The sequence below is a fragment of the Spongiimicrobium sp. 3-5 genome (genome assembly GCF_046557915.1).
In the GTDB taxonomy this organism is placed as follows: Bacteria; Bacteroidota; Bacteroidia; order Flavobacteriales; family Flavobacteriaceae; genus JBHEBG01.
This window is the reverse complement of record NZ_JBHEBG010000007.1, coordinates 1-57,671: the sequence shown is the minus strand read 5'-3', so window position 1 is coordinate 57,671 and position 57,671 is coordinate 1. Positions and strand designations below refer to the sequence as shown.

Annotated in this window: 56 protein-coding genes and 2 pseudogenes (1 of these 58 running past the window's edge); 35 read left to right on the top strand and 23 right to left on the bottom strand. The window is 39.8% G+C overall.

Annotated features, from left to right (window positions below; genetic code table 11):
- The 3 genes from trpB to ACEQ81_RS17825 all read left to right on the top strand — a co-directional run.
- Positions 1-995, top strand: partial view of a tryptophan synthase subunit beta gene (gene trpB, locus ACEQ81_RS17835; RefSeq protein ID WP_411032287.1) — the 3' portion only. It extends 187 nt beyond the left edge of the window; only the last 995 of its 1,182 coding nucleotides appear in the window; the start codon falls outside the window, past its left edge; it ends in the stop codon at positions 993-995.
- A gap of 87 nt (positions 996-1,082) precedes the next feature.
- Positions 1,083-1,844 carry a tryptophan synthase subunit alpha gene (gene trpA / locus ACEQ81_RS17830; RefSeq protein ID WP_411032286.1) on the top strand — a complete coding sequence of 254 codons (762 nt, stop codon included), beginning with the start codon at positions 1,083-1,085 and terminating at the stop codon, positions 1,842-1,844.
- A 33-nt stretch (positions 1,845-1,877) separates the two neighbouring features.
- Positions 1,878-3,377, top strand: a complete 1,500-nt coding sequence (locus ACEQ81_RS17825) for a M20/M25/M40 family metallo-hydrolase (RefSeq protein ID WP_411032285.1) — start codon at positions 1,878-1,880, stop codon at positions 3,375-3,377.
- A gap of 49 nt (positions 3,378-3,426) precedes the next feature.
- On the opposite strand, the gene ACEQ81_RS17820 is transcribed toward ACEQ81_RS17825, so the two are convergent.
- Both ACEQ81_RS17820 and ACEQ81_RS17815 read right to left on the bottom strand, forming a co-directional pair.
- Positions 3,427-4,098, bottom strand: a complete 672-nt coding sequence (locus tag ACEQ81_RS17820) for a uracil-DNA glycosylase family protein (RefSeq protein WP_411032284.1) — start codon at positions 4,096-4,098, stop codon at positions 3,427-3,429.
- Between the two features lie 95 nt (positions 4,099-4,193).
- A complete protein-coding gene (locus tag ACEQ81_RS17815; RefSeq protein ID WP_411032283.1) occupies positions 4,194-7,646 on the bottom strand; it encodes a pyruvate carboxylase in 3,453 nt (1,150 codons plus the stop codon).
- A gap of 234 nt (positions 7,647-7,880) precedes the next feature.
- Here ACEQ81_RS17815 and ACEQ81_RS17810 point away from each other — a divergent pair, with 234 nt between their 5' ends.
- Positions 7,881-8,015: a 30S ribosomal protein THX gene (locus tag ACEQ81_RS17810; protein WP_411032282.1), complete on the top strand. Its 135-nt coding sequence runs from the start codon at positions 7,881-7,883 to the stop codon at positions 8,013-8,015.
- A gap of 99 nt (positions 8,016-8,114) precedes the next feature.
- Here ACEQ81_RS17810 and yaaA read toward each other — a convergent pair whose 3' ends face one another.
- From yaaA to ACEQ81_RS17795, 3 genes are all read right to left on the bottom strand, one after another.
- Positions 8,115-8,873, bottom strand: coding sequence for a peroxide stress protein YaaA (yaaA, locus tag ACEQ81_RS17805; protein ID WP_411032281.1), 759 nt, complete (start codon positions 8,871-8,873; stop codon positions 8,115-8,117).
- A 94-nt stretch (positions 8,874-8,967) separates the two neighbouring features.
- On the bottom strand, positions 8,968-9,993 hold the full coding sequence (locus tag ACEQ81_RS17800) for an RluA family pseudouridine synthase (protein WP_411032280.1): 1,026 nt from the start codon (positions 9,991-9,993) through the stop codon (positions 8,968-8,970).
- Between the two features lie 3 nt (positions 9,994-9,996).
- Entirely contained in the window at positions 9,997-10,584 is a 588-nt protein-coding gene (locus ACEQ81_RS17795) for a PASTA domain-containing protein (protein ID WP_411032279.1), read from the bottom strand.
- A gap of 93 nt (positions 10,585-10,677) precedes the next feature.
- Between ACEQ81_RS17795 and ACEQ81_RS17790 the strand changes: the two genes are divergently transcribed.
- The 7 genes and pseudogenes from ACEQ81_RS17790 (at position 10,678) to ACEQ81_RS17760 (ending at position 17,217) form a co-directional block, all read left to right on the top strand.
- Positions 10,678-11,667, top strand: coding sequence for a D-alanine--D-alanine ligase (locus ACEQ81_RS17790; RefSeq protein ID WP_411032278.1), 990 nt, complete (start codon positions 10,678-10,680; stop codon positions 11,665-11,667).
- Between the two features lie 23 nt (positions 11,668-11,690).
- Positions 11,691-12,143, top strand: a complete 453-nt coding sequence (gene coaD, locus ACEQ81_RS17785) for a pantetheine-phosphate adenylyltransferase (RefSeq protein ID WP_411032277.1) — start codon at positions 11,691-11,693, stop codon at positions 12,141-12,143.
- A 188-nt stretch (positions 12,144-12,331) separates the two neighbouring features.
- Positions 12,332-13,888: pseudogene (locus ACEQ81_RS17780) on the top strand (PAS domain-containing protein); the annotation flags it as partial.
- Positions 13,871-14,275, top strand: a pseudogene (locus ACEQ81_RS17775) (PAS domain-containing protein); the annotation flags it as partial. The pseudogenes ACEQ81_RS17780 and ACEQ81_RS17775, both read left to right, overlap by 18 nt.
- Before the next feature lie 111 nt (positions 14,276-14,386).
- Positions 14,387-14,989: a sensor histidine kinase gene (locus ACEQ81_RS17770; RefSeq protein ID WP_411032322.1), complete on the top strand. Its 603-nt coding sequence runs from the start codon at positions 14,387-14,389 to the stop codon at positions 14,987-14,989.
- Entirely contained in the window at positions 14,976-15,380 is a 405-nt protein-coding gene (locus ACEQ81_RS17765) for a response regulator (RefSeq protein WP_411032276.1), read from the top strand. Before ACEQ81_RS17770 ends, ACEQ81_RS17765 begins: the two co-directional genes overlap by 14 nt.
- A 61-nt stretch (positions 15,381-15,441) precedes the next feature.
- Positions 15,442-17,217 (top strand): M14 family metallopeptidase, encoded by a 1,776-nt coding sequence (locus ACEQ81_RS17760; RefSeq protein ID WP_411032275.1) that lies wholly within the window; start codon positions 15,442-15,444, stop codon positions 17,215-17,217.
- On the opposite strand, the gene ACEQ81_RS17755 is transcribed toward ACEQ81_RS17760, so the two are convergent.
- Complete coding sequence (locus ACEQ81_RS17755; protein ID WP_411032274.1) at positions 17,214-17,801, bottom strand: NUDIX hydrolase; 588 nt, start codon at positions 17,799-17,801, stop codon at positions 17,214-17,216. The two genes, ACEQ81_RS17760 and ACEQ81_RS17755, sit on opposite strands and share 4 nt — an antisense overlap.
- Before the next feature lie 7 nt (positions 17,802-17,808).
- On the opposite strand from ACEQ81_RS17755, the gene pyrE reads away from it, so the two are divergent.
- Together pyrE and ACEQ81_RS17745 are read left to right on the top strand one after the other, a co-directional pair.
- Positions 17,809-18,450, top strand: a complete 642-nt coding sequence (pyrE, locus tag ACEQ81_RS17750) for an orotate phosphoribosyltransferase (protein ID WP_411032273.1) — start codon at positions 17,809-17,811, stop codon at positions 18,448-18,450.
- Between the two features lie 4 nt (positions 18,451-18,454).
- Entirely contained in the window at positions 18,455-18,847 is a 393-nt protein-coding gene (locus ACEQ81_RS17745; RefSeq protein WP_411032272.1) for an SRPBCC family protein, read from the top strand.
- Positions 18,848-18,855: 8 nt separating this feature from the next.
- Here the strand turns inward: ACEQ81_RS17745 and ACEQ81_RS17740 are convergent, their stop codons facing one another.
- Positions 18,856-19,587 carry a biotin--[acetyl-CoA-carboxylase] ligase gene (locus tag ACEQ81_RS17740; RefSeq protein WP_411032271.1) on the bottom strand — a complete coding sequence of 244 codons (732 nt, stop codon included), beginning with the start codon at positions 19,585-19,587 and terminating at the stop codon, positions 18,856-18,858.
- Positions 19,588-19,680: 93 nt separating this feature from the next.
- Here ACEQ81_RS17740 and rsfS point away from each other — a divergent pair, with 93 nt between their 5' ends.
- The 6 genes from rsfS (at position 19,681) to ACEQ81_RS17710 (ending at position 24,587) form a co-directional block, all read left to right on the top strand.
- Positions 19,681-20,055: a ribosome silencing factor gene (gene rsfS, locus ACEQ81_RS17735; protein ID WP_411032270.1), complete on the top strand. Its 375-nt coding sequence runs from the start codon at positions 19,681-19,683 to the stop codon at positions 20,053-20,055.
- Between the two features lie 9 nt (positions 20,056-20,064).
- Entirely contained in the window at positions 20,065-22,068 is a 2,004-nt protein-coding gene (ftsH, locus tag ACEQ81_RS17730; protein ID WP_411032269.1) for an ATP-dependent zinc metalloprotease FtsH, read from the top strand.
- Between the two features lie 57 nt (positions 22,069-22,125).
- Positions 22,126-22,734, top strand: coding sequence for an LUD domain-containing protein (locus ACEQ81_RS17725; RefSeq protein ID WP_411032268.1), 609 nt, complete (start codon positions 22,126-22,128; stop codon positions 22,732-22,734).
- Between the two features lie 135 nt (positions 22,735-22,869).
- Positions 22,870-23,673, top strand: a complete 804-nt coding sequence (locus ACEQ81_RS17720; RefSeq protein ID WP_411032267.1) for a phosphatidate cytidylyltransferase — start codon at positions 22,870-22,872, stop codon at positions 23,671-23,673.
- Positions 23,663-24,331, top strand: a complete 669-nt coding sequence (locus ACEQ81_RS17715) for a phosphatidylserine decarboxylase family protein (protein WP_411032266.1) — start codon at positions 23,663-23,665, stop codon at positions 24,329-24,331. Before ACEQ81_RS17720 ends, ACEQ81_RS17715 begins: the two co-directional genes overlap by 11 nt.
- Positions 24,321-24,587, top strand: a complete 267-nt coding sequence (locus ACEQ81_RS17710; RefSeq protein WP_411032265.1) for an acyl-CoA-binding protein — start codon at positions 24,321-24,323, stop codon at positions 24,585-24,587. Before ACEQ81_RS17715 ends, ACEQ81_RS17710 begins: the two co-directional genes overlap by 11 nt.
- A 76-nt stretch (positions 24,588-24,663) precedes the next feature.
- Here ACEQ81_RS17710 and ACEQ81_RS17705 read toward each other — a convergent pair whose 3' ends face one another.
- The 3 genes from ACEQ81_RS17705 to ACEQ81_RS17695 form a co-directional block, all read right to left on the bottom strand.
- Complete coding sequence (locus tag ACEQ81_RS17705; protein WP_411032264.1) at positions 24,664-25,122, bottom strand: GNAT family N-acetyltransferase; 459 nt, start codon at positions 25,120-25,122, stop codon at positions 24,664-24,666.
- Between the two features lie 82 nt (positions 25,123-25,204).
- Positions 25,205-26,101, bottom strand: coding sequence for a hypothetical protein (locus tag ACEQ81_RS17700; protein WP_411032263.1), 897 nt, complete (start codon positions 26,099-26,101; stop codon positions 25,205-25,207).
- Between the two features lie 57 nt (positions 26,102-26,158).
- On the bottom strand, positions 26,159-28,807 hold the full coding sequence (locus tag ACEQ81_RS17695) for a valine--tRNA ligase (RefSeq protein WP_411032262.1): 2,649 nt from the start codon (positions 28,805-28,807) through the stop codon (positions 26,159-26,161).
- A gap of 197 nt (positions 28,808-29,004) precedes the next feature.
- On the opposite strand from ACEQ81_RS17695, the gene ACEQ81_RS17690 reads away from it, so the two are divergent.
- Positions 29,005-29,394 carry a DUF1573 domain-containing protein gene (locus tag ACEQ81_RS17690; RefSeq protein WP_411032261.1) on the top strand — a complete coding sequence of 130 codons (390 nt, stop codon included), beginning with the start codon at positions 29,005-29,007 and terminating at the stop codon, positions 29,392-29,394.
- A gap of 50 nt (positions 29,395-29,444) precedes the next feature.
- Here ACEQ81_RS17690 and ACEQ81_RS17685 read toward each other — a convergent pair whose 3' ends face one another.
- On the bottom strand, positions 29,445-30,740 hold the full coding sequence (locus tag ACEQ81_RS17685) for an aspartyl protease family protein (protein WP_411032260.1): 1,296 nt from the start codon (positions 30,738-30,740) through the stop codon (positions 29,445-29,447).
- Positions 30,741-30,928: 188 nt separating this feature from the next.
- Here ACEQ81_RS17685 and ACEQ81_RS17680 point away from each other — a divergent pair, with 188 nt between their 5' ends.
- The 9 genes from ACEQ81_RS17680 to ACEQ81_RS17640 all read left to right on the top strand — a co-directional run bounded on the left by ACEQ81_RS17680 (position 30,929) and on the right by ACEQ81_RS17640 (position 39,980).
- Positions 30,929-32,119 carry a pyridoxal phosphate-dependent aminotransferase gene (locus ACEQ81_RS17680; RefSeq protein WP_411032259.1) on the top strand — a complete coding sequence of 397 codons (1,191 nt, stop codon included), beginning with the start codon at positions 30,929-30,931 and terminating at the stop codon, positions 32,117-32,119.
- On the top strand, positions 32,119-33,135 hold the full coding sequence (gene murB / locus ACEQ81_RS17675) for a UDP-N-acetylmuramate dehydrogenase (protein ID WP_411032258.1): 1,017 nt from the start codon (positions 32,119-32,121) through the stop codon (positions 33,133-33,135). The genes ACEQ81_RS17680 and murB overlap by 1 nt, the downstream gene beginning before the upstream one ends.
- Positions 33,136-33,339: 204 nt before the next feature.
- A complete protein-coding gene (locus ACEQ81_RS17670) occupies positions 33,340-33,906 on the top strand; it encodes an RNA polymerase sigma factor (RefSeq protein WP_411032257.1) in 567 nt (188 codons plus the stop codon).
- Positions 33,903-34,661 carry an anti-sigma factor domain-containing protein gene (locus ACEQ81_RS17665; RefSeq protein ID WP_411032256.1) on the top strand — a complete coding sequence of 253 codons (759 nt, stop codon included), beginning with the start codon at positions 33,903-33,905 and terminating at the stop codon, positions 34,659-34,661. Before ACEQ81_RS17670 ends, ACEQ81_RS17665 begins: the two co-directional genes overlap by 4 nt.
- A gap of 68 nt (positions 34,662-34,729) precedes the next feature.
- Positions 34,730-34,936 (top strand): membrane or secreted protein, encoded by a 207-nt coding sequence (locus ACEQ81_RS17660; protein ID WP_411032255.1) that lies wholly within the window; start codon positions 34,730-34,732, stop codon positions 34,934-34,936.
- 34 nt (positions 34,937-34,970) lie between these two features.
- Entirely contained in the window at positions 34,971-35,540 is a 570-nt protein-coding gene (locus tag ACEQ81_RS17655) for an RNA polymerase sigma factor (RefSeq protein WP_411032254.1), read from the top strand.
- A gap of 193 nt (positions 35,541-35,733) precedes the next feature.
- A complete protein-coding gene (lipA, locus tag ACEQ81_RS17650; RefSeq protein ID WP_411032253.1) occupies positions 35,734-36,609 on the top strand; it encodes a lipoyl synthase in 876 nt (291 codons plus the stop codon).
- Between the two features lie 144 nt (positions 36,610-36,753).
- Complete coding sequence (gap, locus tag ACEQ81_RS17645) at positions 36,754-37,764, top strand: type I glyceraldehyde-3-phosphate dehydrogenase (RefSeq protein ID WP_411032252.1); 1,011 nt, start codon at positions 36,754-36,756, stop codon at positions 37,762-37,764.
- 59 nt (positions 37,765-37,823) lie between these two features.
- Entirely contained in the window at positions 37,824-39,980 is a 2,157-nt protein-coding gene (locus ACEQ81_RS17640) for an ATP-binding protein (RefSeq protein ID WP_411032251.1), read from the top strand.
- Here ACEQ81_RS17640 and lpxK read toward each other — a convergent pair.
- Positions 39,975-40,967 (bottom strand): tetraacyldisaccharide 4'-kinase, encoded by a 993-nt coding sequence (gene lpxK, locus ACEQ81_RS17635; RefSeq protein WP_411032250.1) that lies wholly within the window; start codon positions 40,965-40,967, stop codon positions 39,975-39,977. The genes ACEQ81_RS17640 and lpxK overlap by 6 nt on opposite strands.
- A 49-nt stretch (positions 40,968-41,016) precedes the next feature.
- Between lpxK and ACEQ81_RS17630 the strand changes: the two genes are divergently transcribed.
- Positions 41,017-42,111, top strand: coding sequence for a Nif3-like dinuclear metal center hexameric protein (locus ACEQ81_RS17630; protein ID WP_411032249.1), 1,095 nt, complete (start codon positions 41,017-41,019; stop codon positions 42,109-42,111).
- Between the two features lie 2 nt (positions 42,112-42,113).
- Positions 42,114-42,893 carry a zinc ribbon domain-containing protein gene (locus ACEQ81_RS17625; RefSeq protein ID WP_411032248.1) on the top strand — a complete coding sequence of 260 codons (780 nt, stop codon included), beginning with the start codon at positions 42,114-42,116 and terminating at the stop codon, positions 42,891-42,893.
- Positions 42,894-42,960: 67 nt separating this feature from the next.
- On the opposite strand, the gene ACEQ81_RS17620 is transcribed toward ACEQ81_RS17625, so the two are convergent.
- Positions 42,961-44,304 (bottom strand): FAD-dependent oxidoreductase, encoded by a 1,344-nt coding sequence (locus tag ACEQ81_RS17620; protein WP_411032247.1) that lies wholly within the window; start codon positions 44,302-44,304, stop codon positions 42,961-42,963.
- A gap of 259 nt (positions 44,305-44,563) precedes the next feature.
- Positions 44,564-45,112, bottom strand: coding sequence for a ClpP family protease (locus tag ACEQ81_RS17615; protein WP_411032246.1), 549 nt, complete (start codon positions 45,110-45,112; stop codon positions 44,564-44,566).
- A 120-nt stretch (positions 45,113-45,232) separates the two neighbouring features.
- On the opposite strand from ACEQ81_RS17615, the gene ACEQ81_RS17610 reads away from it, so the two are divergent.
- The gene (locus ACEQ81_RS17610) at positions 45,233-45,913 is read left to right on the top strand and encodes a hypothetical protein (RefSeq protein WP_411032245.1); all 681 of its coding nucleotides are present in this window, start codon (positions 45,233-45,235) and stop codon (positions 45,911-45,913) included.
- 3 nt (positions 45,914-45,916) lie between these two features.
- On the opposite strand, the gene ACEQ81_RS17605 is transcribed toward ACEQ81_RS17610, so the two are convergent.
- Positions 45,917-47,068 carry an MFS transporter gene (locus tag ACEQ81_RS17605; RefSeq protein WP_411032244.1) on the bottom strand — a complete coding sequence of 384 codons (1,152 nt, stop codon included), beginning with the start codon at positions 47,066-47,068 and terminating at the stop codon, positions 45,917-45,919.
- A 181-nt stretch (positions 47,069-47,249) separates the two neighbouring features.
- Here ACEQ81_RS17605 and ACEQ81_RS17600 point away from each other — a divergent pair, with 181 nt between their 5' ends.
- Positions 47,250-48,104, top strand: coding sequence for an AraC family transcriptional regulator (locus ACEQ81_RS17600; protein ID WP_411032243.1), 855 nt, complete (start codon positions 47,250-47,252; stop codon positions 48,102-48,104).
- Positions 48,105-48,123: 19 nt separating this feature from the next.
- Here the strand turns inward: ACEQ81_RS17600 and kynU are convergent, their stop codons facing one another.
- Both kynU and ACEQ81_RS17590 read right to left on the bottom strand, forming a co-directional pair.
- Positions 48,124-49,419, bottom strand: a complete 1,296-nt coding sequence (gene kynU, locus ACEQ81_RS17595) for a kynureninase (protein WP_411032242.1) — start codon at positions 49,417-49,419, stop codon at positions 48,124-48,126.
- Between the two features lie 51 nt (positions 49,420-49,470).
- Positions 49,471-49,950, bottom strand: coding sequence for a GNAT family N-acetyltransferase (locus tag ACEQ81_RS17590; RefSeq protein ID WP_411032241.1), 480 nt, complete (start codon positions 49,948-49,950; stop codon positions 49,471-49,473).
- Between the two features lie 73 nt (positions 49,951-50,023).
- On the opposite strand from ACEQ81_RS17590, the gene ACEQ81_RS17585 reads away from it, so the two are divergent.
- Positions 50,024-50,665, top strand: coding sequence for a class I SAM-dependent methyltransferase (locus tag ACEQ81_RS17585; RefSeq protein ID WP_411032240.1), 642 nt, complete (start codon positions 50,024-50,026; stop codon positions 50,663-50,665).
- Here ACEQ81_RS17585 and ACEQ81_RS17580 read toward each other — a convergent pair.
- The 6 genes from ACEQ81_RS17580 to ACEQ81_RS17555 all read right to left on the bottom strand — a co-directional run bounded on the left by ACEQ81_RS17580 (position 50,631) and on the right by ACEQ81_RS17555 (position 56,128).
- Positions 50,631-51,203: a phosphatase PAP2 family protein gene (locus ACEQ81_RS17580; protein WP_411032239.1), complete on the bottom strand. Its 573-nt coding sequence runs from the start codon at positions 51,201-51,203 to the stop codon at positions 50,631-50,633. The two genes, ACEQ81_RS17585 and ACEQ81_RS17580, sit on opposite strands and share 35 nt — an antisense overlap.
- A 1-nt stretch (position 51,204) precedes the next feature.
- Positions 51,205-51,486: a twin-arginine translocase TatA/TatE family subunit gene (locus ACEQ81_RS17575; RefSeq protein WP_411032238.1), complete on the bottom strand. Its 282-nt coding sequence runs from the start codon at positions 51,484-51,486 to the stop codon at positions 51,205-51,207.
- Between the two features lie 94 nt (positions 51,487-51,580).
- Complete coding sequence (locus ACEQ81_RS17570) at positions 51,581-53,890, bottom strand: M1 family metallopeptidase (protein WP_411032237.1); 2,310 nt, start codon at positions 53,888-53,890, stop codon at positions 51,581-51,583.
- A 62-nt stretch (positions 53,891-53,952) separates the two neighbouring features.
- The gene (locus tag ACEQ81_RS17565; RefSeq protein WP_411032236.1) at positions 53,953-54,459 is read right to left on the bottom strand and encodes a DUF6702 family protein; all 507 of its coding nucleotides are present in this window, start codon (positions 54,457-54,459) and stop codon (positions 53,953-53,955) included.
- Between the two features lie 132 nt (positions 54,460-54,591).
- Positions 54,592-55,395, bottom strand: a complete 804-nt coding sequence (locus ACEQ81_RS17560) for a carboxypeptidase-like regulatory domain-containing protein (RefSeq protein ID WP_411032235.1) — start codon at positions 55,393-55,395, stop codon at positions 54,592-54,594.
- Complete coding sequence (locus tag ACEQ81_RS17555) at positions 55,382-56,128, bottom strand: carboxypeptidase-like regulatory domain-containing protein (RefSeq protein ID WP_411032234.1); 747 nt, start codon at positions 56,126-56,128, stop codon at positions 55,382-55,384. Before ACEQ81_RS17555 ends, ACEQ81_RS17560 begins: the two co-directional genes overlap by 14 nt.
- 353 nt (positions 56,129-56,481) lie before the next feature.
- On the opposite strand from ACEQ81_RS17555, the gene ACEQ81_RS17550 reads away from it, so the two are divergent.
- Positions 56,482-57,671, top strand: a 1,190-nt coding sequence (locus tag ACEQ81_RS17550; RefSeq protein ID WP_411032233.1) for a hypothetical protein, incomplete at its 3' end; no start/stop codon positions are given.

Below are 57,671 nucleotides of genomic sequence, written 5' to 3'. Positions count from 1 at the left end.
ATGCGGAAAGGCTTTCTGCCAAATACAATACCAAGATTTATCTTAAACGGGAAGACCTTTGCCATACCGGTGCCCATAAGGTAAACAATACGATCGGTCAGATATTGATGGCCAAGAAACTCAATAAAAATAGAATCATTGCGGAGACAGGTGCCGGTCAGCATGGCGTGGCCACGGCAACGGTTTGCGCACTTATGGGTATCCAATGTGTTGTGTACATGGGTGAAGTGGACATAGCCCGGCAGGCTCCTAATGTTGCGCGCATGAAAATGCTTGGGGCAGAAGTACGGCCGGCCCTGTCTGGTAGCCGTACTCTAAAAGATGCTACCAACGAAGCTATAAGAGATTGGATAAACAATCCGGTAGATACCCATTACATCATTGGATCCGTAGTAGGGCCCCACCCGTATCCAGACATGGTGGCAAGGTTTCAATCCGTTATTTCCAAAGAAATTAAGGCGCAACTTTTAGAAAAAGAGGGTGTAGAAAATCCAGATTATGTAGTGGCCTGCGTTGGAGGTGGCAGTAATGCGGCAGGTGCCTATTATCATTTTTTGGATAATGACAAAGTGGGCATTATTGCTGTTGAGGCAGCCGGCAGGGGAATAGATTCTGGGGAAAGTGCTGCAACCTCCGCACTTGGTAAAATTGGTATTATCCACGGTAGTAAAACACTGTTGATGCAAACTCCCGACGGACAAATTACAGAACCTTATTCCATTTCCGCCGGATTAGATTACCCTGGTGTTGGCCCTATGCATGCGCATTTGTATAAATCCGGCAGGGGCGAGTTTATATCCATAACGGATGATGAGGCTATGACCGCCGGACTATTGGTTTCGCAATTAGAGGGTATTATACCAGCTATAGAAACTTCACATGCCTTTGCCATTTTTGATCATAAAACCTTTAAACCCAATGATATTGTAGTAGTCAACCTTTCGGGCCGAGGAGACAAGGACCTCAACACCTATATTGATTATTTTAAGTTGTAGGTAGGTCAATTTTATAAAGAAAACGGATAACTCAAATTGTAAAGCAACAACTATCAGTAAGGGGCATTAGCTTAAAACGAATTTACAATGAACAGAATAACACAAAAACTACAGGAGAACAAAAAACTCCTTTCTATATACTTCACTGCCGGATATCCCAAGTTGGAGGATACTGTGGAAATCATCCAAGAACTCGAAAAAAATGGAGTGGATTTAATAGAAATAGGCCTTCCTTTTAGTGATCCCTTGGCCGATGGGCCCACCATACAGCAAAGTTCTACCGCGGCCCTTAAAAATGGGATGCAAACCACTTTGTTATTTAAACAGTTGAAAGACATCCGAGCATCCGTTTCCATTCCTTTGATCCTAATGGGTTATTTTAACCCAATACTTCAATATGGTGTGGAAGCCTTTTGCAAAAGGTGTAAGGAGATTGGAATTGACGGATTGATTTTACCAGATCTCCCCCTAGATGTTTATCAGGAAAATTATGAAGCTACTTTTAAAAAGTATGGTTTAATCAACGTCTTTTTAATTACCCCGCAAACCAGTGAAGCCCGTATTCGTCAGATCGATGATGCATCCGAAGGTTTTATCTATATGGTAAGTTCGGCAAGCGTCACGGGAGCAAAAGAAGGATTTGGGCAAGAGCAACAAGCATACTTTGAAAGAATTTCGGGGATGGCTTTAAAAAACCCTCAAATTGTAGGATTTGGGATCAGCAACAAAAACACTTTTCAACAAGCAACAACGCACGCCAAGGGAGCAATTATAGGTTCTGCCTTTATCAAAAGTCTTTCGAGAAATGGGGTGTCCGGAATTGCCGAATTTGTAAAAGGAATTCGCTAAATTTAACCTCTAAAACCCTAAGTAGGATTCAGTATGAAAAAAATTCTTTTTGTAATTTTTCTCGTTTTCAGTAAACTCGTTTTTGCACAAGATAGTGCCCAACTTAAGTCCCAGGTTAGACATACTATAGATGAAATAAGGGATTTTGTAGCCATTCCAAATGATGCCATGGAACATGCGGATATCAATAGAAATCTTACTTGGCTAACAAAAAAGTTTAACGATAGGGGTTTTAACTCTTCCGTACTGCCAACTAGCGGAGAGTCTTTGTTTTTTGCCGCTATGCCCATGGAAGATTCCAAACCTACCGTATTATTTTATATGCATTTCGATGGTCAGGCGGTGGATCCATCCAAATGGGCACAGGAAAACCCGTATGAAGTGGTGCTAAAATCTCCGGAAGGAGATGGATGGAAAAACCATTCTTTTGAAGATCTTAATGATGATATTGATTATAACTGGCGCCTGTTCGGCAGATCTACTTCCGATGATAAAGGCCCTATTGTAATGTTCCTTAATGCTATTGATCTGCTAAAAAAGAACGGTAAACCCCTACCCTTTAATATAAAAGTCATCTTGGATAGCGAGGAAGAAAAAAGTAGTGAACCTCTTCCGCAAGCTGTTAAAGAATACCGAGATCTATTACAGGCCAATTTTTTGGTGATTACCGATGGTCCCATTCACCCTTCTGAAAAACCAACGGTCACCTATGGTTGTAGAGGAATAACAACCTTATCGTTAACTACCTATGGCCCCATAAAACCACAACATAGCGGGCATTATGGTAATTACGCTCCAAATCCGGGTTTTCAACTGGCACAGGTGCTTGCTACCATGAAGGATTCCAATGGGAAAGTTAAAATTGATGGCTATTATGACGGTATTTCATTAAATGAAGCCACTATGGAGATCCTTAAAAGTGTACCCGATGATGATTCGATGATCAACGAAAAGCTTGCCATTAAATCTCCGGATCAGGTTGGTAGCTTTTATCAAGAATCGTTACAATATCCTTCGTTGAACATAAGGGGGTTAGGCTCTGGTTGGATCGGGGAAAAAGCGCGTACCATTGTCCCAGAAAGCGCCACGGCTGAGATAGATATTAGATTGGTTCCGGAATCGGACGGTAATAGATTAAAAAATCTTGTTAAAAAACATATCCAAAAACAGGGGTTTTATGTGCTAGACAAGGCACCTTCCAAAGAAGAGCGATTAGCGCATGACAAAATTATGACAATTAAGGAGGGTACGGTAACCAACGCCTTCCGTACGGATTTAAACAATCCTTATGGTGGTTTTTTGGTGAACAGCTTACAAAATTCCTTCAATGAAGAGGTGGTACAAATTCGTATTATGGGTGGAACGGTACCTATTGCTCCGTTCATAAACGAATTAAAAATTCCGGCATTTATTGTCCCTGTGGTCAACCCCGACAACAATCAACACAGCCCGAACGAGAATTTGAAAATTGCCCAAATTGCATACGGTATTAAAGCTTTCTACGGAATTTTGAGTAGTACATTACCAAATTGATACCTATATCAATTGGTTTTGGAAATTAGTGCTGAAGCCAATCAGCACGTTAGAAAAAAGGGCGATACTGCATTACCCTAAAATCGAAAGTGGTAAAACTACTGTCCTTATTTTTTAAGGCTTTATAAGTGTCTAAACTCCCTACGGCCCTATTGGCGGCTCCGGAGGGAGCTGTTAGGGATACGGTTCTTATAGTACGTTGGTTTACTTTTTCTTCTGAGGGGAGTTGAAATTCATGGATACGCGGTACAATGTCCGATACCACTTTTAGACGTATCTGATGTTCTTTGATTAATTTCCTAAAGAAATATTCAGGACCATTTTTACTATTTCCTCCAGTAAACAATAGCGTATCTATCTTGGGATACTGTTGCAAATACCCTATAAGGTTCCTTAATTTTACATTTTGCATTCCTAAATCGGAAGCGTCTATTTTTGTTCTTTCGGCAGAGGAGACAATATCGCAGATTCCAATCTTCCGATCCCATAAAAATTCCTTTCGTTGTCTTACGGCCAAGGGCGAGGTTTCATAAACCAAATTCAGTTCAAAGATTGTGTCTAAAATTCGCCATAACTGACCGTTTTTGCTTCCATAGCAGAAGTTGATATCCCCTTTTACAAGATCTCCAGAGGTAAACCGTGGTGGTGGTAACGTACCCACAATTAATTTTGTAGCTTCCTTAAAGAGAAAAGGTTCGTAGGGATGGGTATGTAGAAACACTCCGTATTGTTAGATATTACAAGCTAGGGCGCAATGTAGCCCCTCAGAACACAATTTACCATAATTAAAGACCATCCCCAAAATCTTGGAGCATGTTATTTTAAGGCCAAAACAAGATCATCAGTATTTACCAAGGTTCCTCCACTTAGCTGAATCTTTTGTACCTCCCCTTCTTCGGTGGCTGTAACTGTGGTCTCCATCTTCATGGCCTCAATAACAAACAAAGGTTGGTTTCGTTTAACCATTTCTCCTTTTTTGACCAAAACGCTTGATAACAGTCCTTGAAGCGGTGCACCTATTTCTTTGGCATTTTCGGGATCTGCCTTTACGTTTTCAATCTTTTCTACCTTGATGGATTTATCCCTTACCACAACATTACGCAACTGCCCGTTGACCTTAAAAAAGATACTGACATTACCTGCCTCGTCCGGATCTCCTTTCAACATTAAGGACACCAATATGTTCTTTCCTCTATCCAGTTCCACCATGATTTCCTCACCAACCTCCATGCCATAGAAAAAGTTCTTGGTCGGGATGTTCATAACGTTACCATATTTTACATGATGGTTATAGGCATCAGTGAACACCTTTGGGTATAATTTGTATGAGAGAAAGTCAGTAATGTGCAACTCGCGTCCCATGCCCTTTTTAAATTTGCGCTTAAAGGATTTAAATTCCTTGTCAAAATCGATTGGTTCTAGATGGGCATTGGGCCTATCGGTATACGGTTTTTGGTCTTTAAGGACTATTTTTTGCAATTTTTTGGGAAAGCCGCCCACAGGTTGTCCTAGATCTCCTTTGAAAAAACTGATAACCGATTGGGGAAAGGAAATGTCGGTTCCTTTTTCCAAGACATCTTCCACCGTAAGTCCGTTACTTATCATATATTGGGCCATGTCTCCTACTACTTTGGAACTTGGCGTAACTTTTACAATATCCCCGAAAAGCTTGTTGACTTCACCATACATTTGGGTGACTTCCGGAAACTTATCCTCTAACCCCAATGCTATTGCCTGTCCTTTGAGGTTGGAATACTGTCCTCCAGGAATTTCATGATCGTACACTTCTCCTGTCCCTGATTTTAGTCCAGATTCAAAAGGATAGTAATAGCTTCGCACCGTTTCCCAATAGTTGGAATATTCGGCTAGTTTTTCCACATTGATAGGATTTTCCCTTTCATTGAAGCGAAGCATCTCCAATACAGAATTAAAGTTGGGTTGCGCTGTAAGGCCTGAAAGTCCCCCAAGGGAAACATCAATTACATCAACACCCGCCTCTACCGCTTTAAGGTACATTGCAGCTTGTATAGAAGAGGTATCGTGCGTATGTAAATGTATCGGTATGTTAATCTCAGATTTTAAGGCAGTTATCAGTTCGTAGGCTGCGCCTGGTTTTAATAACCCGGCCATATCCTTCACACCCAATATATGTGCCCCGGCATTTTCAATATCCTTTGCAAGCTGCAAATAGTATTTTAGGTCGTATTTGGTTTTAGTGGGATCCAAAATATCCCCAGTATAACAAATGGAAGCCTCGGCCAAACCTTGAGTACGTGTGCGCACATGTTCTATGCAGGGCGCAATGGATTTCATCCAGTTTAGGGAATCGAAAATGCGGAATACATCTACCCCGGTCTCCCACGACTGTTCCACAAACTTACCGATAAGGTTGTCCGGATACGCGGTATAACCAACCCCATTAGAACCTCTAATCAACATTTGCAATAACACATTGGGCATCGCCTTGCGTAACAGGGCCAGCCGCTCCCATGGGTTTTCTTGCAAAAATCTAAGACATACGTCAAAAGTAGCTCCTCCCCAAACTTCCATCGAAAATATTTCCGGATGATTTTTGGCATAACCTTCCGCAACCTTCAACATATCCGAAGTTCGCATACGCGTGGCCAGCAAACTTTGATGGGCATCGCGCATGGTAGTATCCGTATAGTGTACTTTTTTCTCCTTTTTAAGCCATTGTCCAAACTGCTCTGGGCCCAGTTCGGTTAACAAATCTTTGGTACCCTTGGGATAGTTGCCATTTTTAGGGAACGCAGGCACCCTAGGTTTGGAAAATATATGGTTGGGGTTTATTTTTTTAACATCCGGATTACCATTTACTATGGTTTCCCCTAAGAACTCTACCAGTTTATTGGCCCTGTTCCGTGGTTCGGTAAATTCAAATAAAGCCGGTTCATTTTTAATGAAGTTAACGGTAACCTTGCCCTCGCGAAAGGTGGGGTGTTTTAGGATGTTGTCCAAAAAGGCCATATTGGTCTCCACACCTCGTATACGAAACTCCGCCAATGCCCTTCGCATTTTTCTACAAGACCCATCCAATGTTCTACTCAGAGCAGATACCTTTACCAACATGGAATCAAAAAAGGGTGAAATAACGACCCCTTGATAAATACTACCGGCATCTAAGCGAATACCCAGACCCGAGGCACTCCTATAGGTGGTTACAACACCATAGTCTGGCTTAAAGTCGTTTGAAGGATCTTCCGTTGTAATACGGCATTGTAAAGCATATCCTGTAATAACGACTGATTCCTGATTTTGGATCTTTATTTGTTTGTCCGAAAGTTTGTATCCGCCAGCTATAAAAATTTGTGCTTTAATCAGGTCTATATTGGTAATCATTTCGGTTACCGTATGCTCTACCTGTACTCTTGGATTTACTTCAATAAAATAGATACTACCATCATCGTCTACCAAAAACTCTACAGTACCAATGTTGTTGTAGTCTACAGCTTTGCAGATATCCAACGCATATTTATATAGATGGTCCTTGGTTTCTTGGGTCAGTCCAAGAGAAGGAGCAAATTCTATCACTTTCTGATAGCGTCGCTGCACGGAACAATCGCGTTCATACAAATGCACCATATTTCCATGTATATCGGCAACGATCTGTATTTCTATATGTTTTGGGTTTTCTACAAATTTTTCTAGAAAAACGGTATCATCCCCAAAAGCATTCAAAGACTCTCTACGCGCTTCAGGAAAGCCTTTTCTTAACTCCTCTTCTGTTCGTATCACCCGCATACCTCTTCCGCCTCCACCCGAAGCGGCTTTCAACATTATTGGATAACCAATACGATTTGCTTCTGAAATTGCTACTGTTATGGAAGTAAGATCTTTTTCGCTGCTTTGTATTACTGGAACATTATTGGCAACTGCAACTTCTTTTGCCGTAATCTTATCTCCGAGTGCCTTTAAAACAGAGACCTTGGGGCCTACAAAAATGATGTCGTTATCCTCACATTTCTGAGCAAAATCTGAATTCTCGGAAAGAAAACCATATCCTGGGTGTATGGCATCCACGCCATTATCCTTGGCCACTTTTATAATGGCATCTATATCCAAATAAGGTTTTAAGGGATCTTTATCTTCCCCAATCTGATAACATTCATCAGCTTTATAACGATGCAGGGAATATCTATCTTCATAGGTATATACCCCAACCGTTTTTATCCCTATTTCCACACAAGCCCTAAAAATCCGTATGGCTATCTCTCCTCTGTTCGCTACTAAGACCTTGTTAATTTTCACGCCGCAAAATATTTAAGAATACTGTTAAAATGTCTACTTTTTACCAAGGACAAACTTACTGCTTTTGCCCCACGATAACAATACGATAAAACTATAAATTTTGGGAAAAATGTTACAATTTATCAATGAAACACAAGGTTTATCAATAAAAAAATATGTGTTAATCAATACCTTTAAAGAAATGATTTTGATTTTCTAGGATTAAAACTTTATTTTTAACCAAACACCTTAACTATGGGAAAAGGAGATAAGAAAAGTAAACGTGGAAAGATTGCGAACAAATCCTATGGGGCCAGAAGACCCGGAAAGGCCGCCAAAAAGGTAGTCGTGGCAAAAAAGAAAAGTAGTGCCAAGAAAAAAAAGACCTAGTCCGCAACAAGTTTTAGCAGAACCCGTGCATTTTCTAAGATATCCAATTCATAGGTGTAGAAACCAAGCCTAAGGGTTGCTCTATAGTCTGCAAAAGTTTTATCGAATAAAAACCAATTCGTGTTCGGAGGACATAGGCTCACTAAATCCGTAGCCTTGGTAGTTAAATCCTTTTACGCCGTCCAAGGTATCTATACCATTGTCTATGATATATCTAGACATATACCCACGTGCAAGTTTGGCAAAAGTCATTATACTCTTGTACTCACCATTCTTAAGGTCCTTAAAAACTGCGGTTGTAACAGGAGTCTTTAACTTTTTGGTATCTATTGCCTTAAAGTACTCTGCACTGGCCAAATTTAGAAAAAGTTCTCCTTCGGCCAATTCCTCATTTAATTTTGAGGTTATTTTATCGTTCCAAAATTGATACAGGTTTTTGTATTTACCGACAGGCATCCTGGTTCCCATTTCCAAACGGTAGGGCTGTATTAGGTCTAAGGGTCTCAACAGGCCATAAAGACCAGAAAGGATCCGGACGGTATCTTGCATCTTACCAAGCTTTTCCTCAGGAATGGTATAGGCATCCAAACCACGATAAACATCCCCACCAAAGGCGTATATCGCCTGCCGAGCATTGTCCTTATTGAACGGAAGTTGCCATTCTTGGTTGCGCTCGTAGTTAAGCTGCCCCAGATTGGCGGATATGGACATTAACTTGGACAAGCTTCTGGCGGATTTCTTTTTTAGTAACCTATTGAGGCGGGCAGAATCATCCGGAAACGAGGCTTCGCTATAATTGGTAGTAGGGATTTCGCTTTCTAGATTCAATGACTTTGCGGGAGAGATAACTAATTTCATGCTTTTAAAATTTATATAAAAGTAGTAAGGTTTTTTCGGATAATCCAGCCCGTTCCAAAGTAGTTTTCAATACTTCCATCAACTAAATTTATCTTTATTGTTGATGCTTGGAGTAGTGCTTCCATTTATCAATGCAAAGAACCATATCATCCGGGATTTCCGAATTAAACCTCATGTACTCACCGGTTTCCGGATGCACAAATCCAAGGGTTTTAGCATGTAACGCCTGTCTTGGCAATACCTTGAAGGCATTTTCTACAAACTGCTTATATTTCGTAAATGTGGTGCCTTTTAAAATTTTATCACCCCCATAACGCTCATCATTGAACAGCGTGTGCCCAATATATTTCATATGCACCCGTATTTGATGGGTTCTGCCTGTTTCCAGTTTGCAAGATACCAGGGTTACATAACCAATTCTTTCCAACACTTTATAGTGTGTTATAGCCTCCTTACCCTGTTCTCCTTCTTCAAACACTTGCATTTGAAGTCTGTTTTTGGGGTTTCGGGCTATATGGCCCTCTATGATACCGCTATCTTCGGTAACGTCTCCCCACACCAAGGCAACATATTCTCGTTCCGTAGTTTTATCGAAAAACTGCTTTGCCAAATGGGTCATGGCCTTTTCGGTCTTGGCAACCACTAGTAAGCCAGAGGTGTCCTTATCGATACGATGTACCAATCCAGGGCGTTCATTGCTGTTTACGGGTAGATTGTCTATATGATATATAAGCGCATTGATAAGTGTACCCGTATAATTACCATGGCCGGGGTGCACCACCATACCCGCGGGTTTGTTTACTACAAGCAACGCATCATCTTCATAAACAATATCCAAGGGTATGTTTTCGGGCGTCAACAAGAACTCGTAGGGAGGATGTTCAAACATTACCTTCACCTCATCGCCGGCCTTTACCTTATAGTTTTGCTTTACAACTGCATCGTTTACCCAAATATGTTTTTCCTTTGCGGCTTGTTGTATTTTATTACGGGTGGCATTTTCAATGAAATTCATCAAAAACTTATCCACTCTTAATGGCTCCTGTCCTTTGGAGGCTACGAACCTGTGATGTTCAAAAAGCTCGTTCTCGTTTGGCTCTTGGGTGTCAACGGTGCTCATTTGTTATTCGGAATCTGCCTTTACCCGCGCCCTGCCGGGGATTGTTCCATTACCGCAGATAAGTTCTATTTTAGAAGTCTTTGGAAGCTTATCCCCAGGAGAAATATTCTTACCCTTGTATTTTATGTAGTATACCATATCCTTTCCCAATTCATCAACATAGGTGACGCGTTGCACATCTAGACCTACAGCCCTTAACATGGAGGTAGCATTACGCTGTGTTACCTGTATTATTTTAGGAACGGTAACCTTTTTATAACCCGATGGATTAACGGTTACATAAATTTTTCTGTTTTCCTTTACTTTATTTCCGGCAGGAGGATCCTGATCTATGATGGAAAACCTGGGGTACTCTGGACTGTAATTGGCAGAATCTACAACCTCATACCGCAGATTGGCGCCTTCTATAACCGAACGCATATCCATAACCGACATTTTGGACAAATCTGGCACCTCAACAAACTCTCCATGATTGGTAGAACTTTTCAACCAATTGAGCACCAGAAAAACCAAAATGATCACCACCAGAACGGCTAAACCCAATTGTATTCTAAAAACCCTACTCTTTAAAAAACTAAAAAAATTCTTCATGTAAACGTTATTTACCCCACAAAGATATGAAACCCAATGCTTTTTTCTTTATGCAGAAAAAGTGATATTTGTTTTAAAAGGTAGTTTCATCATATGTTAGCCAAAAAAAACATTGCCATCATCATGGGAGGTTATTCCAGTGAATACAAAATCTCCTTAAAAAGCGGAATGGTGGTCCACGAATATTTAAATAGTGATAAGTTCAATAGCTATCCCATCCATATTTATAAGGACAAATGGGTTTATGTAGATGATAATGGTAATGAACATCCTGTAAATAAGCACAATTTTTCTGTTCGTACACCAAAAACCACCTTGTTCTTTGACTGTGTTTTTAATGCCATACATGGTACCCCTGGCGAAGACGGAATTATGCAGGCGTATTTTGAGCTTTTGCAAATACCACAAACTTCTTGCGATTATTATCAGGCAGCACTTACGTTCAACAAACGAGATCTGTTGAGTGTTTTAACGCCCTACGGCATCAAATCCGCGGTTTCCTATTATTTAAACCATGGAGATACGGTCAATGAAGAAGAAATTGTAGAAAAAGTAGGACTACCCTGTTTTGTAAAGGCCAATAAAGCGGGCAGTAGTTTCGGTATTTCAAAAGTCTATAAGAAAGAAGAGCTTCTTCCTGCCATTGAAAAAGCGTATGCCGAAGACGATGAGATTATTATAGAAACTTTTCTGGACGGTACCGAGGTGTCCGTTGGGGTAATTAAATATAAAGGAGAAACCAAAGTACTGCCAATTACAGAAATTGTTACGGAAAACGACTTCTTCGATTATGAGGCAAAGTATGAAGGAAAATCCAAAGAAATTACACCGGCAAGGATTACCCCCAAACAACAAGAAAATGTAGTGGCGGTAGCAAAGCGAGCCTATGATATTCTAAAAATGAAAGGGTTTTCTAGAAGTGAATATATTTTTGTTGGCGATGAGCCATACATGTTAGAAATGAATACCACACCCGGCCTTACCACGGAGAGTATACTGCCAGAACAGGCCAGAATTGCCGGAATATCGCTTTCGGAACTGTTCGAAAATGCCATTAGCGAAGCTTTGAATGAAAATAAGTAACTTTATCCCATATTGTAAACTTCATGAGACGCGCTATCTTTCCAGGTTCCTTTGATCCGCTTACCCTAGGCCATTATGATATCATCTTAAGGGGAATTACGCTTTTTGATGAACTTATCATCGCCATCGGAATAAATGCGGACAAAAAATACATGTTCAACTTGGAACAAAGGAAACAATTTGTTGAAAAAGCATTTCAATCGGAACCCCAAATAAAGGTTATGACCTACGAAGGGCTTACCGTTGATTTTTGTAAGAAAACAAATTCTGGATTTATTCTTCGAGGTTTGCGAAATCCGGGTGATTTTGAGTTCGAAAAAGCCATAGCACATACCAACCGTAAACTTTCCGAGATAGAAACCGTATTTCTACTTACTTCTTCGGGCAAATCGTACATAAGTTCCTCAATCGTAAGGGACGTAATACGAAATGGTGGAGATTATACGGGTCTTGTTCCCGATACAGTAAGGATTTAGCTGTACTCCCAAGTAAATTCTGCTCCCAAAAACAGGTCTTTTCAGTTAGATATTTCTTTTGTAAATCGAATAATAATGTTAAATTAGTAGGAATATACTTACTTTTTTATGGATTATTCGGTAAGTTTAACTATGCAAATACGCACTAACACCACTAGTATGATGGTGTTCACAACAAAGTATCACATATGTTGAAAAATCACTTTACATTAGTAAGAAATTTCGACTTGATGCGGCGTGACACTAAATTACAGGCTCAAAATTATCTAATAAAGCAACTGCCAAAGGCAACTGCTTTTGTGGATAAAGATTTGCGTGTGATATATGCATCGGACAAATGGGCACTCGAATTTGATTTTGAAAATAGTGAGGTAATCGGTAAGACGTTAAACGAGCTTTTTGGCAGCATCAGTAAGAAGTGGGAAAAAGTACTAAAACAATGTCTTCTGGGTCGCACGGTAGAAGCCGGTCTGGAGCACCATTTCGCCGATGATAAAAAAGAGAAATGGTTTGAATGGACAAACGTTCCCTGGTACGACGACAAAGAAAACATAATTGGAATAATAATCCATACCGAGGATGTAACCCAAAGGGTACTGAATGAATTAAAACTCGACAAACTCGAGGTGCTGCTAAAGGAGAAATCCGAAATCGCAAAAATAGGTAGTTGGGAGTATGACGCCGTTAAGGACGAATTGTGGTGGAGTGATATGACCAAGACCATTCACGAAGTACCAAAAGACTATGTACCAGATGTTACCCATGGCATAGAATTCTACAAAGAGGGTTACGATAGAAATACCATAGCCATGGCTGTGGATAGGGCTATGACCCAAGGTTCCGCCTGGAATGAAAAATTGCAACTCGTTACTGCAAAAGGTAAAGAAATATGGGTAATAGCTGCAGGAAAACCCTTTTTTAAGGACGATAAGTTTCTGGGTCTGGTAGGTACTTTTCAGGACATAACCGAGGAGGTTATTACCCAAGAAAAGACCATGGAAAAAGACCGTATCCTGCGAAGTATATTTAACTCTTCTTATCAGTTTACCGGTATATTGGATATAGACGGTACTTTCTTGGAAATCAACGAAACAGCTTTAAATTTTGCAGCTTTAAAACCCGAAGACGTAATCGGTAAAAAATTCTGGGATGCCTACTGGTGGCCGGTTCCGGATTTTGTAAAAGACGGACTGAAACAAGTAGTTAAGGCAGCATCGCAAGGAGAATTTATGCGTAGTGAAATTGTTGTTTTCGACAAAAACAAAAAATCCATCCCAGTAGATTTTAGTCTAAAACCCATTTACTGTGATAAAGGCAGAATAGTTTCCCTGCTTGCCGAAGGACGTATGATAAAGGAAATGGTAGTGGCCCGTGAGCAACTGAAACAGAGCGAGCAAAAATTCCGTGCCTTATATGAGCTATCTCCTGTTTCTTATATCCTCAATGACATGGAAACTGGTGAAATCTTGGATTTTAACCCTTCCTTTACAGCTAATTCTGGGTATACCAAAGAAGATCTTGGAAGCATGACCTACGTGGATATTATTCCCCAAGAGTTTAGAAAAACCCACGATAAAATAAAAAAGGAACTTAAGAAGAATAGTTTTTTTGGACCTATTGAGAAAAAGTATATAAAGAAGGACGGCACCACCTACCCTGTTTTGGTAAACAAATCCCTACTAATTAGTAAAAAGGGTAGAAAACTAATCTGGACAAGCGCACAGGATATTTCGGAATCCAAGAAAAAAGAACAACAAATACAAGAAGAGCGAAAATTATTGAAGACCCTTATAGATAATCTTCCCTTAAACGTTTTTATAAAGGACACGGAATCCAGGAAAATCTTGGTAAACAAATCGGAATGCGAATATTTAGGTGTTAAAGGCCCTGAAGAGTTATTGGGTAAAAGCGATTTTGATCTCTATGATAAAGAGATTGCCCAGGTATCCAGGGACGAGGATTTACAGGTAATGAGAACCGGTAATGCAATCTTGGCCAAAGAGACCATAAATGTGCTTAAGAATGGTGAGGTTACTACTTTTTTAACTTCCAAAATACCTCTTAGAGATGGAGAAGGTACTATAAACGGACTGGTAGGCATTAGTTTGGACATAACGGATTTAAAACAAAAAGAGGAGGAACTTAAAAAACTGATCAACGTTACCTCACTACAAAATAAAAAGCTCATCAATTTTGCCCATATTGTATCGCACAACTTACGCTCTCATACCGCAAACTTTTCCATGTTGTTAGAGTTTTTTGTGAATGAAAAAGATGAAGAGGAAAAAGGTAGAATTGTAAACATGTTGGTGCAGGCGTCCGATAATCTCCTAGAGACACTGGACAATCTAAACGAAGTGGTTGCCATAAGCACAAACGTAAACCTCAAAAAAGAACCCGTGCGGTTGAACGACAAAATTGTAACCGTAGAACAGAATTTAATGGCTTTTCTAAAAAATAACAATGCTAAGATAATCAATGAGATACCTGAAGATCTTGTTATAAAAGTAATCCCGGCCTATGCAGAGAGTATCCTTATGAATTTTGTAACCAATGCGGTAAAATATAAAAGTCCCGATAGAGACCCTGTAATAACCTTACGGGCAGAAAGTACCGATGAACATGTTATGGTAAGTATTGAGGATAACGGTCTTGGAATTGACATGAAAAAGTATGGCGAGAAGCTTTTTGGCATGTACAAAACCTTTCATAACAACCCAGATGCCAGGGGTATAGGCCTGTACATTACCAAAAATCAAGTAGAGGCCATGAACGGGAAAATAATTACCTGCAGCGAGGTAGGTAAAGGAACTACGTTTAACATATATTTTAATGAAAAAAATTAACTCGATCAGTATTATCGATGATGACCCCATTACAGTATTCGGAATAAAAAAAATGCTGGCGTCTTTGGACGTATGCGACGACATCAAAACTTTCGCCAATGGAAAATTGGCCATAGACCACATCAAAAAAAGCTTAGAAGAAGGAAAACCCCTGCCCGAAGTTATCTTTTTGGACATTAACATGCCCATTATGGACGGATGGCAGTTCTTGGAAGAGTTCATCACCCTACCCATTGAAAAAAAGATTCGGGTAAATATTATAACCTCTTCCATAGACCCATTCGATTTGCGAAATTCAGAAATCTATAAGGCAAAGACACATCATCCTATTGCATTTAATAACAAACCCATCCGTAAAAAGGAGATTGAAGAAATAACAAAAGCCGCTTAGTCCGGAAACCTTAAATTTTCCTTAGTTTTGTCTGCTGGTTATCACCAAAATATAAAGGCAGATGAGACGATTATTTTTACTATCCATTTCGTTGATATTCTTTTCTTGCGAGACTAAAAAAGAAGATAAGGTAGGCAACTTTCCTACGCAATTTGAGTTGTCCGAGGGCTTAGAGACGGCCACATACCTGCAAGTGATAGACTTCTATATTCAGCTTGCAAAGGAGTTTCCAGAAATAAATATACAGACCATAGGAGATACGGATAGTGGGTTTCCATTGCACGTGGTCACATACAACGCGGAAGGTGATTTTAATTTTCAAAAAATAGGGCAAGAAAAGACAATTGTCCTGATCAACAATGGAATACATCCTGGTGAGAGCGATGGTATAGATGCTACAATGCTACTTTATAGGGATCTGGCACTAGAAAAAATCCCGACACCAAAAAATACAGTATTGGTTACCATCCCCGTATACAATGTGGGCGGTTCACTACAAAGAAATACCACTACAAGAGTAAACCAGAATGGGCCAAAATCTTACGGTTTTCGTGGCAATGCCCAGAATTATGACCTCAATAGGGATTTTATAAAAGCCGATACAAAAAACACAAGAACCTTTTCCTCAATATACCATTTGGTTAATCCAGATATTTTTATCGATAACCATGTAAGCAATGGTGCCGACTACCAGTACACCCTAACCCATCTTTTTACCCAGCACAACAAATTGGGGGGCGATCTGGGTAATTATCTGTACACCGAAATGATGCCCGGTCTGGAAAAGGCATTAAAAGAATCTGATTGGGATATTACGCCCTATGTTAATGTTTTTAACCAAGTTCCTGAGAAAGGGTTTTCCCAGTTTATGGATTATCCCAGATATTCTACAGGTTTTACAACGCTTTGGAATACGTTAGGCCTAATGGTGGAGACCCACATGTTAAAACCCTATGAACAGCGAGTCAGGGGCACCTATCATTTAATGAACAAAATTATTGACATTGCCGAAACCGATGGTGAAAAGATTAAAACCATGAGGGCCGAAGCACTTGCCGATATCCAGACCAAGCAGACTTATCATTTGCAATGGAAAGTAGATACCACCAAAGTGTCTTATTTAGACTTTAAAGGGTATGAAGGGGAGCACATAACCAGTGAAATAACAGGGTTGCCAAGACTAAAATATGATAGGGCCAAACCTTTTACAAAGGAAGTTGCATATCAAGATCATTTTTACCCTTTGGATACCATTACCGTTCCGGCCGCATATGTAATTAGCAAGGCGTGGGCCAAGGTCGTTGATCTATTGGAAATCAATAATATAAGTTATAGCACTTTGGAAAGTGATACCATATTGCAGGTAGAAAGCTATAAAATAGATAGCTACAATACAATGGCAAATCCCTATGAGGGGCATTACCCCCATTACAATACCCAAGTCTCGTTGAGCAGTAAAGAACAACATTTTTATAAGGGCGATTACATTATCCCTACGGATCAGCCAGGTATTAGGTACTTATTGGAAACCTTGGAACCCGAGGCTATGGACTCCTTTTTTAATTGGAATTTTTTCGACACCGTTTTGCAGCGAAAAGAGGGTTTCTCCCCTTATGTTTTTGAAGATTTGGCGTTGGAAATTCTGAAAAAAGATAAGCGATTAAGAACCTCGTTTCTACAAAAGAAAGATACCGACGAGGCTTTTGGTAAAGATTGGTACGCACAATTAGATTGGATTTATCGGCAATCCGAACACAATGAAGAAGCGTATATGCAGTATCCGGTTTATCGCATACCCAAAAAAACTGTCGAAATTAACGGATTAATTACCGATTAATCCTCAAAAAGAATTTTGATGTTGGTGTAGGAGTTTTCCAAAGCCTTCTTTATTTTTTTTGGGCCCTTCCATTTTACTTTCATGATACCCTCGTTCTTCTGACCCAACAATTCTCCGTTGAACGCGGTTTGCATGGCAAACCAATGTACTTCCTTTAATTTATAAGTACCATTGCTTTTAAATATATGATAGGTGGTCCTTAAGAAATTTTCTATGTGTAGGCCTGTAACACCTGTTTCCTCTTCTACCTCACGTATAGCGGCCCTTTCAATAGTTTCGCCTTTATCAATTTTTCCCTTTGGCAGGTCCCATTTCTCATTCCTATATATAAAAAGAACCTTACCTTTTTGATTGGTAACAACGCCACCAGCGGCCACTACCAAAGGTATATTATTGGTAAATTTTTTTAATATTTCCTCATTATTGGGATGATAAATATAGGCTTCGGTAAGCTTTTTTTTAGCTAGGGCGGTAATGGCTTCATTGATGGCTGCGCCATTCAATAAAAAATATTTAGCATTTGCCGTTTCGGATAGCTTATTTGTTAAAATGAGCGGGGCTTCATTAACAAAAACTTTATACATTTGCGTCATGGTTTTAGACAAAGACACCGCCAAAAAAACAGCAGAACTTCTTTTACAAATTAATGCAATAAAGTTGAAACCAGAAAATCCTTTTACTTGGGCCTCTGGTTGGAAATCTCCGATTTACTGTGATAATAGGATTATACTTTCCTATCCGGTGATAAGAAATTACGTAAGACAAGAAATGGCCAAGCAAGTAGAAGCCCTTTACGGCAGGCCAGATATTATAGCAGGGGTGGCTACAGGGGCCATCGGTATTGGCATGTTGGTAGCAGAGCAATTGGGGGTCCCCTTTGTTTACGTAAGGCCAGAACCAAAATCGCACGGCAGACAAAATCAAATAGAAGGCTATTTGGAACCAGACCAAACCGTAGTAGTTATAGAGGACCTGATAAGTACTGGGAAAAGTAGTTTAAACGCGGTTAAGGCCTTAAAAACTGCTGGTGCCAATGTAAAGGGAATGATAGCTATTTTTTCTTACGGTTTTACCGTTGCGGTAGATAATTTTAGATCTGAAGGTGTTGACCTTCATACACTTAGCGACTATCATCATCTTATTGAACAGGCCTCTGAAACTCAATATATTAAAGAAGAACAATTACAAACCTTGTTGGGTTGGAGAACCGATCCATCCCAATGGCAACCCTAGACATATGCATTTAGAAACCCCTAAAAAAAAGGTATCAAAAAGTAGTAAAGAAGTTTTTGAATTTCTTACCGACATCAAAAATTTTGAGCTACTTATGCCCGATAACATCGATAAATTTGAAATTTTAAATCAAGATAGATTTCTTTTTGCCCTCAAGGGTATGCCAGAAATTGTTTTGGAACGCAAAGAGCAAAACGAATATGACAAGGTGGTCTTAGGCGCTGCCAGCGACAAGCTACCCTTTACCTTAACCGCCGATATTGTTGCTACAGGCGAGAATGAAAGCGAGGTGACCTTAAGTTTCGCCGGGGAATTCAATGCGATGATGGCGATGATGATAAAGGCACCTATTACCAATTTCATAGGTACCCTGTCTTCTAATATGGACAAGATTTAGATGAACTCTTAATACAAGAGCTTTATTTCCTTTAAGTCGTACTCCTTTAACACATCATCCTCTAAACCAACAATAAGTTTGCCTTGGTCCGATACACCGCGTATAAACCCCATAAAAAGATCCCCATCCACATTCTTGAAAGTAGAAGGCTTATCCTTTCTAAAAAGACGGTCTTCATATAGCATATGTAGGTTATCATCAAAGGTATCGGGCAAGAGATTAAGATATTTCTTCAACGCTTTTACAATGCCCATTAGCAGTTCTTCCAACTCCAATTTGCGTCCCAAGATTAGTTTTAAAGACGAAACGTGGGGCAGGTCATTGAACTTGGTTTGGTTAACATTGAGCCCTACTCCAATAATAGAAGCCTGAATTTTGTTGCCAGAAAGTACATTTTCTATGAGAATTCCACATATTTTGTAGTGACCTGACAGAATGTCGTTAGGCCATTTAATCGTAATATTCGGTATTCCAAACTCTTTTAATGCATCGGAAACTGCCAAGGAAACACATTTGTTCAATAAAAACTGCTTGCTTGCCGGCATTGCCAAATTATTTTTTAAAACACTAAAAGTAAGGTTCTTACCCGCTTCCGAGAGCCATGTAGTCCCCATTTGACCCCTACCCTTCAGTTGTTTTTTGGTCATAACAACGGTATAATCGTCCAAGGTATTGGACAGCATAGAATTCTTTAAATACAGGTTTGTGGAATCCGTGGCATCAAGTTTGACTAATTTCATGTGTAAAGCTTTGTGTCAATGTACAATCTTATGTTAAAATGAATAGCGAAGAAAACAAAAAAATAATAACTTTGTAAAAACTAAAACTATTGAATGCAGAAAAGGAAAGCTAGTGCAGATGAGTTAATTACCTTAATTTTACAGGGCATAGAAGAAGTTAAAGGAAATGACATAAATTTACTAGACCTTAGGGACATCGAAAATACCGTTTGTGACTATTTTATAATTTGTAATGGAACTTCCAACACCCACGTTAATGCAATAGTCAGCTCAATTCAAAAGACGGTTAGCAAATCAATAAAAGACAAACCTTGGCACGTGGAAGGCGCAGAAAATGCGGAATGGGTATTAATGGACTATGTTAATGTGGTGGTCCATGTATTTCAGAAGCATGTCCGCGAGTTTTACGACATTGAAGGTCTTTGGGGAGATGCAAAGGTCACCATGGTAGAAAGCAGTATTAATTAGCAAAAAATAATGGCAAAAGAAAATAACAATACCAACCCCAAAAAACCTAGATTTAGTTCCTGGTGGATTTATGGTCTCATCGCAGTTTTGTTGATAGGCTTTCAATTCTTTGGTAGTGGAAGCTTGTCCAACACAAAAAAGACTACCACTTCTGAATTGCAGGAATACCTTAGAAATGGGGATATTTCTAAAATATTGATCATTACAAATACAAGGCAGGCAAAGGTTTTCCTAACGGACGAGGCGCTTCAAAAAGACGTTCACAAAGAGGTGGCCGACAAGCCATTGTTACCCTCTACAGGATTGGTACCGCAGTATGTGCTGGATTATGGAGACCTTCAGAATTTTGAGAATGAAATAAAAAACCTCAAAAAAGAGAATAACCTGGACACTATTGTTGACTATGATACCGACAATAACTATCTAGGAGATCTTTTACTTTCCTTACTTCCGTTTGTACTTATTATTGGAATCTGGATCTATCTGATGAGAAGAATGTCGGGCGGCGGAGGCGGCGGTGCCGGAGGTCAGATATTCAATATAGGAAAATCCAAAGCGAAACTTTTCGATGAAAAAACGGATACCCGTACATCTTTTAAAGACGTGGCTGGCCTAGAAGGCGCAAAAGAAGAAGTAGAAGAAATTGTGGAGTTTTTAAAACATCCCGATAAATATACCTCCCTAGGTGGTAAAATACCCAAAGGTGCATTACTTGTAGGCCCTCCCGGTACCGGAAAAACCTTATTGGCAAAAGCGGTCGCAGGAGAAGCAAAAGTACCTTTCTTTTCCCTATCAGGATCGGACTTCGTAGAGATGTTCGTAGGTGTAGGGGCTTCCAGAGTTAGGGATTTGTTTAAACAGGCAAAAGATAAATCACCCGCGATTATTTTCATCGACGAAATTGACGCCATTGGCCGCGCCAGAGGTAAAAATAACTTTACCGGATCAAATGATGAACGAGAAAATACGCTGAACCAGTTGCTGACCGAAATGGACGGATTTGGCACAAATACCAATGTTATAGTGCTTGCAGCCACTAACAGGGCAGATGTTTTAGACAAGGCACTGATGCGAGCAGGTAGGTTCGATAGACAAATCTATGTAGACCTGCCAGATATTAGGGAACGAAAAGAAATTTTTGAAGTACACCTACGGCCCATAAAAACAGCCGAAACATTGGACCTCGACTTTTTGGCCAGACAAACACCAGGATTCTCTGGTGCAGATATAGCCAATGTCTGTAATGAAGCTGCCCTTATTGCAGCACGAAAAGAGAAAAAAGCTGTAACCAAGCAAGACTTTCTCGATGCTGTGGATAGGATTGTAGGAGGCTTGGAAAAAAAGAATAAGATAATAACACCAGGTGAAAAGAAAACGATAGCTTTCCATGAAGCCGGACATGCCACCGTAAGCTGGATGTTGGAACATGCTGCTCCGCTAGTTAAGGTAACTATTGTTCCACGAGGGCAATCTCTAGGGGCCGCTTGGTATCTTCCTGAAGAAAGACTGATCGTTAGGCCAGAACAAATGAAGGATGAAATGTGCGCTACCCTTGGAGGAAGAGCTGCAGAGAAGGTAATCTTCAACAAAATATCCACTGGTGCCCTTAGCGACCTTGAAAAAGTTACCAAACAGGCAAGGGCCATGGTAACGGTTTATGGATTAAACGACGAAATAGGTAATCTTACCTATTATGACTCCTCCGGACAAACCGATTACGGATTCTCCAAACCTTACAGCGAGGAAACCGCACGGAAAATAGATGTGGAAATTTCGAAACTTATTGAGGAGCAATATAAAAGAGCTATAGAATTGTTGCAGAACCACAAAGACAAGCTTACTGAATTGGCAGAACGCCTGCTAGACAAGGAAGTTATCTTTAAAGATGATTTGGAAAAGATATTCGGTAAACGGCCTTTTGAAAAAGAGACCGTGGAAGCGGAGGAAAAAACAGCATCCAAAGAAGAACTATCTAGCGAAACTGTAGCAAATCCGGACGGGGAAAATAAATAAGTGCTTTGTGCGTTGTTCTTTGTAGTACAGCAATCGATTAATTTTCTGTAAATCTAAATGGGATTATTTGATAAACTATTTGGGGGAGGTAAAAAGGTTTCTAAAGAAACTACGGAAACCAGAGGAGTACATATGCCCGACCTCAACATCCCGGTAGATGAAAAATTTACCATTAACTTTAAAAAAAACGGAGGCAAATTTTTGTACTGTGATTCCTTTGGAGAGGTTTCTAGCACTCTAAAACAAATTGTGGAGGAAAATGGTTGGGAAGACTATCCTTTTTTCGCCATGGATTCCCGTTTATCAGAAAAGTTCTCCAAAGAGAATATCAACTTTACCGATAAAGCAAAAAAAAGCGAGATATTCCTTACCACTTGTGAGCATCTTATTGCCCAAAACGGATCTATTCTGGTATGTTCCAATCAGCTTCATGAAAAAAAATTGCACGATCTGCCCTACAATTTAATCGTGTACGCAACAACCAGCCAATTGGTAGAGTCTATTGGAGAAGGGCTAAAAAGTATCAAGAAAAAATATAAAAACAGTATCCCTGCCAACATTACTACCATAAAGCACTTTCAGGCAACAGCCGAAAATGACAAGGATTTTATGTCCTACGGGAGCAGTTCCAAAAATCTATATCTTTTACTACTAGAAGACTTATAAAGAAGTAGTACCATAAACACCTTCAATTTTTGCATACCATGTAAATAATGTTTTTTTTTGCACAGGGGAGCCCGTACATCTATGCCAGCAATTTTTATTTGTTTAATTTACGGCCAGATGAAAATTAATTAATAGATGAAAGAAATTTTAAGGCGCTTGCTTACCGGAGCTGTATATGTTGTTTTACTGCTCTCGGCCGTTTTTCTAAGCTCTGATGCCTTTGACTTCCTATTCATGGTATTTGGCCTTGCCTGCCTTTATGAGTACAAAAGAATCATTGGTCTAAGGGGCTATCACATCTTTATAGCGTATTTGGCTCTTTGGTGGGGGTATATTTACTTGATACATGACAAATTGCTGATTAACATACTCATGTTCCTTACCATAACCGTTAATTTTGTGCTTTTGTACTATCTGTTCTCCAAAGAGAAAAAGACCATGAACAAATTTCAAAAATTCGTCATTGGACTCTTCTATCTTGGGGGTGGTTGTATTTTCCTTACCATGATACCCTATAAGGATAACGCGTTCGCCAAATTTTTGATAATGGGTATCTTTATTTTGATATGGGTAAATGATTCCTTTGCGTATTTGGTAGGCAAGAGCATTGGCCGTACAAAGCTTTTTCCTTCGGTATCTCCAAAAAAGACTTGGGAAGGCACCTTGGGAGGACTTGTTTTTACCTTGATAGCTGCTTATATTTTAGCCAAATATGAACCTATAATGAACCCCACCCAATGGGTAATCCTGGCTTCGGTAATAGTAATTACAGGAAGTTTGGGAGACCTTGTTGAATCTAAATTTAAAAGAATGGCCGGCGTTAAGGACAGCGGGGCCATCTTACCCGGTCATGGAGGAATCTTAGATCGGTTAGATAGCTTAGTTTTTGCCGCCCCATTTGCATACTTAACCTTAAATATCTTTTCTTATGTTTCATAGAGAGGGTCAAAAAATTATCCTGACCACCTTTTTTATCGTTTGTGCCGTAGTAGTGTTAGCTAATTTTTACGTAGAACCCGTCTGGTTAAAATGGGGACTTCAGGTCGGTGCCATTGTAATTCTATTGTTGATACTTCAGTTTTTTAGAAACCCTAAAAGAATAGCGGTAAAGAATTTTGATGAAATACTTGCTCCGGTTGATGGTAAAGTTGTGGTCATAGAAGAAGTAGAGGAAAAAGAATACTTTAAGGACAAACGCATACAGGTGTCTATCTTTATGTCGCCAATAAACGTGCATGTTACAAGGTACCCCGCAAGTGGAGCCATTAAATTCTCAAAATACCATCCGGGTAAATATTTGGTAGCTTGGCACCCAAAGTCGAGCGAGGAAAATGAACGTACTACCGTGGTAATAAATACACCAAAATTTGGGGACGTTCTTTACCGTCAAATTGCTGGTGCAATGGCACGGCGCATTGTAAATTATGCAGAAGTGGGTGAAAGCGTTCAACAGGGGGAAGATGCTGGTTTTATCAAATTTGGGTCGAGAGTAGATTTGTTCTTACCTTTAAATGCCATCATAACCGTAAAACTTAATCAAAAAGCAGTAGGAGCAAAAACCTGTATTGCCACAATAGCGGAAAAAGATGAAGAGTGATAAGTTACAAAAAGACTTTGATGAAGCTGTGGAATTTGTAAACAACTACAAGGAACCCTTTCCGGCAGACCTTCTTTTAAAACTCTACGCCTACTACAAAATTGCAAATAAGAACTTTGGAAATCCAGGCAGTAAAACACCATTGATCAATGCCTTTAAAGCCAATGCCCTTATACAGGCCCAAAACATAAGTAGGGAAGAAGCCATGAAAAAATATATAAATTTGGTACGGAAAGAAGTAAAGAAGAAAAAATAATGATCCGCTCTGCTTCCAAGTCGGCCCAATGGCCTATTCTAAGTCTTGGACGCACTACCAGAAAAAGTCGCCCACCTTACGTTACTTTTAGTTTTTTTTCGAAACACAGACTATTTTCCACGCCTGTATATTGTCCGTAGTTATCAATAATCAAATATCCATTCTTTTGGTACAGTGCTATGGCTTCCGGTTGTTTTTTACCGGTTTCCAGAATGCATTTTTCATATGACAACTCCACTGCCCATTTTTCCAATTCGGCCAGCATTCTAGTGGCCAACCCTTTACCCCTGCCCGCGGGCAAGGTATACATCCGTTTAACCTCCATTATCTTTGGGGCGTATTCCTTAATTGCACCGCAACCAATTGGCTTATCGTTTGTATATGCAATTACCACATGTTTTATGAGATCAATTTTATTGAATTGGGAGTAAAAGGCATGATCGGCACCGTCGCGTATGGCCAAATCGGCATCCAAGAGTTTTACCATCGCAATAAAATCCTGATCGGTAGAGTTGCTCCTTACTATTTTTATCATTCTGAAGAACTTTTTTTGTAAACTAATACCTGGTTATACTACTAAAAACTTAACCTATAAAAGTTGAGCGTATACGTTTTAACTATTCTACCTCCATCCTTAAGTTCGAAATGTTTAACTCGCAAATTTCGTAATTACCGTTGCGATAGCCGCTAATTAGAATGCTACTTCCATTAGGTGACCAGTTAGGCAAGGTGTCTCCGTCCTCATTGAAGGTAATTCTTGTTTGATGGCTCCCATTAGCCGCCATTACATATATTTCCGGTCTGGTGCCTTCTATAGAGGTAACGTAAGCAATCTTTGTTCCGTCCGAGGACCATACGGGGCAGAAATTGTGCTTTGGCCATTTGGTCAACCTTTTCATACCAAACCCGTCAACACCAATTTTATAAATTTCATCATCCTTGTTATTAGTTTCGTGTCTAGAAAAAAATACAAGTGTATCACCATCCGGGGACCAATTTGGATAGAAAGTTCGAAAACTATGGTTCGTTAGGTGCTTAAGTCCTCTGCCATTGTGCTTACATATTGCGATATTGGACTCCTGATCTGATTTCCTGTCCGAGAAAGCCAAAAACCTTCCATTGGGAGAATACCTGGCAAACATAGGTTCTCCACTAAGCCCTAGTATCGGAATGCGCTTTGTTCTCTTTGTTTTAATTGTATATTCATACAGGGCAAATTTTCCCTCCCTGTTAGATTCGAACACTATTTTTTTATCTGACGGATGCCAACTGGGCCTCCTATCTTCACTGGTATGGGTGGTTAAAGATTGCTGGTTTTTTCCATCCGAATCCATTAGATAAATATTCCAATCACCGTCCCGATCGGACTCAAAAACTATCTGATCCCCTGCACTTGAAAAACTGGCATAGCGATCTTCGGATTGGTTATGGGTCAGCAACTTTTCCTGAGCGGTTTGGGCTAAAATGGTTCCTAGATGCATTATCAAAATAGCACGTGTGAAAAAGTTTTTCATACAAAATTAATTATGCGCCAATGAATAGCTACACCAACGTCCGTGGTAAAAAGGTTACTATCTTAAGCTATCCAAACTCTTTTCCAAGGTCTCAATTTTGGCTTCCGCATCGGCGGCTTTCTTTTTCTCTATGTCTACTACCTGTTCTGGCGCATTGTTTACAAAACGCTCATTGCCAAGTTTCTTCTGAACGGACAGTAAAAAGCCTTTGGTATAATTAAGCTCTTCCTGTATTTTCTTTATCTCTGCCTGAATATCGATCGCCCCACTAATTGGAATAAAATATTCATTGTTTTTAACGCGGAAAGAGAGTGCTCCTTCTACTTGCTCACCAACCTCGGAGATTTTAGCTACGTTCCCTAGTTTGCAGATTACCGAATTCCAATCCCCAGCTATTTTCCCCTTATTTAAAACTGAAAGTTCCAGAACTTCCTTCATAGGTATGTTTTTTTCCTTACGTATAGTACGTATGCCGGAAATTACCTCGGAACTAAAATTAAAACCATCGATAAGATTTGTATTGATCTTTTTCCGCTCTGGCCATTGAGAAATCATTAAGGCTTCTTCTGGGCTGCGTTTGGCAATATGTTGCCATACCTCTTCTGTAAGAAAGGGCATAAAAGGGTGCAACAACTTAAGGTTTTGTTCAAAAATATGGATCGCCGCCTCAAAGGAAATCCTGTCTATTGGTTGTTGATAAGCAGGTTTTATTATTTCTAGCAACCAAGAACTGTAGTCGTCCCATACCAGTTTGTAAATGGCCATTAGGGCGTCCGATATCCTGTATTTGCTAAAATGGTCCTCAATCTCAATCAAGGTTTGGTTAAACTTGGAAGTATACCATGCTATTCCAATTTTGGAGGCCTCTGGCTGCGGTATATCTTCTACTTCCCAGCCTTTTACCAGACGAAATCCGTTCCAAATTTTATTGGCAAAATTCTTTCCCTGCTGGCAAAGCGCCTCATCGAACATTAAATCGTTTCCTGCGGCAGAACTTAACAAAAGTCCAACGCGGACTCCGTCCGCTCCATAGGTTTCAATTAGTTTAAGCGCATCGGGAGAGTTACCAAGTTGTTTAGACATTTTACGTCTTTGTTTGTCCCTTACCAACCCGGTGAAATAAACATTCTCAAAGGGTTTGGCCCCTCTAAATTCGTAACCTGCTACAATCATCCTGGCTACCCAGAAAAAAAGGATATCGGGCCCAGTAACCAAATCGTTGGTGGGATAGTAATATGCTATTTCTTCGTTATTTGGTTTTAGAATACCATTGAACACACTTATGGGCCAAAGCCAAGAAGAAAACCAAGTATCCAATACATCACCATCTTGCCTAAGATCCTTCAAAACAAGAGCTTCGGACGCATCCTTATTGGTTTTCGCCAACTTTTTCTTAGCTAGTTGAAGTGCAGATTCAGGGGTTTCCGCTACTACAAATTCATTTTGTCCATCCCCATAATAGTATGCCGGAATCTGCTGACCCCACCACAATTGACGCGAAATATTCCAATCCCTGATGTTCTCCATCCAATGGCGATAGGTGTTCTCAAATTTTTTGGGAAACAATTTAACGTCCCTATCCGTTAAAACAGCCTTTATTGCTGGTTTTACCAGGTCTTCCATCTTTAAGAACCATTGCTCGGACAGGCGAGGTTCAATAACGGCCTTTGTACGCTCGGAAGTCCCCACCTTGTTAATATACTGCTCTGTTTTCACCAAAAAGCCCTTCTCCTCTAGTTCTTTGGAAATTTCTTTACGAACAACAAATCTATCCTTGTCCTTATAATGCAGCCCAAACCTGTTTAGCGTTGCATCTTCGTTGAAGATATCGATAATCTCTAAATGGTGTTTTTCGCCCAAAGCTTTATCGTTTATATCGTGGGCCGGTGTAACTTTTAGACATCCCGTTCCAAACTCGATATCAACGTACTCGTCCTCTATAATTGGAATCGCCCTATCGCAGATAGGTACAATTGCTTTTTTTCCCTTTAAATGGCGATATCGTTCATCATTAGGGTTTATACAAATCGCAGTATCTCCTAGAATGGTTTCTGGCCTAGTAGTGGCAATGGTAACGGATTCATCCGTTCCTTCAATTTTATAGGCAATATAGTATAGAAGACCCTGTTTTTCCTCGTAATTAACTTCCTCATCGGATACTGTGGTCTTAGCTTCCGGATCCCAGTTTACCATTCTATGACCCCTATAAATAAGACCTTTGTTGAACAAATCAACAAAAACCCGGATTACAGAAGCAGACATATTGTCATCCATGGTAAAGGCAGTGCGTTCCCAATCGCAGGAGCATCCCAATTTTTTAAGCTGTTGTAGAATTACTCCCCCATATTCATTGGTCCAATCCCATGCGTGTTTAAGAAACTCTTCCCTTGACAGATCTTCCTTGGATATTCCTTCTGACTTAAGTTTGGCCACTACCTTGGCCTCGGTAGCAATAGATGCATGGTCCATTCCAGGAACCCAGCATGCGTTCTTGCCCATTAAACGGGCCCTTCTTACCAAAACGTCTTGTATGGTATTGTTGAGCATATGGCCCATATGTAAAACGCCGGTAACGTTTGGAGGTGGTATTACTATGGTATACGCCTCTCTCGTGTCGGGTTTGGAGTGAAAATAGTTATGCTTCAACCAATAATCATACCACTGGTTCTCAACATTTTGAGGCTCATATTTAGAAGGAATATCCATTATTTTGGAACGGTTTTTGTCTACCCATAACGGGCATTGCTATTTTGCGTGCAAAAGTACTATGTTAAATTATAGTAATTGACGGGTTTTACCCATTTTTTAAATACGAAACAAAAATAAGTAACGTTATTACATAACAAAAGAATTTTGGAGGTTCATTAAAAACATTTACATTTGAAATTCACCCAAAACTAGAAATGATGAAAAAAGTAGTATTTGTATTATTTGTCGGCCTACTTGCGTTGAATGTAAAAGCTCAGGACAAAACCGCAAAAATCGAATTTAAATCCGAGACCGTTGACTATGGTGAAATAGCCAAAGGTAGTGATGGTACAAGGACATTTGAATTTACGAACACTGGAGATGCTCCCTTAATAATAAGTAAAGTAAGCTCTAGTTGCGGATGTACTATTCCGAAAAAACCGGAAGGGCCTATTTTACCAGGAAAAACCGGTGAGATACAGGTAAAATATGACACTAAAAGAGTTGGGCCCATTAGAAAGGCCATTACCGTAATTTCCAATGCGGATACACCTACCAAGGTGCTTAAGATAAAAGGAACGATTAAGGCGGAAGGTACCAAGTAAGTTTTCGCCCAATGATAAAAAAGCCTCGATAATCTCGGGGCTTTTTTTATTTAAAATAGTTTTTTCAGAATAAAACTAATGACCATATCCTGATCATATCTTTCGATAAGCACCCGTACTCGTTTGCCTTCTTTATCGTTGAGCATTTTCATTACTTCCTGTAGTTTATATCTAAAAATGCGCTTGCCGTTTACGGCCAAAATTACATCTCCTTCTTGCAAACCCGCCAAGTCTGCCGGGCTACCTGCCCTAATTCCCGAAACTACAATTTCTGGCACCAAGCTTAATCTTGTGGTGTTTTCGAACAATATTTGTACGTTTCCAAAAGACCGCTCGCCCGTTCTAACCACGCCATCCGCATCTGCAATACTTTCCGCTACATAGCGTACGCCATTGTGCTGCAATTCTATACCACTGAGATTGTAATGGAAAGGAGCACTGAAATTTCCATTTTTTCTTATGGTAATCTTATTGTTGGGATAATCGAAAATCATGTTGAAACGTTTTAATATTTCCCCACCAATACTGCCATTTCTATCACCCAAATCCTTTATGCTATTGTAAGAAACCATATCCGGAAAGGCGGCTTTGGCGTCTTGCAAGACAAATTTTCCAATCTTAATCTTGTTTACCTTGGTCCGTTTCCCAAATATATGGCCACTTAAGCCTTTTCCAAGGTAATCCTCATAATTCTTTGCAGGCAGACCAAGCCCTTTCTCCTTATCTTTAAAGAGCCAAATGGCATCACTACTACCCGTATCCATTAAAAGTTTTACCGGAACATCTTTCGAATCTTCCAAGTATACGGTACCATCTATATAGGCCTTTTTCCTGGAAATGGTCAAAGGCAACGTTTCATCTCTTTTATTTTTTTTATAAGTATGGAACTCCGGATCGTGGAATTTAATAACGTTGGTAACGTAATTAATATCTACTACAAAATCCCTAAAAAGTTCATACCCTATTATTCCATGGATAGGGATTCCGAGCGTGGGAGAAAAATTTAAACTCTTATCTAGAACAACATACAACAGTTGATTGTTGTTCTTTACCGCACCTATCTTAAAAACGTTTCTCCTGGAGCTTAGTGCCTTAATGGGTTCTCCGCCCCCTAAACCTCTAATAGTAACCTCGGAGACATTGTTAATTTGAATAGAATCTTGGTCGGACAAGTTAAACAGTATGGGCTTACTAACACCAGAATCCAAAATAAACGAAAGCTTGGCACCATTTACCTCCAAAGGAATAACAATGAGGTTATTAATGAGCTGAAATTTTACTTTTTGCACTTTCTTTCCTGGCGACAATTCAAATTCTTGCGCGAATCCAAGTACTGGAAAACACAAAAGGAATAGGATTATATGTTTTAGTTTAATTCGCAATACCCTTGTTATTAAGTGATTGTCTCTTTTAAAGATAAACAATAAATCCTTTAACTTATTATAGTTTAACAAATATTAATGAATGAAATTAAAAGCTTGGGGCTATTGTTTTGTCCATTTTGATTTCTCATTTTTGTGGAAAATCTGTTTTCATGCCTTCCATATCCCGTAAAGGGCAGTCTATGCCCGAATCACCCATACGAAAATTGGTTCCCTATGCAGAACAAGCAAAAAACAGGGGTATCAACGTTATTCATCTCAATATTGGCCAACCCGATATCAAAACTCCAAAAATTGCTTTGGACGCGGTCAAAAACAATACCATAGAGGTGTTGGCATATAGCAGAACGGAAGGAAGTGAGACCTATCGGGAGAAAATAGCCCGATACTATCAAAAAAAACATATAGAAGTTACTTCGGAGGATATTATCGTCACCACCGGAGGATCTGAAGCCCTTTCTTTTGTAATGGGCAGTATCGCCGATGCCGAGGACGAAATTATTATCCCGGAGCCCTTCTATGCCAATTACAATGGTTTTGCTACTGCCGCGGGTGTAACAGTGGTTCCTGTGGTATCTAGAATAGAGGACAATTTTGCACTGCCCCCTGTAGAGGAATTTGAGAAATTAATAGGTCCAAAAACCAAAGCCATACTCATATGTAACCCGGGCAATCCTACGGGATATCTCTACAGCAAGGAAGAAATAGGGAAATTAGCCGCTATCGTAAAAAAACACAACCTATTTCTGGTGGCTGATGAAGTATACCGGGAATTTGCTTATGAAGGAAAGCAACACCATTCCATTTTGCAAGAATCTGGATTGGAAGAACACGCTATAATAGTCGATTCTGTTTCAAAAAGGTATAGCATGTGTGGAGCCAGAATTGGATGCCTGGTCACCAAAAATAAAAATGTTGTTAAAACGGCCCTTAAGTTTGCCCAGGCCCGTTTATCCCCGCCCACCTATGCTCAAATAGCCAGTGAAGCCGCCCTAGAGACACCACAAAGCTATTTTGATGCAGTGATAGAGGAATATGTAGAAAGACGCAACGTACTAATAACCGAACTAGAAAAAATTGAAGGTGTCAGAGTCGCTAAACCCCAAGGGGCTTTTTATTGTATGGCGGAACTGCCCATAGCGGATGCGGATAAATTTGCCCAATGGCTCTTAGAAGATTTTAGTTTAAACGGGGAAACCGTAATGGTAGCGCCAGCTGCCGGATTCTATGCTACCAAAGGCCTTGGAAAAAATCAAATACGTATTGCTTATGTGCTAGAAAAGGAAAACCTTATTAAAGCCGTAAATATTCTTAGTCAAGCTTTAAAAACTTTTAAAGGATAATGGAAATCCTTAGGAACATATCCCTCAAAGAATACAACACCTTCGGAATAGCGGCAACCGCTAAATTTTTCGCAGAAATAACCACCATAGACGATTTGATCCAGGTGCTCGGACAAGAATCGTATACAGACCGATTTATTATAAGTGGCGGAAGTAATATTCTAATCACAAAAGACATCGATGCCTTAGTATTACATATTAACATCAAGGGTATTACCGTGGCTAAGGAAGATGCTGACCATGTGGTGCTTAAAGTGAATGCAGGTGAGAATTGGCATAATTTGGTACTATGGACCCTTGATCAAGATTATGGAGGGCTACAAAACCTATCCCTAATTCCGGGCAACTGCGGTACTGCTCCTATTCAGAATATTGGCGCATATGGTGTTGAACTTAAGGACTGTTTCGTAGGCTGCGATGCAATCCATATAAAAAGTAAAGAGCTACGTTCATTCACTAAAGAAGACTGTAAATTTGGCTATCGCGATTCTTTTTTTAAAAATGATGGCAAAGGGAAATACATTATAACTACCATATACCTTAAACTTACAAAGAGGAATCATGTCCTTAATACTTCCTATGGAGCCATAAGTTCGGAACTTAAAAAGCAAAATATAATCATCCCAAATATTAAGGATGTCTCCAATGCGGTAGTGGCCATTCGCCAAGAAAAATTGCCCGATCCCAAAGAATTGGGAAACAGTGGTAGCTTTTTTAAGAATCCGGTAGTAACCAAAGAAGTGTTCAACACATTGCATGGTGCCTATAGTGATATTCCTTCTTATAGGATTTCAGAAGATGTCTACAAGATACCAGCAGGTTGGTTAATAGAACAATGCGGATTTAAAGGAAAACGATACAAAGATGCAGGCGTACATTCAAAACAGGCACTAGTTCTTGTAAATTATGGCAGTGCTACTGGAGCTGACATCTTGGATCTGGCACATAATATTCAGAAAAGTGTTCTAGAAAAGTTCAACATTCGTATCTTACCCGAAGTAAACATCATAAAATAACCCCTGAAATTAAAATCCCAGGGGTTATACCAAACCAAACTAACCAAAAACTAAATGCACAATAACCAGTTGCACATTTATCTAATTAAATATTGAGATAACGCTTTATAACAATCAATTTTATAAATTAGCGTTTACACATATACGATATGGAGTCCCTTTTTGGATGCTTTGCTCTATATTTTTCTAATATCCTAACCCCATATGAGCTCTTTGCTTGAAAAACATATTGTAGAATTACTCCAAGAGCGAAATGAAAAAGCCATTTCGTTGCTGTATGAACATTATGGGGATACGCTTTATGGTGTTGCCCATAAGGTTGTGAGAGATGAGGAGCTTGCCCAAGATGTACTTCAGGAAAGCTTTGTTAAAATATGGAAGAAATCCGATTCGTATGACAGTACCAAGGCCAAACTCTTTACATGGCTGTTCCGTATAACTAGAAATACGGCCATAGACAAACTTAGGAGCGTTAACACAAAAGCTGATAAGGAAATCCAAATGGACGTTTCGGACGTATATAACCTAGGAGTCAATAGTATTAGACCCGAATTTATGGATGTTCAGGAGAATCTGGAAAAGATAGAATCTAAATACCAGATTGTATTGGAAGCCCTTTTTTTCCAAGGGATGACACAGCAAGAGGCAAGCGAGGAACTAGATATTCCGCTTGGCACCATTAAGTCTAGGTTAAAAATTGGATTAAGGGAATTGAAGAAAATTTATGGCACCTCAATGATGCTTACATTTTTACTAAGTTTTTTATCATGAAAGAAAAAATACGCATATTTTTAGATACCGACCTGTTAGAGAAGTATTTGTTAGGAACTACATCTGCAGAAGAATCGATGCAGGTAGAGCGATATATAGCAATGTATCCGGAAGTGCGGGAAACCTACAATGAGCTTCAGGAAAATTTGGAAACATTTGCAAAAATGCATGCCATAAGTACCCCAGAAGGCCTTAAGGAACGTATTTTAAGCAGCATTAGAGCCCAAAACACGGTAAGAAGAAGGTTTTTCAGGTATGCCATTGCTGCCAGTTTCATTGCCTTTATATTCGCTGGTTCTTCCTATTTTTTCTGGAATCAAAATAAGAATCTCGTAGAAGAAAATACCTTGGTCACCAATAAGATAAAGGATTTGGAAGCAGATATGAAGCAGCGTTTGGAGGATGTTAGAAACCAGTTTATTGTACTGAACAATCCACAAACTAAAAAATATGCGGTAAAAGGCAACAAGAACGCCAAAGATTTAAAGGCCGTAGCCTACGTTAACCCAGTTAAAAAACTTTCTTATATCAATGTAAGTAAGCTACCTAATTTGCCCGAAGATCGCTGTTACCAGATGTGGGCAGAGGTCAATGGCGAGATGGTGAACTTAGGAATAATTAAGGAAGCCGGTACCGCTGATAAATTATTGGCATTACCCTATGCCGAAAATGCGGTTAGCTACATCACTATAGAACCCAAAGGTGGTAATGTTACCCCAACGGTTCAAAATATAGTGGCCAATATCCCTTACTAAAATCTTAAAGTACCTTTAATTGCAGTTTCCAAGTTCCATAATTTCGTATCTTTGTCCAAAATTGTGATATGAAGTTATTCCTTCTAACCGTTGGTTTGTTAGCTGTAGCATTTGCGGGCATTGCCGTTAAGATTTGGGCAAAAAAAGACGGTAAGTTTTCGGGTACATGTGCCAGTCAAAACCCTTTCCTGAACAAAGAAGGGGAAGCCTGCGGTTTTTGCGGAAAACTTCCTAGCGAACAAGACTGCAAAAAGGATACAGTAACGCAGCTATAACAAATCAAAAGCCACCCTATTTTTATTACGAAGTTTGGGCAAAACGCAAGATACACTCCATAATACCATAGCAAATGCCAAATTGGGCAGCCAAATTGCATTTAGTTCCTTGTTAGATACTTTTTGGAGCGATGTATATGGTTTTCAGCTTGTTAGGACCCAAAATGAAAATGATGCCGAGGACATCACCATTCAGACATTTTCCAAAGCCTTTGATAAGATAGATTCTTACGATAGTTCTTACGAATTTAAGACCTGGTTAATTACCATTTCCAAGAACATTCATGTCGATTTAATCCGCAAACGAAAAAGAAATGTCTTGGAGAGTACGGAAAGCGGAAGCAATGAAGCCATCAAAAAAGTCTTGGATGACACCCCTTCCGCGGAAGACCAACTTATTACAGAGCAAAATTTGGCAAGTTTATTACAACATATCAAAATGCTTAAACCTCATTACCAAAAAGTAATAAACCTAAGGTACTTTAATGAGCTTAGCTATGCGGATATCGCCAAGGAATTGCAAGAGCCTGTCAACAGTGTAAAGGTTAAACTTCTGAGAGCCAAAAAACTACTGGCCGAAGTTATAAAGAGCAAAAAGCCCTAATTTAGTTTTCTGCCTTTCAAACATTTGTTTATCAAATATTTACGCCCCATTACTACCTATTCTGGCTAGAGATTCATTATAAAAAATATACGTTGAGCCCCTTTATATAATATTGTTTCCCACGGGGTTTTTGGTCTCAGGTTTGGCGCCCATTTTCATTTATTTTGTTCGTATATTTGTGTAAAAATTCAGCATGAGTTCAGAGACTTTAGAAACCATCGATCCACCAAAGGGAAAACCTAAATGGCTTCGTGTAAAACTTCCTACGGGGAAAAAATACACGCAGTTAAGAGGATTGGTAGATAAGTACGATCTACACACCATATGTACTTCAGGGAGTTGCCCTAATATGGGAGAATGCTGGGGAGAAGGTACGGCAACCTTTATGATCCTAGGCAATATCTGTACCCGTTCTTGTGGGTTTTGCGGCGTTAAAACTGGGCGTCCTGAAAGTGTGGATTGGCAAGAGCCCGAAAAAGTGGCCCGATCCATAAAAATTATGGGAATAAAACATGCGGTAATCACTTCCGTAGATCGGGACGATCTTAAAGATATGGGTTCTATTATCTGGGCAGAGACGGTAAAGGCCATTAGACGAATGAACCCCGAAATTACCCTAGAAACCTTAATACCAGATTTTCAGGGAATTCATAGACATTTAGACCGGATCATTGAAGTTGCTCCCGAAGTGGTTTCGCACAATATGGAAACCGTAAAAAGGCTCACCAGAGAAGTGAGAATACAGGCCAAATACGATCGTAGCTTAGAGGTACTGAGGTATTTACGAGACAAGGGCGTAAATAGAACAAAATCGGGGATTATGTTGGGCTTGGGAGAATTGGAAGAGGAAGTTATACAGACCATGACAGATCTTCGGAAGGCCAATGTAGACGTTGTTACCATAGGACAATATCTTCAACCATCCAAAAAACATCTTCCGGTAAAAGAATTTATTCTTCCAGAACAATTTAAGAAGTACGAAAAAATTGGGTTGGAAATGGGTTTTAGGCATGTTGAAAGTGGCGCCTTGGTACGCTCTTCATATAAAGCCCATAAGCATATAAACTAAGCTGTTTTGGGCGGTTTACCGATATCCAAAACGGCCAAAAATGGCTTTAACGTTGGTGCAAAAGGTCTAATTTTAGGGAGATGTTACCTTATATTCCCTTATCTCCAATCAATCAGTTTTAAACATATATAGCGGTTCAAACTTGTGAAAAAAATAAACATAGGCATCAACGGTTTCGGCCGAATAGGCCGTACTTTCTTCAGATTGCTGGACAAGTATCCAAATCTTAACGTGGTTGCCATAAACGATCTGGCAGACGCAAGAACCTTGGCACATTTATTAAAGTACGATAGCATCCATGGGGTATTCCTGCAAGAAATAAACCATACGGAAAGCAGTATTATTGTTAATGGTGAAGAAATTGCACTTCTTAATGAAGAAAGTCCGAAAACCATCAATTGGTCCGATCATAAGGTAGATCTTGTGGTAGAGGCCAGCGGAAAATTTAAGAGCAAGGATATTTTAAGTTATCATTTAAAAAATGGGGCAAAAAAGGTTATTTTGTCCGTTCCACCGGCGGAAGATGACATTAAAATGGTGGTCTACGGGGTAAATGAAGGTATTATAGACCGTAATGACGATATTATATCCAATGCCTCCTGTACTACAAACAATGCTGCCCCCATGATTAAGGTGGTAAAGGAGCTTTGCGGTATAGAAGAAGCTTACATTACGACCATACATTCCTACACTACGGATCAAAGCCTACACGACCAACCTCATCGCGATTTAAGGCGGGCACGGGCGGCATCGCAATCAATTGTACCAACCACCACAGGAGCGGCCAAGGCACTAACAAAAATCTTCCCAGACCTTGCAAACGCTATAGGTGGCTGCGGAATTAGGGTTCCTGTACCTAATGGATCCCTTACCGATATTACGCTAAATGTGAAGAGAAAGACCTCCATTAAGGAAATTAATGATACTTTTAAGGAAATATCCCAAAATGAACTAAAAAACATACTTTTCTATACGAAAGACCCTATAGTTTCTGTGGATATAAACAATACTTGCCATTCTTGTACGTTTGATTCTCAGATGACTTCGGTCATCGGAAAGATGGTTAAAATAATAGGATGGTATGATAATGAAACCGGATATAGCAGCAGAATTATAGACCTTATCGAGTTATTGGTAAAGAACAAATATATTTGAGATTCGTATTACCACATAAGAGTATTAAAACTGTACTTCTAACACTCGCTTTTTTATCAGTGTTACACGTACATTCCCAGGGTAGTCCTTCGCCTGACAAGGAAATACAGACCTATTTTAGCCAAACCCGGACTTTTAAGAATGAAAATAAGCTCGATTTTGCTTTGGAATCGTTGAACAAAGCAGCCGTTATCGCAGAGCAAAACGAGGATGAAAAATCCTTGATAGACAGCTATCATAAATTTGCCCTGGTTTATTTGGAATTGGATAAAACCGAGACCACAATTTTTTATTGGGACCGAGCCAAGGTACTGTTAGATGCCATTGCATACCCATATGGCAGTGCAATGCACAAGTATATTGAAGCTATATTACTGTTCCGAAAAGATCAAAACTTTCAGGCCATTTACATGTTGAACGATGCCAAGCAACTCAATAACGATAGAAATTTGCTGAACAATATACTTTTGGCGGAAGCTGACATCTACCTCAACATTGAAAAATATGACAGTGCCACGAAGAATTACAACTCATTGGTGGTCAACAACGATATTTATGAAAAGGATTACTTGGCCACCAAGGCATATTTGGGCTTGGCAAGACTATATACCAAGACCGAAAATTGGGAGGAAAGTATAAAAAATGCTACTTCCGCGTTGTCGCTTGCACGGAGCAACCGATTCTTTAAAGAAATTTTTGAAGCCAATGAAGCCTTGGGAGTTGCGTATGAAAGAGTGGAAAAATATAATTTGTCCTTACTGCACAACCGAAATTTGCTACAGATAAGGGATTCTGTTTTCACCATTGAGAAAATAAAAACAGAGGCCAAAACCGCCGATAAGATCCAGTTCGATTTTATGAACGAGGAAATTAGAAGACAAGATGAAAAAATAGAAGAACTGAACGAGTCGGCAAACAGATCGGAAATTACCGCTATTCTTACCTCGGCCTTCCTAACCATAATTTCGCTCTTAGCGGTATCACTTTACAGGAACAATCAAATTAAGTTAAAGACCAACGACCTGTTACAGACCAAAAACAAGGAATTACAGAATGCCAGGGACGAAGCTGTACAGGCCATGGAGGCGAAAACCAACTTTTTGTCTACTGTAAGTCATGAATTAAGGACACCGCTTTACGCAGTAACCGGGCTTACACATCTGCTGCTTGAAGAGAACCCCAGTGAAAATCAAAAAGAACACCTTAAATCCCTTAAGTTTTCAGGAGATTATTTACTAAACTTTATCAACGATATTTTACAAATAAATAAAATAGACGCAGATAAATTAGAGCCCCTGAATATAGACATCAACCTTAAAAAGATACTGACAGAAGTCATTGATTCCCTACAACAGAGTGCCAAGGAAAATAACACTAAGATTGTCTTGGACTATGATGACACCATCCCTTCACATCTTATGAGTGACCCGTTAAAGCTCTCTCAGATTTTTATGAACCTCATAGGTAATGCCTTGAAGTTTACAAAGGAGGGCGAAGTAACCGTTATCGCCAAATTGATGAAGAAAGAAGAAGAAGATGTTACCCTTTATTTTGAAGTTAAGGACAACGGTATTGGTATTTCAAAAGAGAAGCAGAAGAACATTTTTGATAGCTTTGAGCAAGGTTCTATACAAATCAACAGGGAATATGGGGGAACCGGCCTTGGGCTTACCATCGTTAAGAGCTTACTTGGCCTATTCGGAAGTAAGATTCAGTTGGAAAGCGAATTTGGCAAGGGTAGTTCTTTCTTTTTTGAACTAGACTTAAAAAGCAAGGACAGCATTGTTGACGACATTCCGTTTGAGATCACCGAAAAAGAATACGATCTTACTGGGCTGCACGTATTGGTTGTGGAGGATAATAAAATAAATCAGGTAATTACCAAAAAGATGCTGACCAAAAAGGAGATTACCTGTGATATTGCCAGTAATGGTATGGACGCTGTTGATCTTGCCAATGAAAATAAATACGATGGCATTCTTATGGATATCCACATGCCGGGTATAAGTGGTGAGGAGGCTACCATACGCATTAGAAAGTTCGATAAAGAAACCCCAATTATAGCGCTTACCGCAATTTCCTTGGACGATAGTTTAGAGAGTTTTTACGCCGCAGGGTGTAACGATGTGGTTACAAAACCTTTTAAGCCCGAAGTGTTTTATCAGAAAATTGGGGAGAACATTCTAGGTAGAAAAGTAAAAAACGAAGCTTCATAAAGCTTTTATAGCACCCAACAACACTTCTTTCCCATCATTTAAAAATCGATGCTTTACCCCAAGATAATATAAATTGGAAACCTTTCCTTTTAACCTTACAAAATCCTTTTCCGTAGTAAGTACCAGGTCTTTGGTATTGAACAGGGCTATTTCATTTTCGGTAAAAAAATGATGGTCCCTAAAAGAAAGGTGTTCAAAATTTATTTTTTGTTGGCTCAAAAATGAGGTTAAAGGTGTAGGATCTGCTATTCCTGTTACCAAAGTAACGTTTTGAGTCTTTAAATCTCCCAAGGACAAGGTATTGCCTGGTCCCTTCACATGCGTATCATATTCCAAAGTGCTAAATAAAACCTGCTGATTAGTGTTTATTTTCAACCGCCTCACAATTTTTTCCTGTGCCAGGGCATCCAAATTTTCGGGGCATTTTGTTACCACTATAACATCTGCCCGTTTGGCTTGTCTCCTACCATCTCTTAAATCTCCTGTGGGTAAGTACCAATCATCGCAATATAGCTTGTTAAATGCGGTTAAAAGTATGGCATATCGGGGAGTGACCTTTCTATGTTGGTAAGCATCGTCTAAAAGAACAATATCGGGTCTTGTGCCTTGCTCCAAGATAGAAATGGCATTCCTTCGGTCTTCATCAACTACTACGGTAATCTCCGGAAACTTGGTATGGATCTGAAAGGGTTCATCGCCCAATTCCGATACCAAAGTGCTAATACCCGCTTTTAAGAATCCTTTGGATTTTCGCCCATACCCTCTGCTCAAAACTGCAAGTTTAAAGTCGTCCTTAAGTGCTGCGACCAAAAACTCTATCATTGGTGTCTTTCCCGTACCTCCCGTGCTTAGGTTACCAACACAAACGGTTTTGGTCTTAAAGGTCTCTGAAGAAAATATACCTTTATCATATAAAATATTCCTAATATACACCACCACTGCATAAATCAGTGAAATTGGGAATCCTATTTTTCTTAGCAGTTGCATCCAAGCGAAAATATAATATTTTATCTTTGATTTCCTATAAAGTTCTAAAATGATAGTAAACGAAGTTACAGGGTTATTGGAAGAATTGGCGCCATTGGATTATGCAGAGGATTTTGATAACGTTGGCCTTTTGGTAGGAGACCCCATGGCCGAGGTCTCCGGAATACTGGTAACCTTGGATACCTTGGAAAATGTGGTAGACGAGGCATTGACCAAAGGCTGTAATCTTATCATTAGCTTTCACCCTATAATTTTTAAGGGATTAAAAAAAATAACAGGTACCTCCTATGTAGAACGTGTGGTTTTAAAAGCCATACAAAACAATATTGCCATTTATAGCATGCATACGGCTTTGGACAATTCCCCAAAAGGTGTAAACGCCAAAATATGCGAGGTATTGGGGGTAACAAAAACCGCTATTTTGATTCCACAAAAAGGGTCCATAAAAAAATTATCCACTTATGTACCCAGGGCGGAGGCCCAAACGCTTAGGCAAGCCCTGTTTGATGCCGGCGCCGGTAATATTGGTAATTACAGCAATTGCAGCTTTACCTCGGACGGTACAGGTAGCTACAAGGCCGGAAAAAATGCAAACCCTACCAAAGGAGTAATCGGCAAGACCCACTATGAAGAAGAGGTACAAATAAATATCACCTACAGGAAGGCTGCTGAAAGTAACGTTCTAAAAGCTTTGTTTAAAAATCATCCGTATGAGGAAGTGGCGTACGAAATCTTTACACTAGAGAATAAAGATCAAAGTATTGGTATGGGCATGGTGGGAGAATTACCTAACCCAATGCCCGAGGAATTTTTTTTAAAATTGATTAAAAAAAATATGCGTGCGGCATGTATACGACATTCCGGACTGCTTGGAAAAAAAATACATAAAGTAGCCGTCTTAGGGGGCAGTGGGGCTTTTGCCATTGGGGCAGCCATAAACGCCAAAGCTGATATTTTTATAACTGCGGACGTTAAGTATCATCAGTTTTACGAAGCTGAAAATAAACTGATCATTGCAGATATTGGACACTATGAAACAGAGCAGTTTACAAAAAACGTAATCGTGGACTATCTTACAAAAAAAATTCCTAATTTTGCAATCTCTTTATCGGAGAGTATTACAAATCCAATCAAGTATTATTAAATATGGCAAAAAAGACAGAAGCTACGGTAGAAGAAAAACTTAGGGCATTATACGATTTGCAGCTAATAGATTCTAGGGTAGATGAAATCAGAAGCGTACGAGGAGAACTTCCGTTGGAAGTAGAAGATTTGGAAGACGAAGTACTAGGTCTAAAGACAAGGTTGGATAAATTAAAGACCGATGTTGAGACCGTTAATTTTGAAATAGGTGCTAAAAAGAACCTTATTGAAGAAGCCAAGGTACTTATAAAGAAATATTCCGAGCAACAAAAGAATGTAAGGAACAGCAGGGAATTTAATTCACTTACCAAGGAAGTTGAATTTCAGGAGTTGGAAATACAACTGGCAGAAAAGAATATTAAAGAATTTAAGGTTCAAATAGACCAGAAAAAAGAAGTTATTTCGGAAACCAAAGAGCGGTTGAGCGAAAGGGACGCACATTTGAAGCACAAAAAAAGTGAACTTGATGCAATCTTGGCAGAAACCGAAAAGGAAGAAAAAGCACTGTTAAGCAAATCGGAAAAATTTGAAGAAGAGATAGAAGAGCGTTTGGTAATGGCTTACAAACGTATCCGTAACAATGTAAAAAATGGTTTAGCGGTTGTGCCGATCGAGAGAGGTGCCTCTGGAGGATCTTTCTTTACCATTCCGCCACAAGTTCAAGTTGAGATCGCATCGCGCAAAAAGATAATTACTGATGAACATAGCGGCCGTATTTTGGTAGACAAGGTTTTAGCCGAGGAAGAGCAGCAGAAGATGAGTGAGTTTTTTACAAAACTATAAACCTTAAAGGTTCCCATAAAATTTATAAACCATCCGTCCTGGATGGTTTTTTTGTATAACACTAAGTTTATCGCAAAAGGTCCAGAATTTTCTCTTCTACCTCCTGGCCATCCCATTTTTCCTCTATATTGGGCAATTGCATCACTTGTTGCATAATTGCCTCCTGGGCATCCCCTACCGCCAAAGCTTCGGAATAAGGCCTATCGGAGAAGGTAACCCTAGAGTATACAGGGATCCATTTGTCCGGATGCTTTTCCGCAAAACGTTTCTCTATCCTTTTTTGTAATAGAAATTTGGCATCTGCGGTTTTACTGCTCATTTCAACAAAATTCCGGTAGCTAAGTTCTGCTATGGCATCGGCATTTGGTTTGCGGCTATCTTGATACTCTTTAAAAATGGTACTCCAGTCATCACCATGAGACTTCATTAGTTGACTAAGCACAAAAATATCCTCAAAACCAGCATTCATGCCCTGGCCATAAAAAGGTACAATGGCATGTGCCGAATCTCCAACCAATGCAACCTTGTCCCAGTACGTCCATGGAAAACATTTCATGGTAACCATGGCACTTGTTGGGTTATTGAAAAAATCTTCGGTAAGGTTTTCAATATCCTGCATCACATTAGGAAAATGATTTTTAAAAAAGGCCTTTGCTTCCCTTTTATTAGTAATACTTTCAAATGAGACATCCCCTTCAAAGGGTAGGAAAAGGGTGCATGTAAAACTACCGTCCAAATTGGGCATTGCAATCAACATAAACTTACCCCTTGGCCATATGTGAAACGAATTTTTATCCAGTTTGTGCGTACCATCCGCATTGGGCGGTATGGAAAGTTCCTTATATCCCACATTGATGAAACGCTGTGAATAATTGAACCTACTGCGACGTTGCATTTTATGACGTATACGCGAAAAGGCCCCATCGCAACCAAAAATAATATCGTAGTTATAGGTTTTCCATTCGCCCTTCTCACTTTCACCCGTAAAAAGTTTGGATTGTGGTAGGTCTACGTCCCATATTTTTTCTTGAAACTTAAAGGTTACACCCGCTTTTTCTGCCAAATCGATCATTTTCCTATTCAATACCCCGCGAGAAATAGACCAAATGCTCTCTCCCTCCTTTCCATATTTTTGAAAATAAACCGGCTTTTCTTTTACGTGCATGGCACGCTTATCCAAAGGGATGGCAATTTTTTTAATTTCTTCTTCAATACCGGCCTCCCTAAGAGATCGCCAGCCTCTATTGCTCATGGCGAGGTTTATGGATCTCCCCGAAAATTCAACGATACGAACGTCCTGTCTACGATCAAAAACCGTAATGGTATGGCCAAACTTTCTTAGGTGTATTGCCAGGAGAGAGCCCACCAAACCAGAGCCCACTATGGCAATGTTCTTTTTCTTTTGAGTCATGCAAGTTCCATTTCGGAATATTGTATAAGCGTTAAAGTTAATAAAAATGGTTTAGCCAGTTTTACCTTTAGAAGTCCTAAATATCCCAACCAATAATCCATAGATGATTTTAAGCGTTTTTTAACACCCTTGCGTGGGCCAAACAACCGTTTGTAAACGTATATATTATGAATTTTCCGCTTAGGCGTCCATATATATCCAAAAAAGTCCTTCACACTAAGAATGTGAAGGACTTTTCTCTTTTGGATCAAATGTTGGGTTATTTTAAAACACCGTCCACAATACCATATTCTACGGATTCGTCCGCGCCCATCCAGTAGTCGCGATTAAAATCCTTCATGATTTTATCAAAAGTCTGTCCGCAGTTATCCGCCAAAATCTGGGCACCCAATTCCTTGGTTTTAAGTATTTCCTTGGCCTGTATTTCAATATTTGAGGCCTGCCCTCTAGCACCGCCGCTAGGTTGGTGTATCATTACCCGTGCATGGGGTTGTATAAACCGTCTTCCTTTTTTTCCTACGGAAAGTAATATGGATCCCATGGAAGCAGCTAATCCTGTACAAATTGTGGATACCGGACTCTTTAATGATGTTATGGTGTCGTATATAGCGAAACCCGAAGTAACGTAGCCCCCAGGACTGTTGATGAACAACTGTATTTCCTTGTTACCTTGCATATCTAAATAGAGGAGACGATCTATGACATGTTTGGCAGAATCATCATCTACCATACCCCATAAAAACACCTTCCTTTCCTCCAACATTTTCTCATCTATAGCCTCTTGTACTTTTCCTTTTTTAGAACCCATTTTTTATTTTCTTGTTAGAACCCAAAATTAATCAAATTATTGGGAATTGTAATCCAAACAAACTTATCGTTTTTTAAAATAAAAACCCAAAACCTACTATATTTGGATAAAATCGATAAAATGAAGCAACTTACCTCCCTCCTAGCCTTGATACTTGTATTCTTCACTGCTTGTAAAGAACAAAAAAAGACGGGGGACAATGAGCCCGCCAAGGAAATGACCGTTTTGGAAAAGGTTGCCTATGCACATGGTTACGAAAATTGGAAAAATGTGGAAACATTGAAATTTACCTTCAATGTAGATAGAGATACTTCTCATTTTGAGCGTAAATGGACCTGGCACCCAAAGACAAACGATGTTGTCGGAATTTCTGCTGGCGATACAGTGACCTATAATAGAAAAGCATTAGATTCTATGGCAACCAAAGTAGACCCGGCCTTTATCAATGATAAATTTTGGCTGCTGGCACCTTTTAACCTAATTTGGGACCAGGAAAGTTTTACCTACCAACATGACACCATTGCGCAGGCACCCATAGCAAAGAAAAGTATGCAAAAGCTTACCATTGTTTACGGTGCTGATGGAGGTTACACTCCGGGTGACGCCTATGACTTTTACTTTGGGGACGACTATAAATTAAAAGAATGGGTATTTAGAAAATCCAATCAACCCAATCCTTCGATGATTACCACCTGGGAGGATTATAAGGTATTAGACGGATTGGTAATTGCAGAAATGCATAAGAAAGCGGATGAAGATTTTAAACTCTATTTATCAGACATTACGGTAAAAACAGAATAATACTTATTTGGACCGCTGTTTTTTAAGCATATAGGTAGACCCTAATATGATTATGGACAGTGCCAATAGTGTGCTAAAGCTAAGATTAAGCGAATATTGTTCTGCCAAAAACCCTAGGATTACAGGTCCAAGAAGGAATCCAGAATACCCAGCTCCAGCAATAAAGGAAACACCTTGTGCCGATTCTACCCCAGGAACATTACCTCCAATGCGAAAAAGCTCGGGCACCATTGCCGAAAACCCAAGACCGATAAGTCCAAAACCGGTGATGGCCAAATACGTATTGCCCGTTAATACCAGACCATAGCCACCCATGGCCAACAAAGCTCCAAATGCCACTAGTTGTACTGGGCCAAATTTGGCGCTAATACCATCTCCTAAAAACCTTCCTAAAGTCATTGTGATAGAAAAACCAAGGAATCCGGCCCCTATAAGTTCTTCCGGAGCCAAGGTAACCTCTTTTAAAAACAGCCCACTCCAATCTACGATAGCTCCTTCACTTCCCATAGCTATAAAAGACAGCACACCTAAGATCAACAATGGTTTAAAGAGTTTTATACTAAAGGGCTCCTTTTCTACCGGAGCGGCCTTTATATGGATGTATCTTTTGTAAAACATAAGATTTACCAAAACCACTAAAGCAACGGCAATAAACATATGCAACGCCGGATTGGCTATGAATACGATCAGAAAACTTCCTAAACCTGCCAAAACCCCGCCCAAACTAAAAAAACCATGAGCGGCAGACATAAATTTTTGCTTATCCTCCTTTTCCAATTCTGTTACCAGAGTGTTCATGGAGATATCCGTAAAACCATTTGTGGCTCCAAACATAAAAAGAGCGCCCATCAATACATAATAATTGGGAGCAAGTAATGGCAATAAAGCAGCAACACAACTAAGCAAAACGCCATACCACGTGGCTTTACCTACGCCTACTTTATTTATTATTTTGGCCGCCAATGGAAAGATGGTAAAAACACCAAGAGATAGAAAAAAAATGGCGATCCCAAGATCGGCCTTATCAATGTTCAACTTTTCCTTTACCGTAGGAATATAAATAGCCCATGTACCAAAAAGAATATTTAAGCTTGCAAAAACCCAAGCAGGTCCAAAATACCTTGGATTGGAAAGAATAAGGCGTAACGATTTCATTTTGTGGGTAGTTAAGAGTAAATAAATACGGCAGTGTACAGAGGTATCCCAACCCCGTTAGCGTCGCTGCTATGCAAAGTAAATCGGAAAAGCGTATAAAACATAGGGCAAACTATTCGCTTTATAAGACAAAATATTCTTTATTATCAATTATTTGTTCATTTTAAGTTAATTTTGACTTATGAAACCAATTTATGAGAACATAGAAGTTGGAATGAATTCTTCGCTAAAGATTGCTACCTATGTACATTCCGACACCTGTGAGCTAACCAGTTGGCATGTTCACCCGGAATATGAATTGGTATATGTTAAAAATGGGAAAGGCACCTTGCGTATCGACAGCAAAACGCTTGCCTATGACGATGGTACACTTATTTTTTTAGGTCCCAATATTCCCCATGCAGATTTTGGCAACAAGGATTACAGGGATAATCTAGAAGTGGTTATTCAGTTTAGAAAGGATTTTGTAGAGGAAAAATTAGGCGTTTTCCAAGAGTTCAAAGCAATTAGTAAACTCATACAGCGATCTGGTTCTGCATTGCTGTACGGGAACGAAACCAAAGAACAGCTTTCCGTTAGTTTTGAACGGTTTGGTAAGCTCAATAATACAGAGCAGTTGATCAATGTACTTGCCATTTTGGAAAAACTCTCGAAGAGTACCGATTTTCATGCTATTTTGGGCAATACAAAACTATCCAATTTTAAAAACGATGAGATAAAAAGGTTGGAGCTGGTTTTTGAATACGTAAACGAAAACTATGGAGATACTATAGGCTCTAAGGTTTTAGCAGATCATGTTGGGCTTACCACCAACTCTTTTTGCAGGTTCTTTAAAAAAATGACACATCAATCCTTTATACAATTTGTAAACGAATTTAGAATTAGGAAGGCTAAAGAGTTGTTAGATGAAAACATGCAATCTATTGCCGAGGTTATGTACAACTGCGGTTATAATGATCCTTCTTACTTTACAAGACAGTTCAAAAAGTACTTGGGCCAAACACCCACGGCCTATTTGGCTAAGATATCGGCCTAGTAGTTACCAAAAACCTCCGTTAGTCCCTGTACTGTTTTTCTGGTTGTACTTTAGAAGTTATACCTTTTTTTAGTATTTGTCCAAACTGGTACATATCTTCAAAGGAAGTGTAAAAAGGTACCGGGGCCAAACGAATTACATTGGGCTCTCGCCAATCGGCTATTACGCCTTGCTTCATAAGATAATCGAACAAGGTTCTCCCCTCACCATGCAAGAATACCGATAACTGGCAACCGCGCTGGGAAGGTGTAATGATCTCAAAAGAGCCACCTACTTCTTTTTCAATTTCCAAAAGTACGTATTCCAAATAAGCGACTACTTTTTTTCGTTTGGCGATTAACCTATCCATGCCTACTTCCTCAAAAAGTGTTAAGGATGCCAAATAAGGTGCAACGGACAAAACGGGTACATTGCTTAGCTGCCAGGCATCTGCGGTCGGTAAGGGTTCAAAATTGGGTTTCATTAAAAATCTGTTGGCTTTGTTGGTACCCCACCACCCCTCGAACCTTGGAATATCTGCTTGATTTAAATGGCGCTCGTGAACAAAAATTCCAGAAGCATTCCCAGGGCCACTATTCATGTATTTATAACTGCACCAAGCGGCAAAATCTACTCCCCATTCGTGTAATTTTAACTCTACATTACCTGCGGCATGGGCCAAATCCCATCCTACCATGGCTCCTACAGATTTTCCCTCTCCCGTAATCTTTTCCATATCAAAGACCTGACCGTTGTAATAGTTTACACCCCCTATCAATACCAAGGCCAATTCATCGCCTATTTCCTTAATTTTATTGATAATGTCCTCTGTTCTCCAAAAATGCTCGCCTTTTCTTTTATTGATCTCTATGAGGGCATCACTGGCATCGAGGCCATGCACCCTTAACTGACTTTGCAGCATGTACTGATCGGAAGGAAAGGCTTTTTCTTCACAGATAATTTTGTATCGTTTTTTTGTAGGGCGATAGAATGAAACCATTAAAAGGTGAAGATTAACCGTAAGGGTATTCATAACGGATACTTCTTCGGGCTTTGCCCCAACAATCTTTGCAAGGGGGGAGGCCAAACGTTCGTGGTAATCCCACCATGGTTTTTTCGCATAAAAATGTCCTTCAACCGCCAGATTCCTCCAATCTTCCATGACCTCATCCACAAAACTCTGGGTACGTTTTGGTTGCAACCCCAACGAATTCCCTGTAAAATAAATAACCTGTTTACCGTTTACTTTAGGAAAACAAAACTCCTTACGATAAGCGGCAAGTTCATCCTCTGCATCCAACTGTTGGGCAAACGCCAAGGTATTGTAGTATTGCATAGCTCAGTTTTGGTAAAAATACGACTTCACGTGGAATTTCTTGGGTTAAGATCAAAGTAGGTCCCTATCCATACGCATTTCAATCATATGGCTTTGAAAACCTACTTTTTCATAGGCTCTAATAGCTGGCAGGTTATCGGAATAGACCGTTAAGCGTATTTCGTTTATTCCCTGGGTAATGGTCCATGCTTTCAACGCATCTATGATCATTTTATTGATTCCTTTTCCCCGATGGGCCTCATCGGTATACATAAAACCTAGATAAGCATATTTTTGATGGTCTAGATATGATCTGGCCTCCCTTATGTGGGCATAACCAGAACCCACGATTTGTTCGTTGAAAGTTACTACCATTATGGCGACCTCCTCATCGGAAAGCATCTGTTCCAAATCGTAATAAAGAACAGGGTCTGGTTTAATTGTTGGATCATAAGGTCTTTCCGCAGAAACGACCCCTTGCTCAAAGGCCAACAATATTCCTAGATCGTCCTTTGTTGCGCGTCTAACCTTCAACTGTTCTGCATTGGACATAATACGTACGTTTAAGATTTAAAAGTTACCCCTAAAGTAGCATATATTTCCATAATTTTGTCAAAAACGAATCATGCACTTTTTGTCCCCTCAATTGGAAAATTACATTCGCGACCACTCCGAACCTGAACCTCCCCTACTACAGGAATTAACTAGGGAAACATACTTAAGGGTGGTACAACCTAGAATGATTACAGGGCATTTCCAGGGCAGGGTCTTAAGTGCCCTGGCCAAGCTGATCAACCCAACAAATGTGCTAGAAATTGGGACTTATACCGGCTATTCTGCCCTATGTTTGGCAGAGGGCTTACAAGAAAATGGCACAATACATACCATAGACATCAACGAAGAACTTGTAGAAATGCAAAAGAGGTATTTTAACAAGAGTGAATTTGGTAATCAGATAATACAGTATACCGGGGATGCCTTGGATATAATCCCCACCTTTGATGTGGTTTTTGATTTGGTATTCATTGACGCCGAGAAAACGAGTTACCCGGATTATTTTGAAGCGGCTTTGGCAAAAACAAAGCGTGGAAGCATCATTTTATCAGACAATGTACTGTGGTCCGGAAAGGTTCTAGGCCCCGTAAACGAAAAGGATAGGGCTACAAAAACCCTCGTAGACTACAACCGTAAACTTAAAGAAGACCCCAGAGTAGAAACGGTTTTACTTCCTATTAGGGATGGTCTAAGCCTAAGTAGGGTACGATAAACTTCTTAAAAAGATCATAGAACAACCATGCCGTTAATACCCCAACAACCGCTCCTACAAAAATGTCAATAGGGTAATGCACACCTACATAAATTCTACTATAGGAAAACAATAAAGGCCAGAGGTAAAAAAACCACACTCCTTTTATACGTTTTCTAAGGAAAAGTACGGTTAGGGTGGTAATGGAAAAGGAACTGGCCGCATGGCCCGAAAAGAAACTAAGGCTCTGCGGGTTCTTTACAATTCGGATAATGTCGTTTATTGCCTCGTTGTTGTTAGGTCTAAGCCTACCTACAACTTCTTTTACAATACTGGTAAAACCAGTAATAAATAAGGCCAGAACCACTATGGTTAAGATTATGGGCAATGCCTGTTTTACCGGGAATTTCCTGAAAACAAATACTGCCAACAAAAGAAATAGAGGAATCCAGGTAGCAATATTGGTTATGGTGGCCCAAAAAAAGTCGAACTGCTCTGTGCCCAAGCTATTCAAATAAACAAAGGTCTCTTCGTCCCACTCCAGAAGTCTCTTGAGCATACTATTTTCTTTTGATAACCCCGGTTACCTCATCTACATTCTCCTTTACCTTGTTGATTTCGTCTTTGATGTCTTTTGTAAAATCGGTATCTATCCCTTGTTTTTCAGCACTTTTCTGTATTTCTTGTTTAATATCCTCGGTAGCATCCTTTAATTGGCGCATGCCTTTGCCAAGTCCTTTGGCTATTCCGGGAATTTTGTCCGCACCAAAGACCATGACCACAATAAACATGATGAAGAATATTTCCGCACCGCTAATAAATAAAAAAACAGATGAAAGCATAGGACAAATATAGTGAAGTTTGCGGGCTAAATAAAAAAAGCCCTACAATCCTGATATTATAGGAAGTAGGGCCAAAATTGTTTCTTTTAGACGTTTATTTGCCTTTTATTTCCTTTTTAAACTGGTCAAAATCGGATCTTTCCTCTTTTTTAGGCCAAGAATTATTTGTGGCATCAATATCGGCAGTCTCGGCTTTAGGATCCACTACTATACCGACCAACTCTTTTTGTGAGGAGATTACTCGCTTTACCTCGGCATCGTTTTTTCTCCAAATTTCTGCCGGATAGGTTATATTCTCCTTAGAACCGTCCGCATAGGTATATTCCACAATAAGCGGCATGGGTATACCTCCTGGCTTATCAAAGGTAACCTCATAGAAATATTTTGGTTCTTCTACTTTGGCCCTTTCATCAACACTTAGGTTATCCATTATATATTCTTTTAAGGTCGTAGAATTTTCCGAAGGTGCTTTTCCTTTTAAATTGGCATCAAAATCCTCACTATCTTCCTCGGCCAAGTAAACCAAGGGTGGTAAATCTGCCTCCGTAATATTACGTGCGGCCATATACTCTTGCATCTTTTTCGTTGGTTTATCGGATACGTAGTATTTTTTAACGCCTTTAACTCCAATATCCACATAATCCGTGGTATAGAACCATCCTCTCCAATACCAATCCAAATCTACCGCTGAAGCATCTTCCAAGGTACGGAAGAAATCCTCTGGCGTAGGGTGTTTAAATTTCCATCTGTTGGCATAGGTTTTAAAGGCATGATCAAATAGTTCCCTGCCCATTACGGTTTCCCTTAAAATGTTAAGTGCGGTAGCAGGTTTCCCATAGGCATTGGGGCCCAGCTGATAAACGTTCTCAGGATTGGACATTATTGGTGATATGGTACTTTGGTCACCGCTCATATAAGGAACTATTTTTGAAGGATCTCCCCTTCGTGAAGGGTAGTTGCTGTTGGGGGCTATAACCTCAGGGTTGGCCTCTCCAAATTCTTGTTCTGTAATGTATTGCATAAAAGTATCCAAACCTTCATCCATCCAACCCCACTGCCGCTCATCCGAATTAACGATCATTGGAAAAAAGTTGTGGCCCACCTCGTGTATAATTACGCTTATCATTCCAAATTTTACTTGATCGGAATAGGTGCCGTCCTCATTAGGTCTTCCATAGTTCCAACAAATCATAGGATACTCCATACCCTGATTTTTGGCGTGTACGGATATTGCTTTGTGATAGGGATAGTCAAAAGTATGGGAGGAGTATGTGGTTAAGGTAGCGGCCACGGCCTTGGTAGATTGCTCTTCCCAAAGTGGGTTTCCTTCCTTGGGATATAGGGATACGGCCATAACCTCCTTACTTGCAAGTTTAACAGCTTGCATATCCCATATAAATTTACGCGAGCTTGCGAAACCAAAATCACGTACATTTTCCGCCTTTAGTTTCCATGTTTTTTTCTTTTCGGAAAAACCCTTTTCTGCGGCTTCAGCTTCCGCTTGGGTTACGATTAAAACAGGCTTATCGTATGATTTTTTTGCTTGTTCATAGCGTTTCATCATTTCTTTGGAAAAAACCTCTTTTCTATTTTGTAACACCCCAGTACCATCTAGTATATGATCTGCCGGTACGGTAATATCCACCTCATAGTTTCCAAACGGTAGGGCAAATTCTCCACTTCCCCAAAACTGATGGTTTTGCCATCCTTCCACATCACTGTAAACTGCCATTCTTGGAAAAAACTGTGCTATTACGTAAGCTCTGTTTCCGTCTTTGGGAAAGTACTCATAGCCAGATCTTGCTCTATTTACCGTATGGTCGGGTATGTTATAGTTCCATTTAATAGAAAATGATATTTGACCCTTACTCCGCAAAGGTTGCGGAATATTTATGCGCATCATGGTCTGATTTACCGTGTATGACAAAGGTCTTCCATTGGCATCTTTTACATAATCGATATTAAATCCGCCATCAAAGGGCGAGGTCATGTACGTTTGTACAAAAGAACTGGCTCTTTCCGCTAGGGGAACTCCATTCCCATTTCTAAGCGCAGATTTGGTGTCCTTGGTCCTAACGTTCTGATCTAACTGAACCCATAGGAATTCTAGGTCGTCCGGAGAGTTATTGGTATACGTTATGGTTTCCTCGCCATAAATTTTTGCATTTTTATCGTCCAACTCAATATTCATCTTATAGTCTGCCTGCTGCTGATAATAATCGGGGCCAGGGGCTCCGGATGCCGACCTATAAGTATTTGGCGTTGCAAATTCCTCATATAATTGTTTAAACTTGCTCTGATTGTAGTGTCCGGGTTCCTTTACTTCCTTCTCCTCTTCTTGTGCGGAAACCATGGCCGCAAAGACAAACAAAAGCGAAGAAAAATAATATTTTGCTTTATTCATTTTTTCAATACATTTTTAGTCGACGAAAAATAATCCTTTTTTAACGATTCGTTAATATATTGTTATAAGTTTAACATTCCTTTATTATTCTCTCTAATTAATACAAAGCTCTTTTTCTTGCTATTGAATTTGAAGTGAACTATGTTCTGTTGCTCCTCAAAAAGATCGGTTAAAATATCGCTCTGTACCTCCACGGTCTTAATATTCTTAAATCCGATCTTAGGTACTTCTATGTAGCAAACCATTACGTCATTGTCATATTTCTTTCCCAAAAATGTGTAATCCATTACCTTGCCATCAATTTGTACTGTAAATTTTGCCCTGAGGTATTTTTCAATATAATCCAGTGCTATTTCCGACTCTTTCTCCGTGGCCAAATTGGCCTGTATTCCGTAGCGCGTATCTAGCAGTTCTTCAAAATCATCAATAAAGATTCTAGAAGTTATTTGTAAGGAATCGTCTTTTTCCGAATAGTTGATATTGGTAACGCTCACATAAAACTTATGGGCCGCTGTAAAAGCCATTAGAGGCAAAAGGAATAGGACAATTGTATTTTTTAATAATTTCATTGCTTCAAATTATTGTGATTCCCATATTTATGACGCTTTTTTGTGTCAGATGTTACGGTTCGATGTTATTTTTTGGATATTCAGCGTTTCCCTTTAGAGATAACAATCCCCGTGCCAAAAGAGACCATTTTTTTACTCAAGCTTATTGTTTTCCCTATAAATCAAACTTTTTCTTTGTAAAAAACCCCAAATTTTTAATTTATCCCGGGAATCCACTGTTGTACTGAAACTTGGGTCAACCTCGCAAAAATACATAAAGTCCTCTATTTTTTCAGCGGGTATTTTTAGTTGTTTGGTATAGAGCGAATCTGCATAAAACTCCCTTACTCTTGCCGTTCTGGCGTATTTCCGATCACGGGCCACACGTTTCTTCAACATTTTGGTTCTACCGGTAATGGCATTGATAAGGGGATTAAACGGTACACTCGTCAACATACCCAGGGAAAAAGGTCCCATCATAGAAGCTTCTCTTAACATGCGTTCACTTTGCATAAGGGGTTTTACATGGGCATTGGGCAATCCTAAGGTAGAAGCCGTAACCACTGGGTCGGTTTGCAATCCCTTAAGGTCTTCACCGATATTTCCGGAAAGATTATAGGGTGTTACAACTACCTCCTCCAACTCGGTAAGTGTATCTTCTAAAGGAACAAACACGCTTTTGCTATCTAAAATGGCTTGGGTAACCACCAACTCTTTTCTTTTGAACTGCACGGCCGAAAACACCAAAGTATCATTTAACCTGGCCAGAATTGAAAAATAACCGTATGTATTTGTTATGCTAGCTTTTTTGGTAGTAATGTTCAGCACATGCACATCTGCTACTTCCTGAGTTTCACTTACTACTTTTCCTTGTAGGTCATCTGTAAAAAGGGTTTGTGATCTGACCGAAATACAAACCAGAAGAAAGCATATCCCAAGAATATTACTTTTCCTCATTCAACTCCGTTAAATACGTTTTGCTGTGGGAGACCAAAAAATCGATCAGTTGAAATTCATTGTCCTTTCTCAATAAAGATTGAGCTGGCATTTGGGCATCGCAATAGTAAAGAAAGTTATCAATTCTTTCTTGAGGAATACCCAGATCTAGCACGAAGAACTCATCATCATACACCTGCCGTAAGACCTCGCTTACTTTCAATTCCACCCGGTCTTCTTCCTTTTTTTTATTCGATTTCAGTAGCGCTTTAAAAATATTGACGAAATTGATACCATCTTGCATACCCCGCACCTGTTGCGATTCTGCAATGTTCACTACCTCGGTAGAGCGATCTGTTTCATAATCGTACTGTTTAAAATCCTCGTTTTTTACTTCTAAGAATTTCTTCTGGTTTTCAGGGCTTACCACAACCTCATCCAACTCCGTTACCTTTTCATTGACTTCTACCACCAATCTGTTGTTCTTTAATATCTCCGCTGTAATTTTTATAATTTCCAATTGGTAATTAACCGCTGTAAAAACCAATTCGTCACCTTCCTTCACCCTAATCGCAAATTGACCATCATTATTGGTAATGGTAGCACTTTCGGAGGTGGCATTTATAACATTCTCGTTGGCAACATTACTGTTTCTGTATAGTACTTTTCCTCTAAGGATCTGACGACCGTCATCTTGTGAGTAAACCGTACCAACAAATAGAAAGGTTATTATAAAAAAGATTTGGTGTTTCATGTATTTAAGTTTGATGATTTCGTCCATCCCCATGAAAAACAAAATGTGGATTGCATAGAAGCTGGCCAAAGTAAACAAAGTAACAAAATTCTTACTACTAGGACGATAAAGAAAAAGCATGTGACGGTCATAAAAAAATTTAGTACCATTAAACTTTTGTTAATTTGATAAAATTCTTAATTGTCGTGGTTAAATATTATCAAAATATCCGAATTGATCTTTTTTTCTCCCCATTTAACGAGTATTGTAACGCTTCACCCGAATGAAGGTGCTTTTCAAAGTATAAAATTAGGTATATGGGTTTATAATTTTAATTTTGCTTGTCCTGATTTTGAGAACCTAAAGTGTATTTCATGAAACTAAAATTCCTTCTGTTCGCTTTTGCTTTTTGTACATTTTCCTTCGTTGGGGCACAGATAAAAATTGGCGACAATCCTCAGACCATTGATGCCGCTTCAGTATTGGAATTGGAGAGCGGTAATAGGGTTTTGGTGATAACTCGTGCTAGTACGGTTCAGATGAACAATATAGCACCCTTGGCGGGCGGTATGGTATACAACACCGATACCCAATGCATCCATTATTATGACGGTGCCCAATGGTTAAACCTTTGCGAGGCCTCCAATATTAGCCTCGTAGACAACGGAAACAACACCTACACTTTTACAGACGCAGCCAACAATACTACAGATGTTATAAACACTACCAACGCTAGCCTAAGTATTGTAAGTGGGGACTTGGTACTTACGGATAGTGACAATAACACGGTGAGCACGCCTTTGGCCCAAATTAATACCCAGACCTTTACTTCAAATCCGGGAATAAACCCAATAGAGACTATTAGCATAGTACAAACGGGTAACAATTTTAATTTTGAGGTCACGGAAATAACAGGGATGAATATTGTTGATGGCACCATTAACGGTTTTGCCGATATTCAGAACGGGACGGTTACTCTTGACAAATTACAGTCTGGTCTACCCAATCAGGTGATAAGGACAAACGGTGCGGGAAACTTGGCCGAATGGGCCACCCTGGATGCTGCCAACATCAACGGACAGGACCTTACCCCTACCGATGCCTCCATAACCATAAACAACGGATTGGGTTCCACGCTTGTGGACGCCGATATCGCAGTTACCGATCTGGGGATAACAACAGCCAAACTGGCTACTGATGCGGTTACAATAGAAAAATTAGGAACGGCAGGAATAGCCGATGCCAACAGGGTATTGGGAACGGATGCCGCAGGGGACCCGCAATGGCAGGACGCCGCAGCACTGGGGACCAACCTGGGCGCCGATGTAACATCCACCGACGGATCGATTACCGGCGTGGCCAACGATGCCGCACTGGCCGCCATGGACCTTCAGGTGAACGTGGACGGGACAACACTGGAAGTGGATCCCGTCAACGGCGTACAGATAGCCGACGACGGTGTCACCACAACACAGATAGGGACCGCAGGAATAGCCGATGCCAACAGGGTATTGGGAACGGATGCCGCAGGGGACCCGCAATGGCAGGACGCCGCAGCACTGGG

What these genes read in the sequence shown, in the direction of transcription:
- pyrE (WP_411032273.1), top strand. Translation starts at nt 17,809, where the DNA reads ATGGTTTTAGACAAAGACACCGCCAAAAAAACAGCAGAACTTCTTTTA.
- coaD (WP_411032277.1), top strand. Translation starts at nt 11,691, where the DNA reads ATGAGACGCGCTATCTTTCCAGGTTCCTTTGATCCGCTTACCCTAGGC.
- ACEQ81_RS17575 (WP_411032238.1), bottom strand. Translation starts at nt 51,486, where the DNA reads ATGCTTTCATCTGTTTTTTTATTTATTAGCGGTGCGGAAATATTCTTC.
- ACEQ81_RS17800 (WP_411032280.1), bottom strand. Translation starts at nt 9,993, where the DNA reads ATGAGCACCGTTGACACCCAAGAGCCAAACGAGAACGAGCTTTTTGAA.
- ACEQ81_RS17740 (WP_411032271.1), bottom strand. Translation starts at nt 19,587, where the DNA reads ATGAAATTAGTCAAACTTGATGCCACGGATTCCACAAACCTGTATTTA.
- ACEQ81_RS17630 (WP_411032249.1), top strand. Translation starts at nt 41,017, where the DNA reads ATGATAGTAAACGAAGTTACAGGGTTATTGGAAGAATTGGCGCCATTG.
- ftsH (WP_411032269.1), top strand. Translation starts at nt 20,065, where the DNA reads ATGGCAAAAGAAAATAACAATACCAACCCCAAAAAACCTAGATTTAGT.
- trpA (WP_411032286.1), top strand. Translation starts at nt 1,083, where the DNA reads ATGAACAGAATAACACAAAAACTACAGGAGAACAAAAAACTCCTTTCT.
- ACEQ81_RS17620 (WP_411032247.1), bottom strand. Translation starts at nt 44,304, where the DNA reads ATGACTCAAAAGAAAAAGAACATTGCCATAGTGGGCTCTGGTTTGGTG.
- ACEQ81_RS17590 (WP_411032241.1), bottom strand. Translation starts at nt 49,950, where the DNA reads ATGTCCAATGCAGAACAGTTGAAGGTTAGACGCGCAACAAAGGACGAT.
- ACEQ81_RS17700 (WP_411032263.1), bottom strand. Translation starts at nt 26,101, where the DNA reads ATGAAAAACTTTTTCACACGTGCTATTTTGATAATGCATCTAGGAACC.
- ACEQ81_RS17810 (WP_411032282.1), top strand. Translation starts at nt 7,881, where the DNA reads ATGGGAAAAGGAGATAAGAAAAGTAAACGTGGAAAGATTGCGAACAAA.
- ACEQ81_RS17720 (WP_411032267.1), top strand. Translation starts at nt 22,870, where the DNA reads ATGAAAGAAATTTTAAGGCGCTTGCTTACCGGAGCTGTATATGTTGTT.
- ACEQ81_RS17555 (WP_411032234.1), bottom strand. Translation starts at nt 56,128, where the DNA reads ATGAAACACCAAATCTTTTTTATAATAACCTTTCTATTTGTTGGTACG.
- ACEQ81_RS17660 (WP_411032255.1), top strand. Translation starts at nt 34,730, where the DNA reads ATGAAGTTATTCCTTCTAACCGTTGGTTTGTTAGCTGTAGCATTTGCG.
- ACEQ81_RS17665 (WP_411032256.1), top strand. Translation starts at nt 33,903, where the DNA reads ATGAAAGAAAAAATACGCATATTTTTAGATACCGACCTGTTAGAGAAG.
- murB (WP_411032258.1), top strand. Translation starts at nt 32,119, where the DNA reads ATGGAAATCCTTAGGAACATATCCCTCAAAGAATACAACACCTTCGGA.
- ACEQ81_RS17690 (WP_411032261.1), top strand. Translation starts at nt 29,005, where the DNA reads ATGATGAAAAAAGTAGTATTTGTATTATTTGTCGGCCTACTTGCGTTG.
- ACEQ81_RS17715 (WP_411032266.1), top strand. Translation starts at nt 23,663, where the DNA reads ATGTTTCATAGAGAGGGTCAAAAAATTATCCTGACCACCTTTTTTATC.
- yaaA (WP_411032281.1), bottom strand. Translation starts at nt 8,873, where the DNA reads ATGAAATTAGTTATCTCTCCCGCAAAGTCATTGAATCTAGAAAGCGAA.
- ACEQ81_RS17770 (WP_411032322.1), top strand. Translation starts at nt 14,387, where the DNA reads ATGTTGTTAGAGTTTTTTGTGAATGAAAAAGATGAAGAGGAAAAAGGT.
- ACEQ81_RS17755 (WP_411032274.1), bottom strand. Translation starts at nt 17,801, where the DNA reads ATGTATAAAGTTTTTGTTAATGAAGCCCCGCTCATTTTAACAAATAAG.
- ACEQ81_RS17585 (WP_411032240.1), top strand. Translation starts at nt 50,024, where the DNA reads ATGCACTTTTTGTCCCCTCAATTGGAAAATTACATTCGCGACCACTCC.
- ACEQ81_RS17625 (WP_411032248.1), top strand. Translation starts at nt 42,114, where the DNA reads ATGGCAAAAAAGACAGAAGCTACGGTAGAAGAAAAACTTAGGGCATTA.
- ACEQ81_RS17565 (WP_411032236.1), bottom strand. Translation starts at nt 54,459, where the DNA reads ATGAAATTATTAAAAAATACAATTGTCCTATTCCTTTTGCCTCTAATG.
- ACEQ81_RS17695 (WP_411032262.1), bottom strand. Translation starts at nt 28,807, where the DNA reads ATGGATATTCCTTCTAAATATGAGCCTCAAAATGTTGAGAACCAGTGG.
- ACEQ81_RS17570 (WP_411032237.1), bottom strand. Translation starts at nt 53,890, where the DNA reads ATGAATAAAGCAAAATATTATTTTTCTTCGCTTTTGTTTGTCTTTGCG.
- ACEQ81_RS17670 (WP_411032257.1), top strand. Translation starts at nt 33,340, where the DNA reads ATGAGCTCTTTGCTTGAAAAACATATTGTAGAATTACTCCAAGAGCGA.
- lpxK (WP_411032250.1), bottom strand. Translation starts at nt 40,967, where the DNA reads ATGCAACTGCTAAGAAAAATAGGATTCCCAATTTCACTGATTTATGCA.
- ACEQ81_RS17610 (WP_411032245.1), top strand. Translation starts at nt 45,233, where the DNA reads ATGAAGCAACTTACCTCCCTCCTAGCCTTGATACTTGTATTCTTCACT.
- ACEQ81_RS17615 (WP_411032246.1), bottom strand. Translation starts at nt 45,112, where the DNA reads ATGGGTTCTAAAAAAGGAAAAGTACAAGAGGCTATAGATGAGAAAATG.
- ACEQ81_RS17705 (WP_411032264.1), bottom strand. Translation starts at nt 25,122, where the DNA reads ATGATAAAAATAGTAAGGAGCAACTCTACCGATCAGGATTTTATTGCG.
- ACEQ81_RS17605 (WP_411032244.1), bottom strand. Translation starts at nt 47,068, where the DNA reads ATGAAATCGTTACGCCTTATTCTTTCCAATCCAAGGTATTTTGGACCT.
- ACEQ81_RS17725 (WP_411032268.1), top strand. Translation starts at nt 22,126, where the DNA reads ATGGGATTATTTGATAAACTATTTGGGGGAGGTAAAAAGGTTTCTAAA.
- ACEQ81_RS17765 (WP_411032276.1), top strand. Translation starts at nt 14,976, where the DNA reads ATGAAAAAAATTAACTCGATCAGTATTATCGATGATGACCCCATTACA.
- lipA (WP_411032253.1), top strand. Translation starts at nt 35,734, where the DNA reads ATGAGTTCAGAGACTTTAGAAACCATCGATCCACCAAAGGGAAAACCT.
- ACEQ81_RS17825 (WP_411032285.1), top strand. Translation starts at nt 1,878, where the DNA reads ATGAAAAAAATTCTTTTTGTAATTTTTCTCGTTTTCAGTAAACTCGTT.
- ACEQ81_RS17580 (WP_411032239.1), bottom strand. Translation starts at nt 51,203, where the DNA reads ATGCTCAAGAGACTTCTGGAGTGGGACGAAGAGACCTTTGTTTATTTG.
- ACEQ81_RS17680 (WP_411032259.1), top strand. Translation starts at nt 30,929, where the DNA reads ATGCCTTCCATATCCCGTAAAGGGCAGTCTATGCCCGAATCACCCATA.
- ACEQ81_RS17745 (WP_411032272.1), top strand. Translation starts at nt 18,455, where the DNA reads ATGCATTTAGAAACCCCTAAAAAAAAGGTATCAAAAAGTAGTAAAGAA.
- rsfS (WP_411032270.1), top strand. Translation starts at nt 19,681, where the DNA reads ATGCAGAAAAGGAAAGCTAGTGCAGATGAGTTAATTACCTTAATTTTA.
- ACEQ81_RS17760 (WP_411032275.1), top strand. Translation starts at nt 15,442, where the DNA reads ATGAGACGATTATTTTTACTATCCATTTCGTTGATATTCTTTTCTTGC.
- kynU (WP_411032242.1), bottom strand. Translation starts at nt 49,419, where the DNA reads ATGCAATACTACAATACCTTGGCGTTTGCCCAACAGTTGGATGCAGAG.
- ACEQ81_RS17560 (WP_411032235.1), bottom strand. Translation starts at nt 55,395, where the DNA reads ATGAGGAAAAGTAATATTCTTGGGATATGCTTTCTTCTGGTTTGTATT.
- ACEQ81_RS17795 (WP_411032279.1), bottom strand. Translation starts at nt 10,584, where the DNA reads ATGAAGAATTTTTTTAGTTTTTTAAAGAGTAGGGTTTTTAGAATACAA.
- ACEQ81_RS17600 (WP_411032243.1), top strand. Translation starts at nt 47,250, where the DNA reads ATGAAACCAATTTATGAGAACATAGAAGTTGGAATGAATTCTTCGCTA.
- ACEQ81_RS17790 (WP_411032278.1), top strand. Translation starts at nt 10,678, where the DNA reads ATGTTAGCCAAAAAAAACATTGCCATCATCATGGGAGGTTATTCCAGT.
- ACEQ81_RS17710 (WP_411032265.1), top strand. Translation starts at nt 24,321, where the DNA reads ATGAAGAGTGATAAGTTACAAAAAGACTTTGATGAAGCTGTGGAATTT.